At 71.6% G+C, this 57,671-nt stretch carries 47 protein-coding genes and 2 pseudogenes (1 of these 49 running past the window's edge); 19 read left to right on the plus strand and 30 right to left on the minus strand.

The features are described 5' to 3' along the window. The 9 genes and pseudogenes from B9S57_RS31040 to B9S57_RS31080 form a co-directional block, all read right to left on the minus strand. A pseudogene (locus tag B9S57_RS31040) lies at positions 1–1,307 on the minus strand (hypothetical protein); the annotation flags it as partial. Positions 1,308–1,369: 62 nt separating this feature from the next. After that, positions 1,370–2,281: a hypothetical protein gene (locus B9S57_RS31045; protein ID WP_103760493.1), complete on the minus strand. Its 912-nt coding sequence runs from the start codon at positions 2,279–2,281 to the stop codon at positions 1,370–1,372. 70 nt (positions 2,282–2,351) lie between these two features. Further along, the gene (locus B9S57_RS31050; RefSeq protein WP_103760494.1) at positions 2,352–3,878 is read right to left on the minus strand and encodes a hypothetical protein; all 1,527 of its coding nucleotides are present in this window, start codon (positions 3,876–3,878) and stop codon (positions 2,352–2,354) included. 57 nt (positions 3,879–3,935) lie between these two features. Continuing rightward, positions 3,936–7,550 carry a hydantoinase B/oxoprolinase family protein gene (locus B9S57_RS31055; protein ID WP_103760495.1) on the minus strand — a complete coding sequence of 1,205 codons (3,615 nt, stop codon included), beginning with the start codon at positions 7,548–7,550 and terminating at the stop codon, positions 3,936–3,938. Further along, entirely contained in the window at positions 7,547–7,708 is a 162-nt protein-coding gene (locus tag B9S57_RS34790; RefSeq protein WP_181011543.1) for a hypothetical protein, read from the minus strand. Before B9S57_RS34790 ends, B9S57_RS31055 begins: the two co-directional genes overlap by 4 nt. Before the next feature lie 173 nt (positions 7,709–7,881). Next, positions 7,882–8,202 (minus strand): annotated as a pseudogene (locus tag B9S57_RS31060) (glycosyltransferase family 1 protein); the annotation flags it as partial. Continuing rightward, positions 8,199–9,329 carry a glycosyltransferase family 1 protein gene (locus B9S57_RS31065; RefSeq protein WP_103760496.1) on the minus strand — a complete coding sequence of 377 codons (1,131 nt, stop codon included), beginning with the start codon at positions 9,327–9,329 and terminating at the stop codon, positions 8,199–8,201. The pseudogene B9S57_RS31060 and the gene B9S57_RS31065, both read right to left, overlap by 4 nt. A 141-nt stretch (positions 9,330–9,470) precedes the next feature. After that, a complete protein-coding gene (locus B9S57_RS31070) occupies positions 9,471–10,889 on the minus strand; it encodes a hypothetical protein (protein WP_103760497.1) in 1,419 nt (472 codons plus the stop codon). A gap of 246 nt (positions 10,890–11,135) precedes the next feature. Then, positions 11,136–11,528: an ankyrin repeat domain-containing protein gene (locus B9S57_RS31080; protein ID WP_103760499.1), complete on the minus strand. Its 393-nt coding sequence runs from the start codon at positions 11,526–11,528 to the stop codon at positions 11,136–11,138. A gap of 325 nt (positions 11,529–11,853) precedes the next feature. Here B9S57_RS31080 and B9S57_RS31085 point away from each other — a divergent pair, with 325 nt between their 5' ends. Further along, positions 11,854–12,048: a hypothetical protein gene (locus B9S57_RS31085; protein ID WP_056787333.1), complete on the plus strand. Its 195-nt coding sequence runs from the start codon at positions 11,854–11,856 to the stop codon at positions 12,046–12,048. Between the two features lie 37 nt (positions 12,049–12,085). After that, entirely contained in the window at positions 12,086–13,684 is a 1,599-nt protein-coding gene (locus B9S57_RS31090) for a hypothetical protein (protein ID WP_103760500.1), read from the plus strand. A 45-nt stretch (positions 13,685–13,729) separates the two neighbouring features. On the opposite strand, the gene B9S57_RS31095 is transcribed toward B9S57_RS31090, so the two are convergent. Continuing rightward, entirely contained in the window at positions 13,730–15,229 is a 1,500-nt protein-coding gene (locus tag B9S57_RS31095) for a PLP-dependent aminotransferase family protein (protein WP_103760501.1), read from the minus strand. Between the two features lie 101 nt (positions 15,230–15,330). Here B9S57_RS31095 and B9S57_RS31100 point away from each other — a divergent pair, with 101 nt between their 5' ends. The 4 genes from B9S57_RS31100 to B9S57_RS31115 all read left to right on the plus strand — a co-directional run bounded on the left by B9S57_RS31100 (position 15,331) and on the right by B9S57_RS31115 (position 18,813). Beyond that, positions 15,331–15,999: a YitT family protein gene (locus B9S57_RS31100; RefSeq protein ID WP_103760502.1), complete on the plus strand. Its 669-nt coding sequence runs from the start codon at positions 15,331–15,333 to the stop codon at positions 15,997–15,999. Next, positions 15,996–16,766, plus strand: coding sequence for a glycerophosphodiester phosphodiesterase family protein (locus B9S57_RS31105; protein WP_103760503.1), 771 nt, complete (start codon positions 15,996–15,998; stop codon positions 16,764–16,766). The genes B9S57_RS31100 and B9S57_RS31105 overlap by 4 nt, the downstream gene beginning before the upstream one ends. A gap of 43 nt (positions 16,767–16,809) precedes the next feature. Further along, the gene (locus tag B9S57_RS31110) at positions 16,810–18,174 is read left to right on the plus strand and encodes an MFS transporter (RefSeq protein ID WP_103760504.1); all 1,365 of its coding nucleotides are present in this window, start codon (positions 16,810–16,812) and stop codon (positions 18,172–18,174) included. Positions 18,175–18,438: 264 nt separating this feature from the next. Beyond that, complete coding sequence (locus B9S57_RS31115; RefSeq protein WP_078598328.1) at positions 18,439–18,813, plus strand: RNA polymerase-binding protein RbpA; 375 nt, start codon at positions 18,439–18,441, stop codon at positions 18,811–18,813. Between the two features lie 20 nt (positions 18,814–18,833). Here B9S57_RS31115 and fxsA read toward each other — a convergent pair whose 3' ends face one another. The 4 genes from fxsA to B9S57_RS31135 form a co-directional block, all read right to left on the minus strand. Further along, positions 18,834–19,397, minus strand: coding sequence for an FxsA family membrane protein (gene fxsA / locus B9S57_RS31120; protein WP_103760505.1), 564 nt, complete (start codon positions 19,395–19,397; stop codon positions 18,834–18,836). Between the two features lie 84 nt (positions 19,398–19,481). Next, on the minus strand, positions 19,482–20,249 hold the full coding sequence (locus B9S57_RS31125) for a polyprenol monophosphomannose synthase (protein ID WP_103760506.1): 768 nt from the start codon (positions 20,247–20,249) through the stop codon (positions 19,482–19,484). A 535-nt stretch (positions 20,250–20,784) separates the two neighbouring features. Next, positions 20,785–22,425 carry an amidohydrolase gene (locus B9S57_RS31130; RefSeq protein WP_103760507.1) on the minus strand — a complete coding sequence of 547 codons (1,641 nt, stop codon included), beginning with the start codon at positions 22,423–22,425 and terminating at the stop codon, positions 20,785–20,787. Positions 22,426–22,494: 69 nt separating this feature from the next. Further along, entirely contained in the window at positions 22,495–22,935 is a 441-nt protein-coding gene (locus B9S57_RS31135; RefSeq protein WP_033304241.1) for an Lrp/AsnC family transcriptional regulator, read from the minus strand. A gap of 202 nt (positions 22,936–23,137) precedes the next feature. Between B9S57_RS31135 and B9S57_RS31140 the strand changes: the two genes are divergently transcribed. Beyond that, positions 23,138–23,554 carry a hypothetical protein gene (locus tag B9S57_RS31140; protein WP_103760508.1) on the plus strand — a complete coding sequence of 139 codons (417 nt, stop codon included), beginning with the start codon at positions 23,138–23,140 and terminating at the stop codon, positions 23,552–23,554. 405 nt (positions 23,555–23,959) lie between these two features. Here the strand turns inward: B9S57_RS31140 and B9S57_RS31150 are convergent, their stop codons facing one another. Next, positions 23,960–25,132, minus strand: a complete 1,173-nt coding sequence (locus B9S57_RS31150) for an acyl-CoA dehydrogenase family protein (RefSeq protein ID WP_103760510.1) — start codon at positions 25,130–25,132, stop codon at positions 23,960–23,962. 347 nt (positions 25,133–25,479) lie between these two features. Here B9S57_RS31150 and B9S57_RS31155 point away from each other — a divergent pair, with 347 nt between their 5' ends. Beyond that, positions 25,480–26,745, plus strand: a complete 1,266-nt coding sequence (locus tag B9S57_RS31155) for a glycoside hydrolase family 18 protein (RefSeq protein ID WP_103760511.1) — start codon at positions 25,480–25,482, stop codon at positions 26,743–26,745. 90 nt (positions 26,746–26,835) lie between these two features. Here B9S57_RS31155 and B9S57_RS31160 read toward each other — a convergent pair whose 3' ends face one another. Then, entirely contained in the window at positions 26,836–26,982 is a 147-nt protein-coding gene (locus B9S57_RS31160) for an SCO1431 family membrane protein (RefSeq protein WP_103760512.1), read from the minus strand. A 208-nt stretch (positions 26,983–27,190) separates the two neighbouring features. On the opposite strand from B9S57_RS31160, the gene B9S57_RS31165 reads away from it, so the two are divergent. After that, positions 27,191–27,469 carry a hypothetical protein gene (locus B9S57_RS31165; RefSeq protein WP_103760513.1) on the plus strand — a complete coding sequence of 93 codons (279 nt, stop codon included), beginning with the start codon at positions 27,191–27,193 and terminating at the stop codon, positions 27,467–27,469. Positions 27,470–27,624: 155 nt separating this feature from the next. Next, entirely contained in the window at positions 27,625–28,281 is a 657-nt protein-coding gene (locus B9S57_RS31170; protein ID WP_258036717.1) for a thioesterase II family protein, read from the plus strand. On the opposite strand, the gene B9S57_RS31175 is transcribed toward B9S57_RS31170, so the two are convergent. From B9S57_RS31175 to B9S57_RS31190, 4 genes are read right to left on the minus strand one after another with little or no spacing between them, the layout of a single operon-like run. Further along, the gene (locus tag B9S57_RS31175) at positions 28,268–29,206 is read right to left on the minus strand and encodes an ABC transporter substrate-binding protein (RefSeq protein WP_103760515.1); all 939 of its coding nucleotides are present in this window, start codon (positions 29,204–29,206) and stop codon (positions 28,268–28,270) included. The genes B9S57_RS31170 and B9S57_RS31175 overlap by 14 nt on opposite strands. Continuing rightward, a complete protein-coding gene (locus B9S57_RS31180; protein ID WP_103760516.1) occupies positions 29,203–29,889 on the minus strand; it encodes an ABC transporter permease in 687 nt (228 codons plus the stop codon). The genes B9S57_RS31175 and B9S57_RS31180 overlap by 4 nt, the downstream gene beginning before the upstream one ends. Before the next feature lie 3 nt (positions 29,890–29,892). Further along, positions 29,893–30,543 carry an ABC transporter permease gene (locus B9S57_RS31185; protein ID WP_103760517.1) on the minus strand — a complete coding sequence of 217 codons (651 nt, stop codon included), beginning with the start codon at positions 30,541–30,543 and terminating at the stop codon, positions 29,893–29,895. After that, positions 30,540–31,583, minus strand: coding sequence for an ABC transporter ATP-binding protein (locus B9S57_RS31190; RefSeq protein ID WP_181011544.1), 1,044 nt, complete (start codon positions 31,581–31,583; stop codon positions 30,540–30,542). The genes B9S57_RS31185 and B9S57_RS31190 overlap by 4 nt, the downstream gene beginning before the upstream one ends. 151 nt (positions 31,584–31,734) lie before the next feature. On the opposite strand from B9S57_RS31190, the gene B9S57_RS31195 reads away from it, so the two are divergent. Continuing rightward, entirely contained in the window at positions 31,735–33,261 is a 1,527-nt protein-coding gene (locus B9S57_RS31195) for an aromatic amino acid ammonia-lyase (protein ID WP_103760519.1), read from the plus strand. Positions 33,262–33,286: 25 nt separating this feature from the next. Here the strand turns inward: B9S57_RS31195 and B9S57_RS31200 are convergent, their stop codons facing one another. Both B9S57_RS31200 and B9S57_RS31205 read right to left on the minus strand, forming a co-directional pair. Continuing rightward, on the minus strand, positions 33,287–34,651 hold the full coding sequence (locus B9S57_RS31200; RefSeq protein WP_103760520.1) for an MFS transporter: 1,365 nt from the start codon (positions 34,649–34,651) through the stop codon (positions 33,287–33,289). 109 nt (positions 34,652–34,760) lie between these two features. Further along, a complete protein-coding gene (locus B9S57_RS31205) occupies positions 34,761–35,117 on the minus strand; it encodes a metalloregulator ArsR/SmtB family transcription factor (protein WP_103760521.1) in 357 nt (118 codons plus the stop codon). A gap of 463 nt (positions 35,118–35,580) precedes the next feature. Here B9S57_RS31205 and B9S57_RS31210 point away from each other — a divergent pair, with 463 nt between their 5' ends. From B9S57_RS31210 to sbnA, 5 genes are all read left to right on the plus strand, one after another. Continuing rightward, positions 35,581–38,130, plus strand: coding sequence for a Pls/PosA family non-ribosomal peptide synthetase (locus tag B9S57_RS31210; protein WP_103760522.1), 2,550 nt, complete (start codon positions 35,581–35,583; stop codon positions 38,128–38,130). Positions 38,131–38,135: 5 nt separating this feature from the next. Then, positions 38,136–40,616: an amino acid adenylation domain-containing protein gene (locus B9S57_RS31215; RefSeq protein ID WP_103760523.1), complete on the plus strand. Its 2,481-nt coding sequence runs from the start codon at positions 38,136–38,138 to the stop codon at positions 40,614–40,616. Positions 40,617–40,642: 26 nt separating this feature from the next. Then, complete coding sequence (locus tag B9S57_RS31220) at positions 40,643–41,659, plus strand: TauD/TfdA family dioxygenase (RefSeq protein WP_103760524.1); 1,017 nt, start codon at positions 40,643–40,645, stop codon at positions 41,657–41,659. After that, entirely contained in the window at positions 41,656–42,726 is a 1,071-nt protein-coding gene (sbnB, locus tag B9S57_RS31225) for a 2,3-diaminopropionate biosynthesis protein SbnB (protein ID WP_103760525.1), read from the plus strand. Before B9S57_RS31220 ends, sbnB begins: the two co-directional genes overlap by 4 nt. 64 nt (positions 42,727–42,790) lie before the next feature. After that, on the plus strand, positions 42,791–43,843 hold the full coding sequence (gene sbnA, locus B9S57_RS31230; RefSeq protein WP_103760526.1) for a 2,3-diaminopropionate biosynthesis protein SbnA: 1,053 nt from the start codon (positions 42,791–42,793) through the stop codon (positions 43,841–43,843). A gap of 245 nt (positions 43,844–44,088) precedes the next feature. On the opposite strand, the gene B9S57_RS31235 is transcribed toward sbnA, so the two are convergent. Beyond that, positions 44,089–45,936 (minus strand): glycoside hydrolase family 15 protein, encoded by a 1,848-nt coding sequence (locus B9S57_RS31235; protein ID WP_103760527.1) that lies wholly within the window; start codon positions 45,934–45,936, stop codon positions 44,089–44,091. Positions 45,937–46,287: 351 nt separating this feature from the next. On the opposite strand from B9S57_RS31235, the gene B9S57_RS31240 reads away from it, so the two are divergent. Continuing rightward, positions 46,288–47,652 carry a glutamate decarboxylase gene (locus tag B9S57_RS31240; protein ID WP_103760528.1) on the plus strand — a complete coding sequence of 455 codons (1,365 nt, stop codon included), beginning with the start codon at positions 46,288–46,290 and terminating at the stop codon, positions 47,650–47,652. Between the two features lie 494 nt (positions 47,653–48,146). Here the strand turns inward: B9S57_RS31240 and B9S57_RS31245 are convergent, their stop codons facing one another. The 5 genes from B9S57_RS31245 to B9S57_RS31260 all read right to left on the minus strand — a co-directional run bounded on the left by B9S57_RS31245 (position 48,147) and on the right by B9S57_RS31260 (position 53,220). Further along, entirely contained in the window at positions 48,147–49,190 is a 1,044-nt protein-coding gene (locus tag B9S57_RS31245) for a cytochrome d ubiquinol oxidase subunit II (RefSeq protein ID WP_103760553.1), read from the minus strand. A gap of 11 nt (positions 49,191–49,201) precedes the next feature. Then, entirely contained in the window at positions 49,202–50,671 is a 1,470-nt protein-coding gene (locus B9S57_RS31250; RefSeq protein ID WP_103760529.1) for a cytochrome ubiquinol oxidase subunit I, read from the minus strand. A 34-nt stretch (positions 50,672–50,705) separates the two neighbouring features. After that, complete coding sequence (locus B9S57_RS31255) at positions 50,706–51,545, minus strand: SDR family oxidoreductase (protein ID WP_103760530.1); 840 nt, start codon at positions 51,543–51,545, stop codon at positions 50,706–50,708. 69 nt (positions 51,546–51,614) lie between these two features. Further along, complete coding sequence (locus B9S57_RS36040) at positions 51,615–51,749, minus strand: hypothetical protein (RefSeq protein ID WP_258036714.1); 135 nt, start codon at positions 51,747–51,749, stop codon at positions 51,615–51,617. Between the two features lie 115 nt (positions 51,750–51,864). Beyond that, a complete protein-coding gene (locus tag B9S57_RS31260; RefSeq protein WP_103760531.1) occupies positions 51,865–53,220 on the minus strand; it encodes a peptidase C39 family protein in 1,356 nt (451 codons plus the stop codon). A 221-nt stretch (positions 53,221–53,441) separates the two neighbouring features. On the opposite strand from B9S57_RS31260, the gene B9S57_RS31265 reads away from it, so the two are divergent. Together B9S57_RS31265 and B9S57_RS31270 are read left to right on the plus strand one after the other, a co-directional pair. Then, entirely contained in the window at positions 53,442–54,056 is a 615-nt protein-coding gene (locus B9S57_RS31265; RefSeq protein ID WP_103760532.1) for a uridine kinase, read from the plus strand. Positions 54,057–54,424: 368 nt separating this feature from the next. Next, the gene (locus tag B9S57_RS31270) at positions 54,425–56,332 is read left to right on the plus strand and encodes an AAA family ATPase (RefSeq protein ID WP_258036715.1); all 1,908 of its coding nucleotides are present in this window, start codon (positions 54,425–54,427) and stop codon (positions 56,330–56,332) included. 58 nt (positions 56,333–56,390) lie between these two features. On the opposite strand, the gene B9S57_RS31275 is transcribed toward B9S57_RS31270, so the two are convergent. Both B9S57_RS31275 and B9S57_RS31280 read right to left on the minus strand, forming a co-directional pair. Next, complete coding sequence (locus tag B9S57_RS31275) at positions 56,391–57,476, minus strand: hemolysin family protein (RefSeq protein ID WP_103760534.1); 1,086 nt, start codon at positions 57,474–57,476, stop codon at positions 56,391–56,393. Next, a protein-coding gene (locus tag B9S57_RS31280) for a hemolysin family protein (protein WP_103760535.1) crosses the window boundary here: on the minus strand, positions 57,473–57,671 show its final stretch. 1,169 nt of this gene lie beyond the right edge of the window; the window shows 199 of its 1,368 coding nt (coding positions 1,170–1,368); its start codon lies beyond the right edge, outside the window — the gene reads right to left on this strand; it ends in the stop codon at positions 57,473–57,475. The genes B9S57_RS31275 and B9S57_RS31280 overlap by 4 nt, the downstream gene beginning before the upstream one ends.

Genomic DNA, 57,671 nt, shown 5'->3' on the forward strand with positions numbered 1-57,671 from the left:
GCCGCGTCGCGTTCGGCCTCCCGGATGGCGACCGCGACGCGGGCGGAGCGGTCGGCTGCGGCCCGGTGGCGCAGGACCGCTTCGGCGGCCTGCCAGGCGGCGTGCAGGGTGCGCGCCTCCACCAGCTCGCGGCGCTGGGCGGCCGCGCTCTTCTCTGCGGCGGTCAGGGCCAGGGAGGCGTGCCGGTAGGCCAGCTCGGCGGCGATCAGGCCCTTCTGGCCACGGGCGGTCTCCGCCTCGGTGACGGTGCGGGCCGTGACCGTGACCTGGTCGGCGAGCTCGGAGGTGCGGCCGCGCTCCTCGGACGCGCGGCCGGAGAGCCTGCGGGCGAGGGTGCGGGTGCGCCGCTCGGCGCCGGCGTGGACGTCCCGGCTGAGGGCTCTCGCCGCGGTGGCGTCGACGATGCGGCCCAGCAGGTCGACGGACCCGGCGGTGAAGTCGCACTCCGCGGTGAGCTCGGCCCGGCGGCCCAGCTTGTTGCCGAAGCCGCTGACGAGGTCGGCGAGGCCGTCCGTGTCGCGGGTGTCGGTGACGGCCCGCAGCAGCAGGTCGGTGAAGTCGGAGTCCTTCTTGACGGCGAAGAGACCCGCCGCCTCGCCCTCGTCGGCGTTCATCTCGCGCTGGTATCGGAAGAGTTCGGGGTCGAGACCGAGGTCGCCGAGGTGTTCGTTCCAACGGTCGTGGATCTCTTCCCAGTGCACGTCCAGGTGCGGGTAGAACTTGCCGGCGTCGGTGAGGGCGTCGCGGAAGCCCTTCATCGTGCGGCGCCGGCCGCGGGCTCCCGAGACGCCTTCGGCGGGGCGGCCCACCGAGGTGGCCTCCGCGACGGGGAGGCTGTCGAGGCTGAGGCCTGGCCCGGGACGGAAGGAGTACCACGCTTCGGCGAACTTGCGGGGGTCGTTGGAGACCTGGCGGCCGCGCCATTCGCTGACCTTGCCGACGACCACGCACTCCCCGGTGAGCGTGTGCTGCCACTCCAGGGCGACGTGCCCGCAGTCGTCGGCGAGCAGGAACTTGCGCAGAACGCCGGAGCTGGCACCGCCCAGGGTGTTGCGGTGGCCCGGCAGCATCACCGAGAAGATCAGCTTGAGCAGGACCGACTTGCCGCCGCCGTTCTCCAGGAACAGGACACCGGCGGGTGCGGGGCGGCGCGGGGGGCCGACGGGCTCGTCCTCGAAGAACTCCGCCTGGGCCGGCGCCGGCCTGGGCACGGGCTCGCCGACTCCGCGCAGGTCGAGCACGGTGTCGGCGTAGCGCGCACCGGCGGGCCCGATGGAGTAGAGGCGGACCCGGGACAACTCGTACATGGCGGCGGACTCTCGTCGTTCAGGCGGCGGGCGGGCAGCTGGTGGGGCGGCGGGGCAGGGGCTCAGGAGTGGAAGGGAAGTCCCGCGTCGGCGGCCATCTCCAGGCCCTCGTCGTCGGGCGGGGGCAGCAGGGTGGCCGAGCCGTCCGTGACCGGGACGACGCCCAGCTCCAGCAGCTCGGCCATGGCGGCGCTGCCCGCCATGTCGCGTACCTGGAGCTGGTAGCGGGCCGTGGTGCGGTAGGCACCGCCCGCGTCGTCCCCGGTGCGCTGCAGGAAGCCCGAGTCGGTGAGGAAGGCGACGGCCTTGCCGATGATGCCCGTGGTCGAACCGGCGAGGCGTCGGGCGTCCTTCGTGGCTCCGGTGGAGCTCCGCCGGGCGTAGACACGCCATCCCGACTCCAGGCCGGGGGCGTCGGTGGAGGGATCGGTGTTGTCGCCCTGCTCCTCGGCCTTCTCCTCCAGGCGACGGCATGCCTGGCGGACGAAGGCGTCGACCCCGTTGACCGTGATGCGGCCGATGTAGGAGTCGTCGGCCAGGTCCTCGGGCCGGGGGAAGGCCATGGCGGCGACGGCGAGGTGGGCGAGACCGTGCAGGAAGCGGTCGGCGGAGTCGGAGGAGGCGCGCCGGGCGTAGTCGCCCATGCGGACGGCGAAGACCGAGTCCTCGCCCGCGGTCACGGCCATCCCCGCGCGGGTGGAGACCTCCAGCACGATGAGTCCGAGCCCGGTGGCGACCGCGTCGGCGAGCCGTGCGAAGGCGGTTTCCTCCCGGTAGCGGCGGAGCAGCTCGGTGTACTCGGCGTCGCGGGCCGGCATCAGCTTGGGCTGGAGCCCGAAGGAGACCAGCCGGGCCGCGTCGGCCGCGTCGGCGGGGGTGACCGTGGTGGGAGCGGCCGGCCGCGCGGCGTCGGCCGCGTGTGTGGGGGACGGCTCGCCCCACGCCTCGGTGTGCTCGGCGTACTGCTCGCTCAACTCGGTGGCTCCTCGGTACGGGTGCCGCGCTCGTGCGGCGGTGGGGGGCGGTGGGTCGGGCCGGGGATGCTCACGAGGCGTCCTTGCGGTCCGCGGCCATGCCCGCGGCGTCCAGCAGGGCCATGCCCACTATCAGGTCGGCCCCGCCGAATTCGTGGTCCTCCAGCGGGGTGCCGTCGTCGACGGCGAAGAGCAGCCTGCGTTCGCCCTGGCGGTAGGCCGTACCGACCGGCGGGCTCGCGGCGTGGACGGCGAGCAGGGCGACCAGGTAGGGCAGCTCGGGATCGCGCAGCCGGGCCTCCGCGAGGAGTCCCGAGAGCCGGCGCGGGGCGTCGTGCTCCAGATCGAGGAGGTCCATGGCGTGTCCGAGCTGCTCCTCGCTGAACCGGCTGTCGTCCGGGGTGGCGATGAGGTCGGGCTCGGGCATCTCGGCGCCCAGGTGCTCCCGCTCGACCGGGGGCATGAGCAGCAGGTCGACGAGGTCGCCGACCCGGACCGAGGAGGGCGTGCGCAGCCCGGTGCCGTGGGCGAAGAAGGCGTCGGTGGCCCGGGTGGCCTGCTCGACGGGAAGCGGCAGGAGCGGCACGACGAGCTGCCCGTACAGGTCGAGGCCGGCCTGGGCGGTGGGGGTGGCGAAGGCCTGCCGGTCCTGCTCCGCGCGGAAGAGCGGCCCCGCCTCCAGCAGCCTGGACTGGAGCTGGGTGTGGCGGCGGATGCAGTCCTTGACGATGTCGACGAGCTCGGCGGCACGACGCTTGTTCTCGGGTTCCTCCGCCTCGTCCCTGGCCTTGCGGATGTTGGTGAGGATCGCGTTCTCGTGGCGGTAGCGGTCGGCGACGTGGTCCAGCGCCTCGGCGATCATGTCGGGTACGGCGTTGAGCCAGTCGACGGCGCGGACGTTGCGCCGGGTCGCCTCCAGCGTCCTGCGGAGCGTCTCGGCGTACTGCACGGTGCGGTAGCGGGCCTGCTCGGCGGCGAGCTGCGCGTCGGCGAGGCGGCCTCTGCTGATGAGTACCTCCAGCTTCACCTCCGCGGCGATCTGGGCGCTGGTGACGTCCGTGTCGAGGGCGCCGACCAGGACGTTGACCGCCTCGTCGGTGGCGCGGAGGTAGACGCTGCCGCCGTGGCCGGGAACCTCCTCGATGAGCTTGAAGTCGTAGTCCCTGCGGACGTAGACGCCGTCGGGCCCGAAGGTGCCGTACACCGCGCGGAAGCCGCGGTCCACGCTCCCGACGTTGATCAGGTTCTCCAGGACCCAGCGTGCGACCCGCTCGTGCTCGGTGACGGGCCGGCGGGGCGCCTGGGCAGCGACCCGCGGGAGGAGCCTGGCCACTATCTGGTCGTGGTCGGCGCCCGTGTCGAAGTCCATGTTGAGGGTGACGAGATCGATCGCCGCGAGGGCGACCTCGGCCATCGCGTAGACCGTGTACTCACCGGCCAGATTGGCCTTGCGCACGTCGAGGTCGTGCAGCGGAGCCGTGCAGGCGAGCGCGCGCAGCCGACGCGAGAGCCCCTCATCGGCGGCGGGGCCCGGGGCGGGCCTCGGTCCCGCGCTGAGCTGGGGCGCAGCGGTGTGGGTGTCGGCAGGCGAAGTCACGCTGCACAGATTAGGTCCTCGCACCGACAACGGTCGAAACGGCGCAGAAGCGACCGGTCACGGGAGGCCGTAGCCGCCCCCTCCGGGGGTACGCAGCACCAGGACGTCCCCGGCCCCGAGCTCGGCGGTGTCGCATCCTTCGAGGGGGACGGTCGTGCCGTCGGCCCGCTCGACGTGCTGCTCCCCGAGGGCTCCGGGGTCGCCTCCGGCCATGCCGTAGGGCGGAACCCGGCGATGTCCCGACAGGACGGCCACGGTGACGGGTTCGAGGAAGCGGAGTCTGCGTTCCACCCCGCGCCCGCCGTGCCACCGGCCCCGGCCGCCGCTGTCCTCGCGTACGCCGAAGCTCTCCAGCAGCACCGGGTAGCGCCACTCCAGGATCTCGGGGTCGGTGAGCCGCGAGTTGGTCATGTGGGTCTGCACGGCGTCCGCCCCGTCGAAGCCGTCACCCGCACCGGAGCCGCTGGCCACCGTCTCGTAGTACTGGACCCGGTCGTTGCCGAAGGTGAGGTTGTTCATGGTGCCGGACCCCTCGGCCTGGACGCCGAGGGCCGCGTAGAGGGCGCCGGTGACGGCCTGGGAGGTCTCGACGTTGCCGGCGACGGTCGCCGCCGGGTGGACGGGGGCCAGCATCGATCCCTCCGGGACACGGATGTCCAGTGGCTTCAAACAGCCGCTGTTCAGCGGGATGTCCTCCTCGACGAGGGTCCGGAACACGTAGAGGACGGCGGCCATGACGACGGAGGTGGGTGCGTTGAGGTTCCCGGGCTGCTGCGGGGAGGTGCCCTGGAAGTCGAGGACGGCCCGGCGGGCGTCCCGGTCCACGGTCACGCTCACCGCGATGACGGCGCCGTTGTCGGTCTCGTACCGGCAGGATCCGTCGCGCAGTCCGGCCACGATGCGGCGTACGGACTCCTCGGCGTTGTCCTGGACGTGGCCCATGTAGGCCTCCACGACGTCGTGCCCGAACTGCCGGGTCATGTGCCGCAGTTCGGTGATGCCCTTCTCGTTGGCGGCGATCTGGGCGCGCAGGTCGGCGAGGTTGGTCTCCGGGTCGCGCGAGGGGTGGGCCGCCGTGGTGAGCAGGTCACGGGTCTCCTGCTCCCGGAAGGTTCCGTCGCGCACCAGCAGCCAGTTGTCGAACAGGACACCCTCCTCCTCGACCGTGCGGCTGAAGGCAGGCATGGAACCCGGTGTGATGCCGCCGATCTCCGCGTGGTGGCCCCGTGACGCCACCAGGAAGCGGAGGACGGGCTCCCGCCCGTCCGGGGGTTCGCCGACGTCGAACACGGGGGTCACGACGGTCACGTCGGGCAGGTGTGTCCCTCCGTGGTACGGATCGTTGACGGCGTACACGTCGCCGGGCCGCAGGGAGCCCTCGTCACGCCGCAGCACCTCCTTGATGGACTCACCCATCGACCCCAGGTGGACCGGGATGTGTGGAGCGTTGGCCACCAGGTTGCCGTCCGCGTCGAACAGCGCGCACGAGAAGTCCAGCCGCTCCTTGATGTTGACGGAGCGCGCCGTGTTCTGCAGTCGCACGCCCATCTGTTCGGCGATCGACATGAAGAGGTTGTTGAACACCTCAAGCATGACCGGGTCCACCCGGGTACCGACGGCGGTCCGCTCGGGGCGCGCCTCGACCCGGTGCAGCACGAGGTGCCCGGCCGGTCCCGCCGCGGCCTGCCAGCCGGGTTCGACGACGGTGGTGGCGTCGTCCTCGGCGACGACGGCCGGGCCCGTCACGGTGTCCTCGGCACGCAGGGACTCACGGCGGTACAGGCCGGTGTCACGCCACTCGCCGCCGGTGAACATCGGGACGGTGGCCAGGGGCCGGAGCGGCCCGCTCCTCGTGCCCGCGGGGGCCGGGGGCGGAGTGTGCGGTCCGGTCGTTCCGGTGGCTTCCACGGAGACGGCCTCGACCACCAGGGGCTTGTCCGCGGTGAATCCGTACCGCGCGCGGTGGGCCTCGGTGAACTCCTCCGTCATGGCGGCGACGGTGCCGTGGGCGACGGGCAGCCCGGCGTCCGTTCCGGCGTACCGGAGGAGGATCCGCGCCCGGGTGGCGATGGCGTCGTCGGGGACGCCGTCGGCGCGGAGTTCGGCACGGGTGCGCTCGGCCAGTCCGTCGCAGATGCCGGCCAGCCGGGTTCCGGTCCCCTCGTCGAGTCCGGCCTCGACGGACTGCTCGCGGATCGCGGTGGCGTCGGCGAGACCGATCCCGTACGCGGAGAGGACGCCGGCGAGCGGCGGTACGAGGACGGTGTCGATGCCGAGGGCGTCGGCGACGGCGCACGCGTGCTGTCCTCCGGCTCCGCCGAAGCCGGTGAGCGCGTAGCGGGTGATGTCGTGACCGCGCTCGACGGAGATCTTCTTCACGGCGTTCGCCATGTTCAGCACCGCGATCTCCAGGAAGCCGGCGGCCACCTCGGCGGCCGTGGGCCGGAGCCCGGTGGCGGCCGACACCTCCCGGGTGAGCTCCTCGAAGCGCTCCGCCACGAGGCGTTCGTCGAGCGGCTGGTCGCCCCGGGGGCCGAAGACGGCCGGGAAGTGGTCGGGGCGGATGCGCCCGAGCATCACGTTGGCGTCGGTGACGGTGAGCGGCCCGCCCCGCCGGTAGCAGGCGGGTCCGGGGTCGGCCCCGGCCGAGTCGGGGCCGACCCGGTGGCGGCGGCCGTCGAAGTGCAGCACGGAACCCCCGCCGGCGGCCACGGTGTGGATGCTCATCATGGGGGCGCTCATCCGCACCCCTGCCACCTCGGTGCCGAGCTCGCGCTCGAACTCCCCCGCGTAGTGGGAGACGTCGGTGGACGTGCCGCCCATGTCGAAGCCGATGACACGGTCGTGGCCAGCCTGCTCGGAGGTGCGGACCATGCCGACGACGCCCCCGGCGGGACCGGAGAGCACCGCGTCCTTGCCCCGGAAGTGCGCGGCCTCGCGCAGCCCGCCGTTGGACTGCATGAACATGAGGCGGATGCCGCGGAGTTCGGCGGCCACCTCCTCGACGTACCGGCGCAGGATCGGCGAGAGGTAGGCGTCGACGACGGTGGTGTCGCCGCGCGGCACGAGCCTGATGAGCGGGCTGACCTCGTGCGAGCAGCTGACCTGGGTGAAGCCCGCCTGCCTGGCTTCCTCCGCGACGGCCCTCTCGTGGTCCGGGTGGCGGTAGCCGTGCATGAGCACGACGGCCGCGCTGCGGATCCCGTCCCCGGCGGCGGCCCTCAGCCGCTCGGCCACGGCGGCGCGGTCGAGGCTCCTCACCACCACCCCGCGCGCATCGGTGCGTTCCGGGACCTCGATGACCCGGTCGTAGACGGCCTCGGGCAGCAGGATGCGGCGGTCGAAGAGGCGTGGCCGGTTCTGGTAGGCGATCCGCAGGGCGTCCCGGAAGCCTTCGGTGATGACCAGGGCCGTCGGTTCCCCCCGCCGTTCGAGGAGTGCGTTGGTGGCGACGGTCGTGCCCATCCTGACGCCCGCGACCCGGCCGGCGGGGACCGGGTCGTGGGGGCCGAGGCCGAGCAGCAGCCGGATGCCGGCGACGGCGGCGTCGCGGTGGCGGCCGGGGTCGTGCGACAGCAGCTTGCGGGAGATCAGCCGGCCGCCGGGGTCGCGCCCCACCACGTCCGTGAAGGTGCCGCCGCGGTCGATCCAGAACTCCCACCGTCCGGTCATCCCTCCATTCTGGCGTGAGGGACGAACCCGTGCAGAAGCGGCGTGCGGGGCAGATCGTCCAGTGCCTCGCGCAGCGCCTCCTCGGCCCGGGCGTCTGCCTGGCGCTCGTGGACGTCGGCGGAGAGGGCGCCGGCGACGGCGAGGTTACGGAAGTCCACGGACTGTCCGGTGGCTCCGAGCCCTTCCGCGAGGAGGGCCGCCCAGCCTCGCCGGCCGCCGGGGACCGGCTCTCCGACGCCCTCGGTCAGCGAGTCCCGAGGGCGGCGAAGCGCACGGTGTCACGGGCGGTTCCGGCGCGCGCCGGAGCGGGTGTGCCGGACCCGTTCGCCCTCCATCGCGGCGTGGTCCGGTCGGACCCCTCCAGGCGGTCGGGGCGCAGTGCCTCCAGGAGGCGCCGGAGCCGTCCGCGGTCCGCCAGCACCCGGTAGCCGCCGGTGCCCGGAAGCTCCGTCCCGGGCAGGGTGAGGACCCTGCCCTGCGGGGTGCCCACGTCGCTCGAGGTGGCGCCGGGGACGATCAGCACCGGCTCGTGCCCCGCCGCGCGGTAGCCGCGCCCGAGTTCGTCCAGCGCGGTGCGCAGTCCGCCGGAGGCCGGGGTCACGAAGTTCGCCGGCCGTACGATCCTGAGCCCGCCAGGGGCGTGCCCGTTCACGCGGCCACCGCCGTCCGGCCGCGCAGGACCTTGCCGTAGTGGCCCAGGAGCTGGTCGCCGACGGCTTCCCAGGTGCGGCCCTCGACCGTCGCCCGCGCGGTCCTCCCGAAGGCCTCGGCGCGGGCGGGGGCCGTGACGAGTGCGGCGACCGCGTCGCGTACGGCCTGCGCGTCGTGGGGCGGCACGAGGAGCCCGGTGCTCCCGTGGGCCACGAGATCGAGGGGTCCGCCGGCCGCCGGGGCCACGACCGGGACCCCCGAGGCCATCGCCTCCTGCACGGTCTGGCAGAAGGTCTCGTAGGGCCCCGTGTGCACGAAGACGTCCAGGGAGGCGAAGAAGCGCGCGAGGTCCTCCCCGGTGCGCCGCCCGAGGAAGACGGCGCCGGGGAGCGTCGCGCGGAGCGACGCCTCGCTCGGGCCGTCGCCGACGACCACGACGCGCACCCCGGGCAGCGAGCAGGTGTGGGCGAGGAGTTCGACGTGCTTCTCGGGCGCGAGCCGGCCGACGTAGCCGATGATCTTCTCCCCGCCCGGGGCGAGGGTCCTGCGGAGCGCCTCGTCGCGCAGGGCGGGGCGGAACCGTGCGGTGTCGACTCCGCGCGGCCACAGGCGTACCCGGGGCACGCCGTGGTCGATGAGGTCGCGCGCCGCCGCGGACGAGGGCGCGAGGGTGAGGTCCGCGGCACTGTGGACGGCGCGCATGCGGCGCCATGCCGTGCTCGCGCCGGTGCCGAGATAGGTGCGGGCGTAGCCGGCCAGGTCGGTCTGGTAGACGGCCACGGCGGGCAGCCCCAGCCTGGTGGCGACGGCCATGCCGCGGACTCCGAGGACGAACGGTCCGGCCAGGTGGACGAGTTCGGCGCGGTGCCCGGTGAGCGCGGCGGCGAGCCGCCGGCCGGGGAGGGCCACCCGGACCTGCGGGTAGCCGGGCAGGGGCAGGGAGGGGACGCGTACCACGGGGCAGGGATCGCCTGCGTACGCGGAGTCGGTGGAGGCCGTCGCCCCGGCCGGGGCTATGACGAGCGGCTGGTGACCGCGGGCGGCGAGGTGCCGGGCGGTCTGCAGGGTGCAGTGGGCCACACCGTTGACATCGGGCGGGAAGGATTCGGTGACGATGACGACGCGCATACGGGTGTTGTCACCGCACCGGGCGTGCCCCCGCCGACTTGGATCTTTCCACCCGTGGAACGTCTGGGAACGTCCTGTGGGCGTGTGCGCCGCGCGCCCCCGGCGCGCGGTTTCCGGGCTCCGTCACCGCGGAGCCCCGGTTCAGACGGCGGGCGCGTCAGGCCCGATCCTGCTGCGTACGGCGGTCTGGACCTCGGCCTCCTCGGCGGGGTCGGCGGCGAGCCGCCGCAGCCGTTCGGCGACCCGGATGTCACCGGTCTCCGCGTGGTGTGCCGCCAGCTCCCGGGTGGTCTCCTCGCAGTCCCAGAGGCATTCGACGGCGAATCCGCTGGCGAAGGACGGGTCGGTGGCCGCCAGCGCCCGGGCGGCCCGGCCCCGCAGGTGCGAGGAGGAGGTCTCCCGGTACACATGGCGCAGCACGGGAGCGGCGCAGGCGATGCCCAGGCGGCCCGTGCCGTCGACGAGGGTCCACAGGAGCGGGGCGTCGGGACCCTCTCCCCGGACGGCCTCGCGCAGCGCGGCGAGGACGAGCGGCGCGTCCTGTGCGGCGCCGCGGCAGGCCAGGACTCCGCAGGCCGAGGCTCCGAGCGCGTCGGGCCGGTGGGCCCAGCGACGGGCGCGGTCCACGGCCGCGTCTCCGCACATGCGCTCGAAGGCGGCCACAGCGGCCTCGGCGACGGTGGGCGACGGTCCGGCGACGGCCTGTTCGACGAGGTCGAGCACGGCGGGGTCGCGGGCCTCCGCGAGATAGTGCAGGGCGGCGCCGCGCGCGCCCTCGGTTCCGGCGCGGGCGGCCTCGATGATCAGGGGACGGTCCTCGGCCCCGGCGACGGCGGAGAGGCAGCGGGCCGCCGGGACGTGGAGCACGCTGCCGCGCTCCAGTCCTTCCTGGGCCCAGTCGAAGACGGCCTGGACGCTCCAGCCGGGCCGTGGTCCGCCGGGCCGCATCTGTCGCTGCCACCGGTCGAAGGAGCCCTGCTCGGTCGCCGCCCTGACCCTGGCGCCGACACTCTCGCGCGGGTCGTCGGCCCAGAGCCTCCAGGGGCGGGGCTCGAAGGCGTCGCGCACGGCGGCCGCGAGGTCTGCCGAGCCCTCCGCGGTCGCGGGGAACCGGGCGAGCACCGGCTCGGCCAGGGTGCGCAGCCCCGCGTCGTCGTCCCGCAGGGCCAGTTCGTCGAGCGCCCAGGCCCAGTTGGCCCCGGTCGCGGCGTACCGGCGCAGGAGCGCGAGGGCGTCGTCGCGTCCGTAGGAGGCCAGGTGCCCGAGGACGGCGAGCGCGAGGCCCGTGCGTGAGTCGTCGGTGTCGAGGTGGTCCTCGGCATCCCACAGGTGGCGTTCGATCTCGTCGGTGCCGCCGTCGAGATCGAGGTACAGGCGGGCGTAGTAGAGGGAGCGGTTCTCGACCTGCCAGTCATGGCGCGGATCGCTCAGGACGCAGTGGTTGAGCGCCGCGAGGGCCTCGGGACGCGGGGCGGCGAGCGCGTGGAGCGTGCCGTCGCCGCGGCCCCTCTGCAGCAGGCCGAGCAGTGTGCCGCTCGGCGCTATGAACGGATCGAACATGGGGAAAGCCTCACATCAAGCTGTCGACGCAACCGGGACTGTGCTGTTCCATGTGCCGGGGTGAGTGACATCCCCTAGGCCGCGCAGCAACATGATCGGCCGACCGCCGTCTTCTGCCTGGTGCTCATCTTCCTCTGCCTCTCGTCGGTGGTCCGGAACGGACCCGCGACGTCATGATGACCCAGCCATTTCGCCGACGCGACCACATTTACGGCGCACCGGCCGGCCTCCCGCCGGGAGGGCGTCTCAGCGCGCACCGAAGAGTTCCAGCAGGTCGTCCTTGCCGAACATGCGTGCCGTGTCCAGCGCGGATGGTGTTCCGGCGGCCGGATCGGCCCCCGCGGCGAGCAGCGCGTCGATCACTTCGCGCTCCCCCTTGAAGACCGCTCCGGCCAGGGGTGTCTGCCCCCGGTCGTTGGCCCGGTCCGGGTCGGCGCCACGGCCCGCGAGAGCGGTCACGGCGGGGGCGTGCCCGTGGTAGGCGGCGAGCATCAGCAGGGAGTCGCCCCGGTCGTTGGTGAGGTTCGCGGGGACTCCCGCGTCGACGTAGGCGGCCAGGGTGTCGCTCTCGCCCCGGCGGGCCAGGTCGAAGACCTTGGTCGCCAGCTCGACCACTTCGGGATCGGGGGTTTCGCTCATCGGGCGGGCCGCCTTCCATTGCCGTTCTCGCCGTTGCCGACCTGGTGGGGGTACGGCGTGGGGGCCGTACGAGTGAATCGACAGGGTACTGCTCCGGGGTGGTCGTCAGCCTGCCCCGGAGCGGCGGAAGATCACGCCGAGAGAGCCACTTCCCTTCGGAGGACGGGCCGGTGCGGCCCCTGGGAGCGTCCGGGCAACGACTTTTCGCCCACCGGTCGAGTGAAATCAATGGATATTCACTCAGTTGCACCTTTTATCGTATAGGTACATCTTGTGATCCTGGAAGTACTCATGGTGACTGACCCCTCAACCAGGAGAACCGCTCATGATCCTCTCCATCTCGGGCGTGGTACTGCTCGGCATCATCGCCTTCCTGTTCTTCAAGAAGGACGGGCTCAAGGCCTCCCACGGCCTGATCTGCGCCCTGTTCGGCTTCTATCTGGCGGGCACCGCCATCGCTCCGAGCATCACGGCGGGCGGGGCGAGCCTCGCCAGCATGCTCGGCGGAATCAAGTTCTGACGCCCCGAAACCGCTCCCACCACTTCAGGAGACCGACGTGGCCCGGCGACCACTCCCCCGCATCCTCAAGGGCGGCAGCGCTTCGATCACCCGCAGCCGGGAGATCGCGCGCACGGCCGCCGACAACGCCACCGACGTCCTCCACCCGCTGATCACGGTCACCCGTGGCCTGCGGCTGCTGGCGGGAGCGGGGCGGCAGAAATGGGCCGCGACACCCAGGGAGCGGCGCGGACACGCACTGTTCCTCGTCGCGGCCTGCGTACTGGCGGTGGCGCTCATCCCCTACGGGCCCCTGCTGGCCCTCATCGCGGTGATGGGCGCCGCCGCGTGGCGCGGGCGCGACCGCACCCCCGCGAAGACCGGCCCCGACGAGGCGGAGACCGCACGCCTCCAGGCGCTGTACGAGGCGCTGGTCCCGCACTTCTCCGTGGCCGACGACCCCGGCCCGCTGTTCTCCCACGGCGGCGACTGGGAGAAGGCCTTCGGCACGTCGTACGCCTTCGACGGCAACGGACGCCTCACCCGGCTCCAGGTGACCTACCCGGCCTACTTCACCGACGGCGACCCCGTGTCCCGCGGCCGGGTCGAGCAGGTCCTCCACGCCAAGTCCGGCCGGGGCCGCGAATACCACTTCACCTGGGACGAGGAGGGCAACCACCTCCTCATGACCGTGCTCGCCGCACTCCCCACCACGATCGCCGCCCAGCGCTTCGTCACCGCCCCCGGCGAGACGGTGCTGGGGTTCACCGACGCGGACGCGGTCCGGCGCACCGTTCCGGTCCTGGACGGCGACGCGACGCGTGACGCCTCTCCCGTGGTCTGGCGGACCGGTGCCCGTTCGACCGAGCCCCATCTGCTGATCGCGGGGCACCCCGGCAGCGGCACCACGACCCTCATGCGCTCGCTGGCCCTGCAGGCCCTCCAGCACGGCGACGTCGTCGTCGTGGAGGGCGCCGGCTCGGGCGAGTACGGCTTCCTGACCGGCCGCGACGGCGTCCTGGCCGTGGAGCGCGGGCTGGCCGGGGCCCTCTCGACGCTCGAATGGGCGGCGCACGAGACGGAGCGGCGGCTCATCGCCGCCAACCGGGCCCGTCAGGCCGGGCATCCCGAACCCGAGGACATCAAGCGCCCCCTCTGGATCCTCCTGGACCGCCCGAGCGCGCTGGGGCACCTGGCCGCCGCCGACGACAGGCAGGACCCCCAGGAACTGCTGCAGGTGCCGCTCCGGCACGGCCGCGCCGCCGGTGTGACGGTCGTCGTCGCGGACCAGTTCGACAGCCTGGACGCGCTCACCGAGACGGTGCGGACCCACACCAGGGCCCGCGTCGTCCTCGGTCCGGCCGACCGCGGGCAGGTCGAGTCGGTCCTGGGGGCCGAGCCGCACACCACACCCACACCAGACGTCCCGCCGGGACGCGGCTACGCCCGGCTGGGCGCCGGGGAGGTGCTCCGGCTCCAGGTACCGGCCACCCCGGACCCGTACGACGAGGCCACGAGCGAGGCTCACCGGCAGGCGGTGCTCGACCTGCTGCCCGGTGGCGCGCCCGTGGTGGAGCAGGCGGCCCCGGAGGCCGCCGAACCCGTCGCCGCGCACAAGGACCAGCTGATCGGGGCCCCGGCCGCCGCGGAGGGATGAGCACGCGGCGCCCCGGACCGTCACGGTCCGGGGCGCCCCGTCACGTCAGGCCACGAAGGTCCGGGGCGCCTCGGCTCCCGCGCCCGCCCCCGAGCCGACCAGCTCGGCGGCGGCGGCCAGTCGCAGCGCCGCCTCCTCGGCCAGCGGGCCGCCCACGGTGAAGGGCAGCCGCACATAGCCCTCGAAGGCCCCGTCGACCCCGAACCGGGGCCCCGACGGGACGCGTACGCCGACCCGCTCGCCCGCGACGGCGAGCCTGGAGCCGGAGAGCCCGCCGGTCCGGACCCAGAGGGTGAGCCCCCCGCGCGGCACCTCGAACTCCCAATCCGGGAGCTCCCGTCGCAGCGCCCGCACCAGGTCGTCCCTGTTCTCCTTCGCCTGCGCGCGCCTGACGGCCACGGCCTGTTCCCAGCCGCCCGTCCGCAGCAGCCAGTTGATGGCGAGCTGCTCCAGCACCGGCGTCCCCATGTCGGCGTACGCGCGTGCCGCGACCAGGCTCCGGATGACGTCCGGCGCCGCCCTGACCCATCCGATCCGCATGCCCGCCCAGAACGCCTTGCTCGCCGATCCGACGGTCAGGACCGTGCTGCCCGCCGGATCGAAGGCGCAGACCCTGCGCGGCATCTCGACGTCCGCGTCCAGGTGCAGCTCGTTCATGGTCTCGTCGACCACCAGGACCGTGCCCGCCGACCGGGCGGCCTCGACGAGGGCCCGGCGCTGCTGCTCGTCGGCCAGCGCCCCGGTGGGGTTGTGGAAGTCCGCGACGACGTAGGCCAGCCGCGGGGCGGCGTCCCGCAGCACCTGCCTCCAGCGGTTCATGTCCCAGCCGCCGAGGCCCTCCTCCATCGCCACGGGAACCAGCCTGGCGCCCGCCTCACGCATGAGCTGGAGGATGTTGGCGTAGCTCGGGGACTCCACCGCGATGCGTTCGCCGCGCCCGGCGAAGAGGTGGCAGATGGCGTCGATGGCGCCCATCGCGCCGGTGGTGACCATGATCTGTTCGGGCATCGTGGGAATGCCCTGCCCGGTGTAGCGGTCCGCGATCATCTGCCGCAGCGCGGGGAGACCGGCGGGGTAGTCGCCATGGGTGTGGGCGTAGGGCGGCAGCTCCTCCAGGGCGCCCTGGACGGCCCGGGTCAGCCAGGGCTCGGGCGCGGGCAGCGAGGCGCACCCCAGGTCGATCATCGAGCCGAGCGACTCGGGGGGCAGGGGTTCGAGCCCGCGGGCGGGCAGCGGATTGCCCGCGGGAACCGCGGTCCAGCTGCCGGCCCCGCGGCGCGACTCCAGGAAGCCCTCGGCCCGCAGCGCCTCGTAGGCGGCGGCGACGGTGGTCCGGCTGAGGGACAGGGCCAGGGCGAGCTCCCGCTCGGCGGGAAGGCGCGCGGCGACCGGGACCCGGCCCTCGAGCACGAGGAGGCGCACACCGTCGGCGAGGGCGCGGTAGGCGGGCGGCTTACGGACACCCGGCGGCAGAGGGCGCGCCTGCTGGCCCTGGAGCTGGCGGGCGAGCTGCGCCGCACCGACGGTCGAAGTCCACTGAGCCATGTAAATCAGTCCACCTTCCTCGGATTGGCCATAGTTGGGAGCCAATCCCCCGCCACAGAGTGACATGCAGCAGTCCACCATCACCACACAGGGAGCCCCACGTGTCAGAGACCACCGCCCGGATCGGCACCAGGCTCACCCGGCGGCTCATCCATCTGTACGTGGGACTGGCGCTGTACGGGGCCAGTTCGGCGCTCCTCGTGCGCGCCGGACTCGGCCTGGAGCCCTGGGGCGTCCTGCACCAGGGACTCGCAGAGCGGACCGGCATCTCCATCGGGGTCGTCTCGATCATCGTCGGGGCGGTCGTCCTGCTGGTGTGGATCCCGATCCGGCAGCGCCCGGGGCTCGGCACCGTGTCCAACGTCTTCGCCGTCGGCATCGCGATGGACGGCACACTCGCCCTCGTCCCGCAGGCCCACGGCCTCGGTGCGCAGATCCCGCTGATGGCCGCGGGCATCGTCCTCAACGGCGTGGCCACGGGTCTGTACATCTCCGCGCGCTTCGGCCCTGGCCCGCGCGACGGTCTGATGACGGGCCTGAACCGGCTCACGGGGCGTTCCATCAGGCAGGTGCGCACGGCGCTCGAGGTGGCCGTGGTCGTGACCGGCTTCGCGCTGGGCGGATCCCTGGGCGTGGGCACCGTCCTCTACGCCCTCGCCATCGGGCCGCTCGCCCAGTTCTTCCTGCGCTTCTTCGACCTCCCCACGCCGGACTCCGGCACGGTGGCCGTTGCCGGGGCGACACCCCGAGGGGCGATACTTCCGCGGTGAACGCAGCGACTGGACGCCATCCCTATCTGGACCATCCTTCGACGATCCCCTTCGCCCACCGGGGCGGGGCGGCCGGCGGGATGGAGAACACGGCGGCCGCGTTCCGGCGGGCGGCCGGTGCCGGCTACCGCTACTTCGAGACCGATGTGCACGCCACGGCGGACGGCCGTCTGGTCGCCTTTCACGACCCGACCCTGGACCGGGTGACGGACTCCCGGGGCAGGATGGCCGAGCTGCCGTGGAGCGAGGTGCGCCGGGCGCGGGTGGCGGGCAGCGAGCCGCTGCCGCTCTTCGAGGAGCTGCTGGAGGAGTTCCCGGACGCCCGGTGGAACGTGGACATCAAGGCGGAACCCGCCCTCGGCCCGCTCGTCGACCTGATCCGCCGGGCCGACGCCTGGGACCGGGTCTGCGTGGGCTCGTTCTCGGAGGCTCGCGTGGCCAGGGCCCACCGTCTCGCCGGCCCTCGCCTCGCCACGTCCTACGGGGTCCGTGGCGTGCTGGCGCTGCGGCTGCGCTCGTACGGCATACCCGCGGCACTCCGGGCGGGCGCGGTCTGCGCGCAGGTCCCGGAGAGCCAGAACGGCGTCCGCGTGGTCGACCGGAGGTTCGTGCGCGCGGCGCACGCGCGCGGCCTGCAGGTCCACGTCTGGACGGTCAACGAACCGGAACGGATGGCGGCGCTCCTGGACCTCGGGGTCGATGGCATCATGACCGATCACATCGAGACGCTGCGCACGGTGCTGAGCGAGCGGGGGGCCTGGGCCTGACGCCGGACCGGCCGCGTCACCACGGAACACGAGGGGGCGCGGCGTGAGCACCGGTACCGCGGACAAGGCGGATCCGCCCAAACGGCCGGCCGGGGCCGCCGGACGCAGGCGGGAGCAGCACGGCTGGTACTTCTACGACTTCGCCTGCTCCGTCTACTCCACCAGCGTCCTCACGGTCTTCCTCGGCCCCTATCTGACCTCGATAGCGAAGGCGGCCGCCGACGCGGAAGGTTTCGTGCACCCGCTGGGGATACCCGTGCGGGCCGGCTCGCTCTTCGCGTACGCCGTGTCGGTGTCCATCGTCGTGGCGGTGGTCGTCATGCCGGTCGTGGGCGCGGCGGCGGACCGCACGGGGCGCAAGAAGCCGCTGCTCGCGGCGGCCGCCTACACGGGCGCGACAGCCACGGCCTGCATGTTCTTCCTGGAGGGCCACCGCTATCTGCTGGGGGCCTTCCTCCTGATCGTGGCGAACGCGTCGATCTCCGTGTCGATGGCCCTCTACAACTCCTATCTGCCGCAGATCGCCGCCCCGGAGGAACGCGACGCGGTCTCCTCGCGCGGGTGGGCCTTCGGCTACACCTCGGGCGCGCTCGTCCTGGTCCTGAATCTGGTCCTCTACACGGGCCACGACTCCTTCGGCCTGTCCGAGTCCGACGCGGTCCGGATCTGCATCGCCTCCGCCGGCGTGTGGTGGGGCGCCTTCTCCCTCGTGCCGCTGCGGCGGCTGCGGGACCGCCGGGTGGCTCCCGGCGGTGACGGTGCGGTCGGATCGGGCTGGCGCCAGCTGCGGGCGACGCTGCGGGACATGCGCCGCCACCCGCTCACCCTGGCCTTCCTGCTCGCCTACCTGATCTACAACGACGGCATCCAGACGGTGATCTCCCAGGCCTCGCTGTACGGCTCCGAGGAGCTCGGCCTCGACCAGACGACCCTGATCACCGCGGTGCTGCTCGTCCAGGTGCTCGCGGTGGCGGGGGCCCTGGGGATGGGACGACTCGCCCGGCGGTTCGGGGCGAAGCGCACGATTCTCGCCTCACTGGCCGTCTGGACGCTGATCCTCGCCGCGGCGTACGTGCTGCCCGCCGACGCGCCGGTGTTCTTCTACTCCCTGGCGGCCGCGATCGGGCTGGTGATGGGCGGCAGCCAGGCCCTCTCGCGGTCGCTGTTCTCGCATCTGGTCCCCAGCGGGAAGGAGGCGGAGTACTTCTCCGCCTACGAGATGAGCGACCGGGGACTCAGCTGGCTGGGACCCCTGGTCTTCGGTCTCGGCTACCAGCTCACCGGCAGCTACCGGGACGCGATCCTGTCCCTGGTGCTCTTCTTCGCGGTCGGCTCCGTGCTGCTGGCGAGGGTTCCCCTACGAGCGGCGGTGGCCGCCGCGGGCAATCCTGTGCCCGAACGGATTTAGACGTTGAAGTGAAAGGCCGGTAGTGTACGCCTTTGGTGTGCCCGGAGGACCGTTACTGCGAGCGGAAGAAGTCAAACCGTTGGGTGACACATTCCACCAGGGGTGACAAACCGGGCACCGATGGGTAAGCAACCCAGACCAAGCAGCGGCACGACGGGCGACGCATGACCGGCAACGGGAATCTTTACCGCCGACCGGACGTTGACCGGATGACGACGACAGCGACACCTGTCCTGTGGGCGACAAGCCCGGGAGGCACGATTCATGAGTGAGCGAGCTCTCCGCGGTACGCGACTCGTGGTGACCAGCTACGAGACGGACCGCGGCATCGATCTGGCCCCGCGCCAGGCGGTGGAGTACGCATGCCCGAACGGACATCGATTTGAGATGCCGTTCTCGGTAGAGGCGGAAATTCCGGCGGAGTGGGAGTGCAAGGCGTGCGGCGCCACAGCACTTCTGGTGGACGGGGATGGCCCCGAGGAGAAGAAGGGCAAGCCTGCGCGTACGCACTGGGACATGCTCATGGAGCGGCGTACGCGCGAGGAGCTGGAGGAGGTGCTGGCCGAGAGGCTGGCAGTCCTGCGCTCCGGTGCCATGAACATCGCCGTGCACCCGCGGGACAGCAGGAAGTCTGCCTGACCGCGTACCACCGCACAGATTCAAGAGCCGCGGGGCCGCCCCGGAGCGCCGTCCTCACGGATGACCTCGCCCTGGACCACCTTGCCGTCCGGGCGGTGCATACGGGCCTGCTGGAAGGCGTCCGAGAGTCCGCCCGGCGCGGACTTCCTCATCCGGCGCTCCAGGGAGCGTTCCGCGGAGCGCCCGAGCGCCGAGCGGACCGGGGGCACCAGGAGCAGGAGTCCCGCCGCGTCGGAGATCAGGCCGGGGATCATCAGCAGCAGACCGCCCAGCATGAGGAGGCCGTTGCCCTTGCTGCCGGCCGGGGTCGCGGGCGGGCCGGCGGAAGCGCCGGGCTGCCCAGGCATCTGCTGGAGGGTCTCGGTGAGGTTGCGGAAGGCCCGGCGGCCGGCCCGCTTGATCACCGCGGCGCCGAGCACGGCGCCGGCGGCCAGGATCAGCAGCACGGTGAAGCCGTTCGCCGCACCGGCCACGACGGTCAGCAGCCAGATCTCCAGCACCAGCCAGGCGGCGATGCCCAGCGGCAGGAGGGTACGGGCGCGTGAGCGCCGTGGACGGTTCGGAGGCGGTGTGCCGGTCGTCATGCCCCCAGTGTGCCTGTACGGGCGTGCAAGCGGCGAAAGGGGGTGATCATGAGGCCCCGGAGGCCCGGGCCCGAGGGAGGCCGGTCAGGGGGTTCTGCGGCCCAGCACCTTGTTGGCCCGGCCGGTGATCCCCCAGCCGGTGACCCTCCACAGGGCCTCGACGAGGATGTCGCGGCTCATCTTGGAGTCACCGATCTCCCGCTCCATGAAGGTGATCGGCACCTCGACGACGTGGTAGCCGGCCTCGACGGCCCGCCGTGCCAGGTCCACCTGGAAGCAGTACCCCTGCGACGCGACCTCGTCGAGGCCGAGTCCGTCCAGGGTCCCGGTGCGGAAGGCCCGGTAGCCGCCGGTGACGTCCCGCACCGTGAGGCCCAGGAGGACCCGGGAGTAGAGGCTGCCGCCGCGCGAGATCATCTCGCGGTGCCTGGGCCAGTTGACCACCCGGCCGCCGGGGACCCATCGCGAGCCGAGGACCAGATCGGCGCCCTTCAGCGCGGTGAGCAGCCGGGGCAGCTCCTCAGGCTGGTGGGAGCCGTCCGCGTCCATCTCGACCAGGACGCCGTAGCCGTGCTCGGAACCCCAGCGGAAGCCGGCGAGGTAGGCGGCGCCGAGCCCTTCCTTGCCCTTGCGGTGCAGGACGTGCACCTGGCTGTCGCCCACCGCGAGTTCGTCGGCGACCTTGCCGGTGCCGTCGGGGCTGTTGTCGTCGGCGACGAGGACGTCCGCTTCCGGAACGGCGGCGCGCACCCGCGCGACGATCAGCTTGACGTTCTCGGCCTCGTTGTAGGTCGGAATGATGACCAAGACTCTGCCGAGCGGGCCGAACTGCCTCTGACCGCCGTCGTTCACTACTGCCCCTTAAAGTCCGTACGCAGGTGCACACCATATCCAGCACGGCGCGGCCCGGATCCGACGCGGTGGCGAGGGCGGCGTGTGACGGGTGGACAGAAGCACGGAACTGCGGACAGAAGGACAGCACTGCGGATCGGGGCCCGGCGTCCTTCGGGCCGACCTGGGACCCGCTGGCTGCAGGTCGACCGAGAGCCGTTGTCTACTGAACCTCCGGGCCCCACCCGGGTCACACCTGCCGTCCGGACGAAACCTTCCCCCGCCCCCGAGGCGCGGGCGCTGAACCTGGCTGTCAGTGGTGGTGCGCCGGTGCGGCACACCGCCCCATGACTCAGCGGCGTTCGACGACTGCGTGGAGGTTTGACCGGTCGGACGTCCAGTGGTGGACCCGGCCGAACCTACCGGCCCCTGGGCACTTTCTGTCAACACTCGTCCGACCTGCGGTTTCTCCCGAAAACACCTGGTCAATGCCGAGGAAGCCCAGGTCGTGGGAGACCCCCCGCGCCTTCGATCGGCGGTACGGAATGTACGGACGTCACTCGTTCGGCCGTACGTAGACAGTTTGTCCGAAGACCACGGTGCGCAGGCAGACCGGAAGCTCCGCGCCGGGGGTCAGGTCGGGCAGGCCGGGGGTACCGGAGCGGGGGTCCGTCGACCAACGCGCCACCCGGTCGTCCGGGGCCTGGACCAGCAGTTCACCGGTACGCCAGACGGCGTAGTCGGCCGGGGCTCCCGGCACGAGCACGCCCCCGTCGTCCCGTCCGACGGCCCGCCAGCCGCCCCGGGTGTGGGCGGTGAAGCCCGCGCGTACGGAGACGCGGTGGCCCGGGGTGCGGTGGTGGGCCGCGGCCCGGACGGTCCCCCAGGGGTCCAGGGGCGTGACCGGGCTGTCCGAGCCGAAGGCGAGAGGCACACCGGCGCGCAGCAGGGCGGCGTACGGGTTGAGGGTCGCGGCGCGCTCCGCGCCCAGGCGCCGGGCGTACATGCCGTCGGGGCCGCCCCACGCCTCGTCGAAGGCCGGCTGAACCGAGGCGGTGAGGCCGAGTTCGGCGAAGGCAGCGACGGTCTCCGGGGTGAGCATCTCCGCGTGTTCCACCCGGTGCCTGGCCGCACGGATCCGGGCGAGCCCGAGAGTCTCGGAGGCCACCCGGACGCCCGCCACCACGGCGGACACCGCCGTGTCGCCGATGGCGTGGAAGCCGGCCTGGAGCCCCGCCTCGGTGCACGCCGTCACGTGCGCGGCGATCTGCGCGGCGTCGAGCCGGCCGGTTCCGGTGTGGGGGGCGTCGGCGTAGGGCTCGTGGAGGTGGGCGGTGTGGGAGCCCAGGGATCCGTCGACGAACAGGTCACCGGCCGCGCCGACGGCGCCGAGCTCCCGGATCCTGCGGGCACTCTGAGCGTCGTCGATGCGCTCGGCCCAGTAGCCGAAGACGCGGGGCCCTCGCTGCTCGGCGGCGAGCTCGAGGAGTCCGGTGAAGTCCTCCTCGTCCGAGATCTCCGGGCCCGCGCACTCGTGCACCGTGCCGATCCCGAGCGAGGCGGCGTGCGCCAGGGCCGCGCGCTGGGCCTGCTCCCGCTGGCGCGGTGTGACGGCGGCGTGGGCGGCAGCCCGCACCGCGTGGTGGGCGTCGCCGGTCAGGGGCGCGTCGGGGTGGTACCCGTCCAGCGCGGTGACGCCCGGGACGAGGTCCAGAAGCGCTGTGGTCACGACCGCGGAGTGCACGTCCACACGGGGCAGGTAGAGGGCCCTGCCGCCGGCCGCCTCGTCGAGTTCGGCTCGCGACGGCGGCCGCTGCTCGGGCCAGCGGGCCGCGTCCCACCCGTGGCCCAGGACGACTCCGTCCCCCGGCCGGCCGTTCGCGAACGCACGGACGACTCCGAGGGCGTCGGCGAGCGTGCGTGCCCCGGAGAGATCCAGTCCCGTCAGGGCGAGACCGGTCGAGGTGGTGTGCACGTGCGAGTCGGTGAAGGCCGGGGTGACCAGGGCCCCTTCCAGGTCGATCACCTCGTCGACACCGCTCGCGAAGGCGTCGGCCGCACCCTCCGAACCCACCCATGCGACATGGCCGCGTTCGACGACCATCGCGGTGGCGAACGGGTCGGCGGGGCTGTGGACGTCTCCACCGCGCAGCAGCACGGTGCGGTGTTCGCTCTGGGGGACGGTGCTCTCGGTCATGGGACCAGTCTCGCGCCTGCCGGGACCGGCTCCTCCCCCGCCCCCTGCGCCGGACCGCACGGGGGTGCCTCAGATGCGCGGCGGCCGCGCCTCGTAGGGGGTGGAGAGGACGACGGTCGTCCGTGTGGAGACGCCGGCCAGCGTGCGGATGCGGGTGAGCAGGTGCTCCAGCTCCAGGGGACTGGAGACCCGCACCTTGAGGATGTAGTTCTCGTCGCCCGCGACGCTGTGGCACGCCTCCAGCTCCGGCACACCGGCGAGCCGTTCGGCGATGTCGTCGGGGGCGCTGGGGTCGAAGGGTTTCACCGAGATGAACGCGGTGAGGGGCAGGCCGACAGCCTCGGGGTCGACGACCGCGGCGTAGCCCCGGATCACCCCGCGCTGCTCCAGCCGGCGAACGCGCTGATGAACGGCCGAGGTGGACAGGCCGGTGGCCTTGCCCAGGTCGGTGTAGCTCATCCGCCCGTCCTTGACGAGCAACTCCACAATCTGACGGTCCAGCTCCTCCATGCGGATCAACCTATGGCCCCGGGTCCCTCCAGGCACAGTCGTGGGAGCTCCGGAAGGACACGTTCGAGGGGCATGTGACGAATGCCACAAGTTTACGGGTGGGTAGCCGACGGCCTCGCGGTTACGGCCCGCATCCCCCGGGAAGTGCTTGCTGTGGCCGAGGCCGTGGCGCCTTGTCGGCCCACCCGAGGGGGGAAAGACCATGCAGAGCATCAAGCTCACCGGACGTACCGGACCGGAGTCCGAGGCATTCGCCGATCCGGACGAGGACACCGTTCCCGACGCGTACGACACGTTCGGGATGTACCGGGTGATCTGCCCGGACTGTGCCCAGCCGATCGCCCTGCTGGCGGAAGAGGACGTCCTTCCCGAGCACGCGCTGTGCCCCACCCCGTGGAATCCGTTCGTGCTGACCGTCTGCCCCGGTACGAACCGTGTGGCCTCCCGGGCGCGCCCCGCCGACGAGTCGCTCGAGGCCCAGGAGCAGGAGCAGGAGACCGCAGTGCTGCTGACGCTCCCCCAGGGGCTCGACTGGCGGATGCAGCCCTTCTCGCACGCGGGCGGTCCGGGTTCGCGTCCGCTGCGGTACGTTCCGCAGACACAGCGGCACGCCGCCTGACGCCCCGCGCGAAGTCGGCGCGCACCATGACGGCCGGGCCGGCGTGGTGCTTGCGGTCCACGGGCGGGCCGGTGGTCGCGGCGCCCGAGGAACGGGCGCGCGAATCGGCCGGACAGTGACCCCGGACCCCGTTTCGGCGTTGGCCCTGTATGACCACGCTGCATTCAACGGTCGGCCCCGTCCGCCGCCGTCTCGCCGCACCGACGCCCGGAGAATCGGTTCCGCATCCCGGGACGCCGCCCCGGGAGCCTGCACGGCAGTCCGTGGCGCACACCACCGACCCGCCGATCTACCGGGCCATGCTGCGCCACTGGGAGGGCACGGGCCGGACCCTGCCGGGCCGCCATGACCAGGAGTGGAACCGGATCATGACGACACCCGTCTGGTCGGACCGGCCCCTCCGGGTCAGCGCGTCTCGGGACCCGCGAGGTGACGGGCGATGACCATGCGCTGGATCTGATTGGTGCCCTCGACGATCTGCAGCACCTTGGCCTCGCGCATCAACCGCTCGACCGGGAAGTCGAGGGTGTAGCCGTAGCCTCCGAGGACCTGGACCGCGTCGGTGGTCACCCGCATGGCCGCGTCGGTGCAGAACAGCTTCGCCATCGCCGCCTGGCGCGAGAACGGCAGGCCCGCGTCGCGGAGCCGTGCCGCCTCCAGGTAGAGGGCCCGGCCCGCCTCGATGCGGGTGGCCATGTCGGCGAGCATGAAGCGCAGCCCCTGGAAGTCGGCGATCGGGCGGCCGAACTGGCGCCGGTCGGTGGCGTACCGGACGGCCTCGTCCAGGGCAGCCTGGCCGACACCGATGGCGCAGGCGGCGATCCCCAGCCGTCCGGAGTCGAGCGCCGACAGGGCGATGGCGAACCCCTGCCCCTCGTCACCGATGCGGCGGTCGCCGGAGACGCGTACGCCGTCGAAGTGGAGCTGGGCGGTGGGCGAGCCCTTCATCCCCATCTTCTTCTCGGGCAGGGCCGCTTCGAGGCCCTCGGCGTCACCCGGGACGAGGAAGGCGGTGATACCGCGCGGCCCGTCCTGCCCGGTGCGGGCCAGGACCGTGTAGAAGTCCGCGATGCCGCCGTGCGTGATCCAGGCCTTGGTCCCGGTGAGCACCCAGTCCTCGCCGCCCCGCACGGCCTTGGTGCGGAGCGAGGCGGCGTCGGAGCCCGAGGAGGGCTCCGAGAGGCAGTAGGCGCCGAGCAGGCCGCCCGCGAGCATCGAGGGGAGGTGGGCGGCCCGTTGCTCCTCGGTGCCGTATCCGGCGAGCGCGTGGCAGGCCAGCGAGTGGACGCTGACGCCGAGGCCGACGGTGAGACGGGCGGCCGCCAGCTCTTCGAGCACCTGGAGATAGACCTCGTACGGCTGGTCGCCGCCGCCGTACGCGGAGTCGTACGGCAGTCCGAGGAGTCCGGCTTCCGAGAGCAGCGTGAAGACGGGGCGCGGGAAGAAGCCCGCCTCCTCCTCCTCGGCCGCCCGGGGAGCGATTTCCTTCGACACGATGTCGCGTACGAGCTCGACGAGCTGCCGGGACTCCTCGGTGGGCAGACGGCGTTCCACCGGCTGCGGGGCACGGTCGGACATGACGGCGCTCTCCTCCCTGTCGGGCGTGACGGCGGTCGCGCGCGCGGGGTGGGCGCGGCACCGCCGGGTGGTCCCGGGCGATGCCCGGAAATCTACGGCTCCTCAGCCGATCCTGCCTTCCCGGATCACGGGAGGCGCTGGCCAGCGGCTGTGGCGCGTTGAGTATGCCCGATCGGAGCCCACACGTCACCGGGTGGCGGACTCCGTGATCAGGGAAATTGGTCCGAACCATTGACCTGAATGGTCTAGTCCATCTACGGTCTCGCCCAATGCCTCACCGCGTCCATGTCAACAACACGGCCCCGGAGGCAGCCTCACCACCAAGCCCTCCCCCACGAGGAGCCACAATGACCGGACTTGACCGTCCCCGCGCCCGCTTCCGGGCGTTCGCCGCGACCCTCTGCACGGCGGCGCTCGGCGCGGCCCTCCTCGGCGTCGCCGGGACGCCGTCGGCAGGCGCGACCCCCACCGCCGCCACACCGGCCGTCGCCGAAGCCGCCCCCACCGCCGCCGGCAGCAAGGTGGTCGGATACTTCACCAACTGGGGTGTCTACGACCGCAATTACCACGTCAAGAACATCGAGACCTCGGGTTCGGCGGACAAGCTCACCCACATCAACTACGCCTTCGGGAACGTCCAGGGCGGCAAGTGCACCATCGGCGACAGCTACGCGGACCACGAGAAGGCCTACACCGCCGATCAGTCGGTCGACGGGGTCGCGGACACCTGGGACCAGGAACTGCGGGGCAACTTCAACCAGTTGCGCAAGCTGAAGAAGCTGCACCCCGATCTGAAGGTCATCTGGTCGTTCGGTGGCTGGACCTGGTCCGGCGGCTTCGGTGAGGCGGCGAAGAACCCGGCCGCCTTCGCCGACTCCTGCTACAGCCTGGTGGAGGACCCGCGCTGGGCCGATGTATTCGACGGCATCGACATCGACTGGGAGTACCCCAACGCGTGTGGGCTGACCTGCGACACCAGCGGTCGTGACGCCTACGGCGACATGCTCTCCGCGCTCCGGTCGAAGTTCGGCGCGGACAACCTGGTCACCTCCGCGATCACCGCGGACGCCTCGGAGGGTGGCAAGCTCGACGCGGTCGACTACGGCGGCGCGGCGCAGTACGTCGACTGGTACAACCCGATGACGTACGACTTCTTCGGCGCCTGGGAGGCCAAGGGCCCGACGGCACCGCACTCCCCGCTGACCTCCTACACGGGCATTCCCAAGGAGGGCTTCGACAGCGACGCGGCCATCAGCAACCTCAGGGCCCAGGGCGTTCCCGCCTCGAAGCTCCTGCTCGGCATCGGCTTCTACGGCCGCGGCTGGACGGGCGTCACGCAGGACGAGCCCGGCGGCACGGCGACCGGAGCGGCCGCGGGGAAGTACGAGGCCGGCATCGAGGACTACAAGATCCTCAAGGACAGCTGCCCGGCCACCGGCACGGTCGCCGGTACGGCGTACGCCCACTGCGGCACCGACTGGTGGAGCTACGACACCCCGGCCACCATCGGCACCAAGATGGAGTACAAGAACCAGCAGGGCCTGGGTGGCACCTTCTTCTGGGAGCTCAGCGGCGACACCACGAACGGTGAGCTCATCAAGGCCATCAACTAGCCCCTACGGGGTACACGCACCGCAGGGCGGGTCAGGGGTGGGGTGCCGGGCGGGCGCCCCACCCCACCGGTCGTTCGTGGGGACCGCAGGTCACATGAGTCCTGCCTGCGTGACGAACATGGCGAGGACGACGACGAGCGTCCAGCCCAGGATGTGCTCCAGGACCTTCGGCCCGTCCTCGGGGCCACCGGTGCGGGCGCGGGTACGGGTCCGGTTCTCGGCGGTGGTCGCGGTCATGGCATCTCGCTCGCTCGGTCGGTCGGCAGTGGGTCCCCCGTGACCCGACCACAGTGCCAGCGAGAGCGGGCTGCGCGGTAGAGATCCGGGTCACAGCGACAGGCGGGCCGGAACAGGACGTACGGGCGCGCATCCCCGCTCCCGCAGGGGATCAGCGGGCCGGGGCGCGCGGCGCGGGCGGGCCGGATGTGGCCCAGGACATACCATCATGTGTGACCACCAGTCCTTGTCCACCATGGACGACGACATCCTCAAGAAACTCTTCCCGGACATATCGCCGATGGTCGTGAGGCGGGCTCCGCAGCGCAACAAGTACTCCGACCGGAACGAGCAGGAGGCCGAGATGATCGCCTCGCTCCACTGCGCCCGCATCGGTCCGCGGACCGGGAACCCCCTGCCCCTCCATTCGCACGGCGATGTCATCGGCAGTCTCAGGATGGCGGTGTCCGGCGACCATCACCCTGGACGCGCCCCCATGGGACTCTGATGGACCATCTGTTCACATGGCTCTCCTGGTCGTGCGCCGTCGCCAACCTGATCACCCTCTGCTACAAGGCCCCCGATTGCGGATGAACGCGCAGAACTCCGCCCTGTTCGCGCTGTGCACGTATTTCTTCTTCAACGGGCTGTCCTACTGGATCGATCTCGAGATCTTCCGGGACCGGCCTCTCTCATTTCTTCGCTTCGGGTGCCCGCGCTCCACACCTGATGGTTCCTGCCGCGGATCCGGACCGGACATGGGACGACGCCTCCGTCAGGGCGGCGCTGCTCGCTCTCGGAGGCACGGACGCCGGGCTCCTTGACGATCCCGTCTTCGCGGAGGTCATGTTGCCGTACATCAAGGCGGACTTCCGGATGCTGGCCGCCTACACACGCGCTGAACCGGCCCTCCTCGACTGCCCGGTCACGGTGCTCGTCGGTGAGGACGACCCCCGGGTCACCGCGGACCAGGCTGCCGCGTGGGGGGTGACGTCGCGGGCCGGCTTCTCCGTCCGCACCGTGCCCGGGGGGCATTTCTACCTCGCCGATGCCGCACCGTTCGGTGTCATCACCCGGTCGTGGGTGCCGGGCGGGGCCTCCGCACCCGGTAGTTGCGCGTCGGCGGAGAGCCGGACCAGGCGGCCGGGTGCGGTTGAGCCGGAGGCGTACCCGCTCCCGGCCGCAGGCGGCTCGGTCGTCCGACCCACCTGCCTGAGCTGCCGGGCGGCCGCCTCACCCCTGCCGCCCGGCGTGTCGCGGCGCGCCGCCGGCCGTGATCCGGTGAAACTCCCCGCTGCCGGCCGGGCTACTTCTCGCTGATCCCGTGCCGGGCGGCCCAGTCGTGCGCGACGTCCTCCGGGTCCTTCTTGCCCTTGTCCACGAGGCGGTTGAGCTCGGTCAGGTCCTCGGTCCTCAGCGCGTTGCCGAGGCGGGCGAGCGCCGCCCGCACCGTCGAGTCGGCCTTGCGGTCGGCGATGAGCGGGACGACGTGCTGACCGGGGACGAGGTTCTTGGGATCGGTGAGCACGACCCACTTCTGGGCGGCGATGTCGGTGTCGGTGGTGAAGAGGTTCGCGACGTCGACGTCGCCCTTCTTCAGGGCACCCTTGACCAGCGGCCCCGAGGAGTCCAGGGACTTGAACTCCTTGAACTCCACGCCGTAGACGTCCCTGAGGCCCACCGCTCCGACCGTGCGCTTCTTGACCTCGGGGGCGGCACCGATGACGAGCTTCCCGTCGTGCTTCGCAAGGTCCGCGAGGGACTTCAGACCGTACCTGTCGGCGGTCTCGCGGGTGACGACGAAGGCGTCGGAGTCCTCGGCCGCGCCGTACGGAAGGATCTGCAGGCCGGCCGGGAGGGCCATGGCGAGGGCGTTCTGCATCTCGCCCTCCTCGGTCGCCTCGGCCTTGGGGTCCAGGTAGTGCAGCAGCGCGCCCTGGTACTCGGGCAGGAGGTCGATGTCGCCGCCCTTGAGGGCGGGGATGAGGATCTCGCGGGTGCCGAGGTTGGGGCGGACCGTGGTCTTCACACCGGCAGCTCCGAGCGCCGCTGCGTAGAGATGTCCGAGGACCTGGTTCTCGGTGAAGTTGGCGGTGCCGATGGTGACGCCGTTCTTGCTGGAGCCTCCGCCCCCGCCGCCACCGGAACCCTGTCCGTCGAGCGAGGTGATGCCGCTGCTGCAGGAGGCGAGTGCGGGGACGGTGGCGGCGGCGAGGAGTCCACCGAGGAGGTTTCTGCGGTTCATCGTGCTTGCTCCTGGGCCTGCTTGGCGGGGCGGTGACGGAAGAGGGCGCGCTGGAGTGCGGAGAGGGCGAGGTCGAGGACGACGGCGACGACCGCGACCAGCACGGCTCCGCCGAGCACCTGCACGAGGTCACGCTGGGCGAGCCCGTCGAAGACGTAGCGGCCGAGTCCGCCGAAGGAGACGTACGCGGCGATGGTGGCGGTGGCGACGACCTGGATGAGCGCCAGCCTGAGCCCGGTCATGATCAGGGGCAGCGCGAGGGGCAGTTCGACCTGGAGGAGGACCTGGTGCCGGCGCATGCCCTGGCCGCGGGCCGCGTCCCGCACCTCGGGGTCGACGGCGGTCATCCCGGCGTAGGTGTTGGTGACGATGGAGGGGACGGCGAGCGCCACCAGGGCGATGTAGACGGGCCACATCGACAGTCCGCTGGCGAGGAAGACCAGCACCACGAGCCCGACCGTGGGCAGGGCCCGTCCGAAGCTCGACAGGTTGATGGCGAGGAAGGCTCCGCGCCCGGTGTGCCCGATGAGCAGACCGACCGGCAGGGCGATGGCGGCGGCGACGAGGGTGGCGATCAGCGAGTACTGGAGGTGCTCGGCGAGGCGGTGCCCGATGCCGTCGGGGCCGGCCCACTGTTCACCGCTGACCAGCCAGGCGCCGAGGTCCTTGAAGAGTTCGTACACGGGTCAGGCCCCCTGCTTCTGCCGGCGGGTCCAGGGAGTCAGGACGTACTGGAGGGTGACGAGGGCCGCGTCCGCGACGAGCGCGAGAAGCAGGGTCAGGACGATGCCGACGATGACGGGGGTGGGGAAGTTGCGCTGGAAACCGTCCGTGAACAGCTGCCCGAGTCCGCCGTCCCCGATGTAGGTGGCCACGGAGACGAGCGAGATGGCCATCACCGTCGCGATGCGCACGCCCGCCATGATCACGGGCAGGGCGAGGGGGAGCTCGACGGTGAGCAGGGTGCGCAAGGGCCGGGCACCCATGGCCTTCGCGGCTTCCTTCGTCCGTGCGGGCACGGAGTCCAGGCCCTCGACGGTGTTCCGCAGCAGCACGACGAGGGTGTAGATCGTCAGGCCGATGACGGTGGTGGTGCGGGTGAGCCCGCTGACCGGCAGGAGGAGCACGAAGACGGCGATGGACGGGACGGTGAAGAGGACGTTCGACAGGCCGAGGAGGAATCCGCGCAGTGGGCGTACGCGGTGCGCGATCACGGCCAGCGGGAGCGAGACGGCCAGGCCGAGGAGTACGGCGGTGAGGGCGGCCTGAAGGTGGGCGAGGGCCAGGGTGGTGAGATCGCCGGTGTGGTCGGATATCCACGACCAGTCGACGCTCACGCGGCCACCGTGCTTGCCTCGCTGTGGACGTGGCCCGCGTGGTCGTGGATGTCCTCGCGGGAGGTCACGCCCGTGAGGACACCCTCCGCGTCGACCCGGGCGACCAGGGCGCTCGGCGCGGCGATGGACTCGTTGAGCGCCGAGAGGAGGGAGTCCGTGTCCCGCAGGGGGCGGACCGGGGCCTGCGCGTCCGTCTCGGTGTCGCGCCAGGCCAGCGGCTTGCGGGCGGCGTCGAGGGTGAGCTGCCAGCGGGTGCCTTCCGGGGCCGGCCCCTGGCGTACCTCGGCGAGCGTGGTCAGGGACAGCAGCTTCAGGCCGCGCTCCGCGCCCAGGAAGTCCGCGACGAACGGATCCGCGGGGCGGGCCAGGAGCTCGGCGGGGCCCGCGCACTGGACGAGGTGGCCGCCCGTACGGAAGACGGCTATGCGGTCCCCGAGCCGTACGGCCTCGTCGATGTCGTGGGTGACGAAGACGATGGTCTTGCTCAACTCCCTCTGTAGCCTGAGAAGTTCGTCCTGGAGCTGGGTGCGTACCACGGGGTCGACGGCGCCGAAGGGCTCGTCCATGAGGAGCACGGGCGGGTCGGCGGCGAGCGCCCTGGCCACACCGACCCGCTGCTGCTGCCCGCCGGAGAGCTGGTGGGGGTAGCGCTTCCCGGCGTCGGCGCAGAGGCCGACCGTCTCCAGGAGTTCCGCCGCCCTCGCCCGCGCCTTCCTGCGCCCCCAGCCGAGCAGGAGCGGCACGGTCGCGATGTTGTCCAGGACCGTGCGGTGCGGGAAGAGCCCGGACTGCTGGATCACGTAGCCGATGGAGCGGCGCAGCTCGGCGGCGTCCTGCTCCAGGACGTCCTTCCCGTTGACCCTGATCGTCCCGGAGGTCGGATCCACCATCCGGTTGATCATGCGGAGCGTCGTCGTCTTGCCGCAACCGGAAGATCCGACGAGGACGGTCACGCCTCCTTCCGGCATCTCAAGAGTGAGGTCGTGCACCGCAGTTGTGCCGCTCGGGAAGCGCTTGTGGACCGTATCGAATTGGATCATGAGGAGTCCCTTGCCCGGCTGTATATCGTCATGCAGACTTCTTGGTGACTGAATAGGTTGTCAATAGTCGGTCGCCACTCAGACGTAAATCCCTGGTTACTCATGGCCGTAGAGCAAGACGGAGCGTCCGGTTGAGGAGGAATGGCGAGTGATGTCGTCTCGTATCGTGAACAGGGCGACCGGAGACAGCAGTGCGACCGTCGTCCTGGACGGTCGCCGACTGATGGTCGCAGATGTCGTACGCATGGCCGAATCCACCGCGCGGCCCGTTCCGGCGCAGGACGGGATGAAGCGCGTGGAGGCTTCCTGGGACGCCGCGCGGGAGATCGCCTCGTGGGGCCGCGTCTACGGGCGCTCCACCGGCGTGGGCGCCAACCGGAATGAGTCCGTGCCCACGGAGGCGGCCGCCGATCACGGCCTGCGGCTCCTGCGCAGCCACGCCGGAGCCATCGGCGAGGAACTCCCCGCCCGGCAGGTCCGCGCCATGCTCGCGGTCCGCGCCAACCAGCTGCTCGCGGGGGGAGCGGGCCTGCGCCCGACCGTCGTCACGGCTCTGTGCGAGGCGCTGGAGACGGGTGCCCACCCGAAGGTCAACGAATTCGGTTCCGTGGGCACCGGCGACATCGCCGCCCTGGCGCAGATGGGCCTCGCCCTGGCGGGCGAACACCCCTGGCAGGGGTCGGGGACAGCCCCCGACCCGCAGCCTCTCGACAACAACGACGCTCTCGCCCTGATCAGCAGCAACGCCCTCACCCTCGGCCAGTCCGCGCTCGCCCTCCACGAGCTGCGCGGCCTGATCGCGGCCACCCAGGTGGTGGCGGCGCTGTCCCTGATGGCGATCGACGGTTCGTACGAGGCGTACGCCCTGCCCGTGCACGAGGCGCGGCGGCACGCCGGTTCGTACGCGGTCGCGGAACGGATGCGGCGGCTGCTCGGCGCGCCCGACCGCCCCACACCGCCGCTCGGCCGGATCCAGGACCCGTACGGCTTCCGGTGCGTGCCGCAGATCCACGGGCCCGCACACGACGCGGCGGACGCGCTCGAGGACGTCCTCACGGTCGAGATCAACGCGGCGGCCGAGAATCCGCTGATCTCGGCGGACGACCGGGCGGCCTACCACCACGGCGGCTTCTACCTCGCCCAACTCGCGCTCTCGTTGGACCACTTCAGGCTTGCGGTGACACAGGCGGCGCGCCTGTCGACATCGCGCCTCTCGACGCTGAACGAACCGGGCTTCACCCGCCTGCGGCCGTTCCTCGCGGACGGCGAACCCGCGTCGTCGGGCGTGATGATCCTCGAGTACGCGGCCGGGGCCGCCCTCGGTGACCTGCGGGCCTTCTCCGCACCCGCCTCCCTGGGCCACGCGGTGCTCTCCCGGGGCGTCGAGGAGCAGGCCAGCTTCGCCTCGCTGGCGGCCCGCCAGACCTTGCGCGCGTGCGAGGCGTACCGGCTCGTCGTCGGGTGCGAACTCGTCTCGGCCGTGAGGGCGTTGCGCCAGCGCGACATGCGGCTCGACCCGGAGCTGCCCGTCGGCCGCGCCTTCGCGCTGGCGGACGCCGCGCTGGACGCGGAGGCGGCCGACCGGCCGCTGACGGACGACGTGACGGTGGCGGCGGGGCTGCTCGACCGGTTCACGGAGCTGTGGCTGGACCTCGGGTCCGGGAGGAACGACCGCTGAGCGTGTGGGAGTTGCTCCGACCGCCTCAGGACCGGGACGGTGCCCGCCCGGTGGACGGCCAGGTGGGGTGGTAGCGGTCGATGGCGTAGTGGTGGCGGTGCCGCCAGCCGTCACGCGTGGGGCTCGCTCCGGTCAGGTGGGGATGGCCGGGCTCCAGTCCCGCGTGGACGTGGTCGAGCTGGTCGGGGTCGCCCGCCGGCCAGATCGCCGCGGCGGTGAGGGTCGCGGCGAGCGCGACGGCGCCGAGGACCACAGCGGCGACCGGGAGCCCCGCACCCGCGGCGAGCCATCCCGCGAGCGGGTAGGTCAGCAGCCAGCAGCCGTGGGAGAGGGAGAAGCGGGCGCTGAAGGCGGCGGGCAGGTCGGACACCGCGGCGGATCGGCGGATGACGCGTCCGCCCGGCGTGAGAACGGCGGAGCAGGCCGCGCCGGTCAGGGCCCAGACGGCGAGCACCGCCGCCCACGACCAGGTGCTCGGCGCGGCGGCTCCGAGGGCGGCGACCGCGACGAGGGCGACGGGGAGCGTGCGCGCGGCGGTGAGCATCACGGTGCGGTCCCCGGCCCTGTGCAGCAGTCGGGGCAGGAGGAGCGCCGTGGCGACGGACCCGGCACCGTAGGCGCCGAGCGCCAGGGACAGGGCGCTGTCGGGCCGGTGGAAGTGATCCCGTACGAGAACGACGGTGTCGACGAAGACGATCGCCCCGGTCGCGGCGACGGCGAGGTCGAGAGCGAGCAGGGCCCGCAGCCGCGGGGTCGCCCGGAACAGGCGGGTCCCGAGGGCCGCCTTGGCGCGGGCACCCCCCGGGTGTTCCGGCGCGGCGGGCCGTGGCAGCGCCACGGAGACGACGAGGGACGCGGAGGCGAGGAAGCCGGCCGCGGTCCCGGCGAACAGCCAGCGGGAGGAGACCAGGGTCAGCAGGCCGGCGGCGAGCACGGGACTGAACAGGCTCTCCAGATCGTAGGCGAGCCGGGAGAACGAGAGGGCGCGGGTGTAGTCGCGTTCGTCGGGGAGCACTTCGGGGATCGTCGCCTGGAAGGCCGGGGTGAAGACCGCGGACGCCGCCTGAAGGATGAAGATCAGGAGGTAGATCTGCCAGACCTGGGTGACGAACGGCAAGGCGAGCGCGACACCGGCCCGGGTGACGTCCGTCGCCACCAGCAGCGTGCGGCGCGGAAGGCGGTCCGCGAGGGCACCCACCAGGGGGGCTGTGCCCACGTAGGCGACCATCTTGATCGCCAGGGCGGTCCCGAGGACGGCCGGGGCGCCAGGGCCCGCGATGTCGTGGGCGAGCAGGCTCAGGGCGACGATGGCCAGCCCGGTGCCCACCAGCGCGACGACCTGTGCGGTGAACAGGCGGCGGTAGGTGCGGTTGCGCATCACGGAGAGCATCGGCCCCGTCCCTGATCGGCGTGAGGAGACCACGCCATTAGACAACACGTGCACACTTGTGCACCTGTTGCCTTCAGGTCACCGCTGCCACCCCGGGGTGTGATTCCGGTCAGTCGTGCGGCGGAAGAGCCCTGATCCGGTGGTCCGCGACGCTCAGCGCCTCGTCGACCAGCCGCCGCAGATGGCCGTGGCGCAGGGAGTACACGACGCGGCGGCCGTCCTTGCGGGTCGCGACCAGCCCGGCGAGACGCAGCTTGGCCAGGTGCTGGCTGACGGAGGTCCGGGCGGCACCACACGCCTCGGTCAGCGTGGTCACATCGGCCTCGCCCTGACCGAGCCGCTGCAACAGGGCCAGGCGCGTGCGGTCGGCGAGCAGGGCCAGGACCGAGGCGGCGACGTCCAGCCGCTCCCCCGCCTTCTCCTCCTGCAGATGCGTCGCACCTGCTGAACCCGCGCGTGAAGCCATGCGCCCATCGTAGAGGCGGGTCCGGGAGCGACGCCCCCGTGCGCGCTCCCCGCACGTGCGCCCGCGGCGAGGAGGCCGGGCCGACGGCGAAGGGGGCGACGGCGCGCGCCACGTGCCCTGCCGCGACAGGGGGCTCCCTCACCCGGCCGCCGCCCGATCGCCACACCCATCGGTCCGCCCGACTTACACCCTTATCAGGAGGCATCAGGCGATATCCGAGGATCAAAGCGAAATTTCCTCTTCCAGAGGCAAACCTTATCCACACCGGTCCCGAATGCCTTGTAGAGAGCCCCACGCGGCTCACCACTCAGATCGAGGCGCGTGCGGCACGCCGAGCATCCAGCCCGGCCGACCGGGTCACCACTCGTGCCCGGCTCACCACCCGACGCATGTGCGCCCGCGGTCCGCCCGCGCACGGCACGGAAGCACCGGGACGCCGAGGAAATCGCGCGAGGAGCCCCCCATGATCGGAAAGCAGGTCGCCACACTGTCCCCGAACCCCGGGGACAGCACCCAGGCGGTGCGCCAGGAACTGCCCGACGTCACGTCCGCGTCCACCGAGGAGACACTCGCCCGGGTGCTCGCCGACGTCATGCACCTGGAACACGTGCCGGTGGACAGCCGGTTCTTCGACGACCTGGGTGCCGACTCCCTGGTGATGGCCCATTTCTGCGCGAAGGTCAGAAAGCGCGCGGACCTGCCGTCGGTGTCGATGAAGGACGTCTACGCCCACCCCACCATCGGCTCCCTGAGCCTCGCGCTGACGACGGAGGCCTCCCCCGCCCCCGTCGAACCCTCGCCCCCTGCCCGGTCGCGGCCCGCTCCGGTCCCGGCACCGCCCGCACCGACGGGCCGGGCCAGGTACGTCCTGTGCGGGACCTTGCAGTTGCTGACCTTCGTCGTCTACTCGTGCCTGATCGCCTTCGCCGGCGTCCGCGGCTACGAATGGATATCCGCGGGCTCCGGCGTGCTCGACGTGTATCTCCGCTCCGTCGTCTTCGGCGCCGCGGTGTTCCTGGGGCTGGCCGGTCTGCCGATCGTCGTGAAGTGGGTGCTCGTCGGGCGCTCGAAGCCCCGGCAGATCCGCATCTGGAGTCTGGCCTACTTCCGGTTCTGGGTCGTCAAGACCCTCGTACGCGCGAACCCGCTGGTCCTCTTCGTCGGGTCACCGCTCTACACCCTCTACCTCAAGGCGCTGGGGGCGCACATCGGGGCCGGCGTCGCGGTCTTCTCGCGCCATGTACCCGTCTGCACCGATCTGCTGACCGTCGGGGACTCCACGGTCATCCGCAAGGACTCCTTCCTCACCTGCTACCGGGCCCACGGCGACGTGATCGAGACGGGGACCGTGACGCTCGGGAAGGACGCGGTCGTCGCCGAGGCCTCGGTGCTCGACATCGGCACGTCGCTCGGTGACGGCTCCCGCCTGGCCCACGCCTCGGCCCTGCACAGCGGGCAGTCGGTGCCCGCGGGCGAGCACTGGCACGGTTCACCGGCGGAACGCGCGGGATCGGAGTATCCGGTGGTGGCACCGGCGCCCTGCGGGCCGGTCCGCCGGTCGGTGCACAGTGTCATGCAGCTGCTCAGCGCACTGCTGGTGTATCTGCCGCTGGCCGTCGGCGGGATCGGCATCCTGCTCGCCGAGGCCCCGCAGCTCGACGCGGTGCTGGAGCCGGGACCCACGGTCCTCACGACCTGGGAGTTCTACCGCGACGGCCTGATGGCCTCGTTCGCGATCGTCTTCGTGGTCGTTCCGCTCAGCTTCCTCCTGCTCGCCACCGTCCCGCGGCTGCTCAGCCGCGCCATCACACCGGACAGGGTCTACCCTCTCTACGGCTTCCACTACGGGGTGCACCGCGCGATCACCCTGCTGACCAACCGCCGCTTCCTGACCCGTCTGTTCGGGGACAGCTCCGCCGTGGTTCCCTACCTGCGCCTGCTGGGCTACGACCTCTCCCGTGTGGAGCAGACGGGGTCGAACTTCGGGACCGAGGTGAAGCACGAGACGCCGTTCCTGAGCACGGTCGGGACGGGCACGATGGTCGCCGACGGTCTGTCGATCAACAACGCCGAATTCTCCAGTACCTCCTTCCGCGTGTCCCGGACCGCCATCGGCCCGCAGAACTTCCTGGGCAACCGGATCGCCTACCCCGCCCGGGGCAGGACGGGGGCCAACTGCCTGCTGGCGACCAAGGTCATGGTCCCGGTGGACGGGAGGATCCGGGAGGGCGTCGGCCTCCTCGGTTCGCCGAGCTTCGAGATTCCCCGGTCCGTCCGGCGCGACAGCAGCTTCGACCGCATGAAGAAGGGCGAGGAGCTGTCGAACGGCCTGGCCGGCAAGAACAGGCACAACGGCGCCACGATGGGGCTGTACCTGCTGGTCCGGTGGATCTACGTGTTCGTGTTCACCCTGATCGTGTCGGGATCCGCCGAGCTCTACACCTCGGTCGGCGCCGCGGCGATCGCTCTGGGCAACGTCCTCGTCGTGCTCGTCGGCGCCGTGTTCTTCGTCCTCGTCGAACGCGCCGTGACGGCGCACCATCCGCCCGGTCCGCTCTTCTGCTCGATCTACGACCCCCGCTTCTGGCAGCGCGAACGCTACTGGAAGGTGCCCTCGGAGACGTATCTCCAGGCCCTCAACGGGACACCCTTCAAGACTCTGGTCTGGCGTCTGCTGGGCGTCCGGATCGGACGCAGGGTCTTCGACGACGGCTGCGCGCTGACGGAGCGCCGCATGGTCACCATCGGGGACGGCTCGACGCTCAACACCGGCAGTGTCGTGCAGTGCCACTCGCAGGAGGACGGCGCCTTCAAGTCCGACCGCTCCACCATCGGGGCCGGCTGCACGCTCGGGGTCGGAGCCTTCGTCCACTACGGCGTCACGGTCGACGACGGATCGGTGCTCGCCGCGGACTCCTTCCTGATGAAGGGCGAGACGGTCCCGCCGCATGCCCTGTGGGGCGGCAATCCGGCCCGCCAGATCGACCGGGCAGCGCCCGGGACGAGGAGTTGACACCCATGGATACGCTCACACGCACCGGAGCGGAGTACTGGCGCGACGTGCTCGCCGCCGGCGGGTCCACCCCCGTGACTCCCTGGACGCGTACCCCGCGGCCCGGCACCGCCGTGGTCGAGGCGGACGTCCCGGAGGGGCTCGTCACGGAGCTGCGCACCATCGCGGCATCGATGGGGATCTCCCCCACCGCACCGGTGCTGGCCGCCCACGCCGAGGTGCTCTCCGCCCTGTCGGGCGACCGGGACGTCACCACGGGCTACGTCGCGGGGGCGGGCGTCGGGCCGCTGCCGTGCAGGCTGACGACCGCTTCCCCGACGTGGCGGACGCTGATGAGGCAGGCGGACAGCACCGAGTCGGAGCTGCTGGCCCACAAGGACTTCCCCCTCGCCACCCTCCGCGCGGAGATGGACCTGCCCCCCACCGCCCCCGAGGTGGCGTTCGATCCGACCGGCGCGGGTGACGTGTCCCGGGACGCGGCGCTCCAGGTGTCGCTCGTGCGTCGCGGCGGACGGTCGGTGCTCCGGACGCGGTACCGGACCGACGTCCTGGACGAGGAGTGCGCGACCAGGATCGGCGGGTACCACCTCGCCGCGCTCCGGCTGATCGCCGAGGACCCGGATGCGGAGCACGGGCGGCAGACCCTGCTGTCGCCGGAGGAGATCCACCACCAGCTCGACGGGCTCGCGGGCCCCCACCGCGCGCTGCCGGACCTGCGCTTCCACCAGCTGTTCGAACAGCGGGTGCGCGCCCACCCGGACACCGTCGCGGTCGTCCAGGGCGAGCGGCGGTGGACGTATCGCGAGCTCGACAACCGTGCCAACCGGCTGGCACACGCGCTGCTCGGCGCGGGTCTCGGCCGGCAGGACGTCGTCGCCGTGGTGTCCGAACGGAGTCCGGAGTGGCTGGCCGCGGTCCTCGCCGTCCTCAAGTCCGGCGGCGCCTACCTGCCCGTCGAGCCCCGCTTCCCGGCCGAGCGCGTCACGGCCATGCTGGCCCGCGCCGACTGCCGTCTGGTGCTCACCGAGTCCGGCAGCGCCGCCGCCCTCGGCGAGGCACTGGACTCGCTGCCGGACGTCCGGGCCCTCGGCATCGAGAGGATCTGCGAGGAGAGCCACGAGGACACCGGTCCCGGCGTGGAGGTGGGCCCGGGGGATCTCGCGTACGTCTTGTTCACCTCCGGCTCCACCGGCGAGCCCAAGGGCGCGATGGTGGAACACGCCGGGATGCTCAACCATCTCCTCGCGAAGATCGACGACCTGGGGATCCGTGAGGGGGACGTGGTCGCCCAGACCGCACCCCAGTGCTTCGACATCTCCCTGTGGCAGCTCCTCGCCGCCCTGATCACCGGTGGGCACACCCTCCTGGTCGGTCAGGACGCGGTCCTGGACGTCCGGCGGTTCGTCGACACCGTGGCCGACGGCAGGGCGGCCGTGCTCCAGGTGGTTCCGTCCTACCTCGACGTCGTCCTCTCCTACCTGGAACGGCACCCGCGGCCGCTGCCCCACCTGCGCTGCGTCTCGGTCACCGGCGAGACGCTGAAGAAGGGGCTCGTCGAGCGCTGGTTCACCGTCGGTCCAGGAGTCCGGCTGGTCAACGCCTACGGACTGACCGAGACGTCCGACGACACCAATCACGCGGTCATGGACGGGGTTCCGGACACCGACGGCGTACCACTCGGCCGGCCGGTCAACAACGTCCGCGTCTACCTCGTGGACGAGCACCTCTCCCCCGTGCCGCTGGGCTCCCCCGGCGCGATCGCCTTCTCCGGAGTCTGCGTCGGCCGCGGGTACATCAACGACCCCGAGCGGACGCGGGCGGCGTTCCTGCCCGATCCGCACCGCGCGGGTGAACGGCTCCACCTGGGAGGGGACTACGGCCGCTGGCTGCCCGACGGCACGCTCGCGTTCCTGGGCCGCCGGGACTCCCAGGTCAAGGTCCGTGGGTTCCGGATCGAGATCGGGGAGGTCGAGAACGCCCTGCTGCGTCAGGACGGTGTGCGCGCCGGCGCGGTGGTGGTCGCCGAAGGCACCGCCCACGGCCGGCGGCTGGTCGCCTTCTACACCGGCGCACACCCGCTGCCGGCCGACGCCCTGCGAGACCGCCTCGGCGGCACCCTGCCCCCGTACATGGTCCCCTCGGCCTTCCACCGGCTGGAGACGCTTCCCCTGACCGCCAACGGAAAGATCGACCGCCGTGAACTGACGCTGCGAGCACCGGAGCCGGACGAACCGGAAGAGCGGGCGGACGGCGACTCGCCCCGCACCCCCACCGAACGGCGTCTGGCGGCGGCCTGGGCCGAGGTGCTCGGAGTCCCCCAGGCCCGCCTCGGCCGGCAGGACGACTTCTTCGCCCGTGGCGGCACCTCGCTGTCGGCGGTGGGCGTGGCGGTCTCCCTGGACCGGGAGATCTCGCTCAAGGACCTGGTCCGTCACCCCGTACTCACCGATCTGGCCGCCCTGATCGACACACGTTCCGAACGATGAACCCGCCCACCCCGAAGGAGACCCAGATGCTTTCCATCGACACGACCGCCCCTCCGATCGACCTGGAGCGGGAACCCGGCCGGCCCGCGACGCTGCGGGTGCCGCCGGCCGACGACCCGGCCCGCTGGGCCTCGGAAGCCCGCAGCGGGATCCTGGCCGCACTCGTCGAGCACGGCGCCGTCCTGGTCCGCGGGCTCGGCCTGCGGGACGTGGAGGACGTCGGTGCCGTCCTGAGGCAGCTGGCCGTCGAACCGGTCACGGAAAAGGAGGCCTTCGCCCCCAGGCAGACCCACTCGCCCGGGGTCCACTCCTCGTCCGCCTGGCCGCCGAACCAGCCGATGTGCATGCACCACGAGCTGAGTTACACGCTCGGCTTCCCCGGCCTCCTGCTCTTCGCCTGCCTGTCCGAGCCGACCGAGGGCGGGGCGACCGGCCTCGCCGACGCGGCAGCGGTCCTCGACGCGCTGCCCCCGGGGCTCGCCGAGAGGTTCGAGCGGGAGGGATGGCTCCTCACCCGCAGCTACAACGGCGAGATCGGGGCCACGGTGCCCGAGGCCTTCGGCACCGACGACCGCGACGCGGTGGAACGCTACTGCCGGGACCACGCCATCGACTGGTCCTGGCAGCCCGACGGGACGCTGCGCACCAGTCAGCGCCGGAACGCCGTGGTGCGCCACCCGGCCGACGGACGGCGCTGCTGGTTCAACCAGATCGCCTTCCTGAACCGGTGGACGCTCGCTCCGGAGGTGGCCGAGTACCTGATCGACGAATACGGGCCCGAAGGGCTGCCGTTCAACACGTGGTACGGCGACGGCGAGCCCATCGAGGAGGACGTCGTCCGCACCCTCAACGCGGTCTACGAGCAGCACACCGTCCGGATGCCGTGGCAGGCGGGCGACCTGCTCCTGGTCGACAACATCCGCACCGCGCACAGCAGGGAGGCCTACGAGGGACCGCGCGAGGTCGTCGTCGCGATGGCTTCGCCGAACCGGCCGGGGACCAGCTCACCGGTCTCACCGGCCGAGGAGGCGGGGCTGCGATGAACACCGACCGGAGCAGCAGTCCAGGGCACGCCTCAGCCGGGGAGAGTGTCGTACCCCCGTTCGCGGTGGTCCCCGGCGGCCAGGTCCAGCAAGCCCTCGAAGGCCGCGAGAAGGAGATCGTGGAGGTGGTCGAGGCCGCCTACCGGCTGCACGGGGCGGGCCGCACGGTGAACCCGCCGTCCTCGTTCCTCCGTTTCCCCGACCGCCCCACCTCCCGGATGATCGCCCTGCCTGCCTCCCTGGGCGGTGAGTCGCCGGTGGACGGCATGAAGTGGATCTCCAGCTCCCCCGGGAACGTGGCGTCGGGCATACCGCGCGCCTCGGCCGTGCTGATCCTCAACGACCCCGCCACCGGCTACCCGTTCGCCTGCATGGAGAGCTCGATCATCAGCGCGACGCGTACGGCCGCCTCCGCGGCATCGGCCGCGGACCGGCTCAGCCGGGACCGGCCCCGCCCCACCCGCGTGGGGTTCTTCGGGACGGGCCTGATCTCCCGCTACATCCACACCTTCCTCGAAGGTTCCGGCTGGTCGTTCGACGACGTCGGGGTGTACGACCTGTCGGCCGACAGCGCGGCCGGATTCCGTGTGTACGTGGAGCAGTCCGGCAGCGCCGCGGCCGTCACCGTGCACCCGGACCCCGAGGAACTGATCCGCACCAGCGATCTCGTGGTCTTCGCGACCGTGGCCGGAGAGCCGCACGTCACCGACCCGGCGTGGTTCGACCACAACCCCGTGGTCCTGCACGTGTCACTGCGCGATCTCGCGCCGGAGGTCCTCCTGGCCTCGACCAACATCGTGGACGACATCGAGCACTGCCTCAGGGCCTCCACCTCGCCCCATCTGACCGAGCAGCTCACGGGGAACCGGGAGTTCGTGCACGGCACGCTGGACGACGTGATGGCGGGCACCGTGACCGTGCCGGGCGACCGGCCCGCGGTCTTCTCGCCCTTCGGCCTCGGAGTACTCGATCTGGCGGTCGGAAGCTATGTCTACGACCGGATCGCCCGCACGGGCGAACTGCGTCGTGTCGACGGCTTCTTCCACGAACTGAGCCGCTACGGATGACGGAGCCGGGGCGGTCCGCCGCCCCGGCCCGGACGACCAGAACCACCCGGAGGAGGAGTTAACCGTGTCGGTCATTACCGTCCCCCAGGCCTTCAACGAGGAGGATCTCTATGTGGACGTCGAGGCCGTCTTCGGCCACTCCCTGCTCCTCAAGTGCGAGGGGTTCAATTTCGCCGGATCGATCAAGCTGAAGGCGGCCGCGGAGATGGTGGCCTCGGCCGAACGCGACGGCACGCTGAGGGCCGACTCCGTCCTCGTCGAGTCCTCGTCCGGGAACCTGGGCGTCGCACTGAGCATGATCGCCGCCAGCAAGGGCTACCGGTTCATCTGTGTGACGGACTCACGCTGCAATCTGGCCACGCGGCTGATGATGGAGGCTCTGGGCGGTGAAGTGCGCCTGGTGGACGCCGAGGAGGCCAACGGCGGCTTCCTCGCCGCGCGCCTGGCCCACGTCCGGCAGCTGTGCGCCTCCGACGACCGGTGCGTGTGGCTGAGCCAGTACTCCAACCCGGCCAACTGGAGGGCGCACTACCTCACGACCGCTCCGGAGATCGCCCGGTCCTTCCCGCAGCTGGACGTCCTGTTCATGGGTGCGGGCACCACGGGAACCCTGATGGGGTGCGCACGCTGGTTCCACGACTGGCACCGGCCGGTCCGGATCGTCGCGGTGGACATCGCCGGTTCGGTGGCGTTCGGCGGCGCGCCCGGCCGCCGGATGATCCCCGGGCTCGGCATGAGCATGCGCCCGCCCCTGCTGGACGAGTCCTACGTCGACGAGGTGGTGCGGGTCGAGGAGACCGACACCATCCGCGCCTGCCGCCGCCTGGCCAGGCGGGGCTTCCTCTTCGGCGGTTCCACCGGGACGGTGGTGAGCGGAGCGGTCGACTGGCTGGACCGGCACGGGACCCCGGACGTCACAGCGGTGGCGATAGCCCCCGACCTCGGCGAGCGCTACCTCGACACCGTGTACCAGGACAACTGGGCCGAGGACCTGTACGGCGCGGCCGTGCTCGAATCCGCTGCCCGTACCCCGGCCGCCGGGGAGGAAATCGCCGTGGCGCGCCCCTTCACCACCCGCTCCGCACCGGAGGAACCCGGGGCGCCTGACGACTGGTGAGCTCGCGCCGCGAGCTCCGCGAACGCCCCCGGCAGGCTCCATGCCCTCCCGTAGCATGTCGCCGACCTCTCCCACCAGCGCGTCACCCGCGCCGGCATCCTGGTCCGGCGTCCTGGTCCGTCAAGACGCGTTCGGAGAGGCCGACGACGCCCGGTTCGTCACCTGCGACCGGGTGGCTGCCCCTGCCCTGCGGCCTCGTGCACGGCGCCGAACGCCGACGAGGCCAAGCGCACCACAAGGAGCCCTCACGTCCCGCCCGTGCGGGCCCCGTTGAGCTTGGCGTCCAAGGTGATCGCCGCGTCGATCAGGGCCAGGTGCGTGAACGCCTGCGGGAAATTGCCCAGCTGCCGCCCGGTGAGACCGATCTCCTCGGAGTACAGCCCCAGGTGGTTGGCGTAGGTGAGCATCTTCTCGAGCACCAGTCGGGCCTGGTCGGTGCGTCCGGCTCGCGCCAGGGCGTCGACGTACATGAAGGTGCACAGGGAGAACGTTCCCTCGGAGCCACGCAACCCGTCGGGTGATGCCTCGGGGTTGTACCGGTAGACGAGGCTGTCGCTGACCAGCTCGTGCTCCATGGCGTCCAGCGTGGACCTCCACATCGGATCATCGGGGGTGATGAAGCCGACCGTCGGCATGCGCAGCAGCGACGAGTCGAGCACATCGTCGTCGTAGTGCTGGACGAAGGCCTGCTTCCGCGGGTCCCATCCCCGGTCGAGCACCTGCGTGTAGATCTCGTCACGCGCCTCCACCCAGCGACCGCGGGCGGCGGGGCGGCCGTCGTCGTAGGCGATCCGAACAGCACGGTCGAAGGCGACCCAGGACATCACCCGGCCGTAGGTGAAGTCCTTCCGCCCGCCGCGGGTCTCCCACAGCCCTTCTCCGGGCTGGTCCCAGTGGTCCACCAGCCAGTCGAGAAGCGTGTGCAGCGCGGTCCAGCCCCTGTGGTCGAGGTGCATGCCGTGCTGGTGGGCGAAGTAGATGCTGTCGAGTGCCTCGCCGTAGATGTCCAGTTGCCGCTGGGTCGCCGCTCCGTTGCCGATGCGGACCGGTGCGGAGCCGCAGTAGCCCTCCCAGTGCTCCAAGGCCTCCTCGACCATGTCGGACGAGCCGTCGACGCGGTACATGATGTTCAACGGCCCCGCGCCGTCACCCCGGCCGGCCTCTTCCTTCACGCGATCGTGCAGCCAGCCGTTGAACGCCGCCGCCTCTTCCCTGAATCCCATGCCCAGCAAGGCGTACACCGAGAACGACGCGTCACGGATCCAGGTGAACCGGTAGTCCCAGTTGCGCTCTCCCCCCAGCTGTTCGGGCAGAGCAGCCGTGGGGGCGGCGACCAGGGCGCCCGTCGGTGCGTACGTCATGAGCTTCAGAGTCACGGCCGAGCGCTCCACCGCCTCCCGCCAACGGCCCGTGTAGGTGGACTGCCCCAGCCAGGAGCGCCAGAAGAGGGCCGTCTCGTCGAAGAGCTGCTCGAACTCCGCTCCTCGGACCTCGTGCGGCGGCCCGCCGGGGGACGACTCGAGGACCAGCCCGCGCTGCTGCCCCGCTCGAAGGGCCAGGGTGAAACGCAGGTCGTCGTCACCGGAGAGAGCGGTCAGCAGCCGCTCGTCCTGAGGCTCACGGACGGCATGGACGGCGAGGTCCATGTCCTGCGAGGTGAACAAGGCTCCCTGCTGGGTGATGTGCAGCTCATGCGGCTTACGGCCGTAGTCGAAGCGCGGAGCGATCTCGCCCTCGAACGTCATGCTCCCCCGGACACAGCGCAGCATGCGGACCAGACGGTGCCGGTCGGTCGCCGTCGTGCCGGTCACCGGCATGAAATCGACCACCTCACCGGCCCCGGCCTCGGTCATGAATCGCGTCACCAGCACGGCGGTGTCCGGGTGGTAGAGCTGCTTGGTGGTGTACGTGTCCGCGACCGGCCTGACCGTGAAGTGGCCGCCCTTCCGCCGGTCGAGCAGAGCGCCGAAGACGCTGGGCGAGTCGAAGCGCGGGCAGCAGAACCAGTCGATGGTCGCATCGGTCGTCACAAGTGCGGCGGTCTGCAGATCGCCGATCAGACCGTGGTTCTCGATGAGGGGATAATCGTCCACTTCAAGCCCCTTTCGACCTCGAACGACCAGCGTAGGTCAGCGACGGCGCCTCGTCCTGGCGAGGTGGTGACGCGAGGTGGCGAGGGGGCGCGACGTTCTCCGCCACCACGGGCGGCCCGCGGCAGCGGTCTGTTCCGCGCATGCTCGGGGGCGAACACCGACGAGTCGGGAGCCGGGTGTCCACGGCACCCCGTTCCGCGCCTCCGGCGGGTCCCTGCTCCGGCCTTCTCACGGGTCGACGTTCCTGTGCGAGAAGCAGCGGTACGAGACCTCACCCCTCACCGGGACCGGCGCCCTGTGCCCCGGCGTGTCCCTCCCGGGGCCAGCGAGGAAACTGTTTGAATCCGTCGCATGACTATGCGCGACGACGCGGCCCTCTTCGGCAACCGGTTTCTGACCGCGCCCGCCCCCTCGGAGACCTTCCCCGAGAAGGGCATGGCCGCGACGGACGCAATGAGGCTGGTGGACGTCGATCTGGCCATGGAGGGCGACCCCCAGCGCAACCTCGCGACGTTCGTGACCACGTGGATGGAGCCCGAGGCGCAGCGACTCATCGCCGAGAACCTCCACCGCAATTTCATCGACCACGCGGAGTACCCCATTTCCGCCGAGATCGAGCAGCGTTGCGTGCGCATGCTCGCCGATCTCTTCCACGCGCCGGGAAAGACGACCGGCTGCCGGACCCAGGGCTCTTCCGAGGCGATCATGCTCGGTGCGCTGTCACTGAAGTGGAAATGGCGCGAACGCCGCCGAGCGGCCAACCTGTCGATGGACAGGCCGAATCTGGTCTTCGGCGGGGACGTCCACGTCGTGTGGGAGAAGTTCTGCCGCTATTTCGACGTCGAGCCGCGGATCGTGCCCCTTTCGGAGGGCAAGTACACGATCGGCCCTGAGGATGTGGAACCCCACCTCGACGAGAACACGATCGGCGTCGTCGCCGTGCTCGGCACCACCTTCACCGGACACAAGGACGATGTCGTCGGGATCGACAAGCTCCTGCGGGAGGTCCGCAAGGAGCGGGACCTCGACATCCCGATCCACGTCGACGCCGCCAGCGGCGGCTTCGTGTGGCCGTTCCTCTACCCGGACTCGAAGTGGGACTTCCGGCTCGAGCAGGTCCGCTCCATCAACGTCTCGGGGCACAAGTACGGCTTGGTCTACCCCGGCGTCGGCTGGCTGGTCTTCCGTGAGGAGTCGGACCTCGCCAAGGACCTCGTGTTCTACGAGAACTACTTGGGCAAGACGGACGCGACGTTCACCCTGAACTTCTCGACCGGTTCGGCCATGGTGCTCGCGCAGTACTACAACTTCGTGCGTCTCGGTCGCCAGGGCTACACCTACGTCATGAAGATCATGCAGGAGAACGCCCACGCGCTGGCGGACAACCTGCGGAGCAGCGGCCGCTTCGAAGTGATCGGCAGCGAGGCCGAGCAGCTGCCCCTTGTCGCCTTCCGGCTCGCCGGCAAGCACTCCTACGACGAGTCCGACGTCGCCTGGCAACTTTCGGCCGAGCGCGGCTGGATGGTTCCGGCGTACACCCTCCCGCCCGAGGCGGAGAGTGTGAAGATCATGCGTGCCCTGGTCAAGGAGACCCTGAGCCGCGAGCAGATCCATCGCCTGAGCCAGGACATCACCGACGCGTGCCGCACCTTGGACGACAAGGGTTCGACCCACGGCGTCGAGCGGGCCCAGGTCAAGCGCGGGACAGGTTACTGACCTCCCGGATCACGCCAGCAGCCTGTCGCTCCATGAACGACCGCGATTCCCTCGCCCCGGCGCCGCCGCGCCGTCCCGGTGACCGGCCAGGTCAGACCCCGCCTCCCACGCCCTGGCTGTCGGCCGTCCGCGCGACGGCGCCACGCGGCAGGTCCGACTCCGCCCGGACCCACGGATGGTGGGTGGGCGGCAGGGTTTCGAGCAGCGCGTCGAGCGACGCCCGTAGCCGTCGGCAGACCTGTACGGATGCTGCCCCGTAGTGAGCTTGCGCAGGTTGAGCCCGTGACCGGCGTCGTAGAGGATCACCGCCACGGACATCGACACGAGGACATCGAAGTTCCGGCCCATCAGCTCGTCCGGGCTTGCTCGCCAGGATCTGTGATCGCGCGGTGAGGATCGGGGTCAGCGCGATCCCGAGGTAGATCTCGTCGTCTGTGACAGCGGCTCCCTCCGGCTGAGCCCTGACGTCGTGGGTGGTGTACCGGGGCTGGCCATCAGGTGGTGCCCGCCTCGCCACCGCCTCCAGGATCGCCGCCTCGTCGCAGGTCGGCCTCGGTGAGTTCTTCGAGATCGCCCCTGGTGTCGAGCCAGTACAGAAGGACGACGGCCGGTACGACGACCACCAGGGCGACGAGGGTGACGAAGGCCAGCCAGGTGAGCGTGGCCGACGCCCCGGCGCCCTCGGCGACGGTCATCGATTCCGGCAGGAGGTAGGGACGCTGAGCCAGGCCCCAGGCGATGACCGCGCAGGCGACGGCGACGGCCGCGAAGGCGCGGGCCCAGCCGCCCGGTCCCCGGGTGAGCAGCCACGCCGCGGCGAGAGAAGCCGCTCCGGCGGCGAGGCCGAAGGCCAGCCCCGCCCCATGGGTGAGCCCGTGCCACACGTGCGGGGCGTCCTGGCTGGTGACGAAGAGGGTGATCACCACGAGCACCACGAGCGCGGTGAGGCTCAGCAGCCCGCGCCGCCGGAAGTAGGGGATCAGGTCGGGTGCGTCGAAGCGGCGGGCATCACCCGCCAGGAAGACCGCGCCCAGGAAGGCCGTCGCCGCGACGGCGAGCAGGCCGAACACGATCGAGGTGGGGTTGGCCCAGGCGTCCGCCGACGCCTCCGTGCCGAGCCTCACCCGGCCTGAGGCGACTCCCCCCGCGGCGGTGCCGAGGAAGAACGGCGTCACGAGCGAGGCCACTGCGAACACGGCACCGTAGAGCCGCCGGCCGGCGATGCGGCGTGCGACCTTGCGGAAGGCGAAGCCGGCGCCGCGCAGGACGAGGCCCACGGCGGCCAGCGCCAGTGGCAGCCACATCGCGGAGAACACGGCCTGGAAGAGAGTGGGGAAGCCGGTCCACATGATGACGAAGACGAAGATCAACCAGACGTTGTTGACCTCCCACACGGGGGCCATCGCGTGATCGATGAGCCACCGCGGACGCCTGCCGCGTTCGGTACCCCCCGCCATCAGGTCCCAGAAGCCCGCCCCGTAGTCGGTGCCGCCCGCGCAGGTGTACGCGGCGATGGCCAGCAGCAGTACTACTGCCATCAGGTCCGCCGTCACGGCTGGTCGCCCTGGGGCGGGGCCGCCGCACCGCCGTCACCCGCCCGGACAGCCGCCCGGGGGCCGTACGGGCTGTCCGACTCCGGCGGGTCCGCCGGGGGCCCGGAATCCCGCTCCTCGTCGGCGAGCCGCCAGCGGGTGCGCAGCTTGAGCAGCACCGCCAGGAGCGAGCCGAAGATGAACAGGTACACGACGATCACCAGGCCGAGCATGATCCACAGGGTGGACGAGTGCGTCGCCGTTACGGCCTCGGAGACCCGCATGTTCTGGTAGACGATCCAGGGCTGGCGTCCCACCTCGGTCGCGATCCAGCCGCATTCGACAGCCACCACCGAAGCCGGACCGGCACAGGCCGCGCCGCGGTAGAACCATCTGGACCCGGGAAGCCTGCGGTGCCGCAACCAGACCAGCCCGTACCAGAGCGCGAGGAGCACCAGGGCGGAGCCGATGAGGACCATGATGTCGAAGGCCCAGTGTGCGATCGTCGCCTGAACGGCTGTCGGCCGTTGGTCCGGCGGGACGGAGGTCAGCCCTACGACCTTCGTGTTCGGGCTGAAGCCGGCCAGGAGGGAGTCGAGGAGCGGGACCTTGACACCGCCTGAGACGGAACCGTCGGAGTGCAGGCGGCCGAACAGGTATTCCGGTACGCGGGTGTCGGTCTTCCAGACGATCTCCATGGCCGCGAACTTGACCGGCTGCTTGTGGAACACCGACCGGGCGATGGCGTCGCCGAGGACGAACTGCACCGGGGTCGCCACCGCGGCGATGGTGAAGGGAACCGTGAAGCCGAGCCGGTGGTACCGGTCCCGGCGCCCCCTCAGCCGGCCGACCGCGTAGACGCCGGCCACCATGTAGCCCGCGGTCAGCAGCATGGCCACGACGAAGTGCCAGTACTGCGGCCCGAACATCGGCGTGAAGATCGCCTCCCAGACGTCCACGTCCGTCGGATTGCCGAAGGTGTCGAGGGAGAAGCCCTGCGGTGTGTTCATCCAGGAATTGGCCGCCAGGATGCCGAACGCCCCCAGCAGCGCCGCGGCCGGAAGCGGCAGGCCGAGCAGGAAGTGTGTCCGGGGCTTCAGCCGTCGCCATCCGTAGAGGTAGATGGCGATGAGGACCGCTTCGAGGAAGAACGCCCAGGCCTCGACCCCGAAGCCGATTCCGAAGACGTCGCCCCACCGGCCCATCAGGCCCGGCCAGAGCAGACCGAACTCGAAGGAGAGCACGGTGCCGGTGACGACCCCGACGGCGAACTGGACGGCCATGACCGCCGACCATCGCCGTGCCAGCAGGAGGGCGGTCGCGTCCTTGTGGCGCAGCCCGCGGTAGTGCATGACCAGGGTGATCAGAGGCAGGGCCACGCCCAGCGGGACCAGGATGATGTGGGAGGCCAGGGTGAAGGCCATGAGTTCTCTGGCCGGCAGGAGTTGATCCGGAGCACTGGCCAGCAGGTGGACCGAGGGGTGCATGACCGCCTTCGCTGTTCGGGTCCCGCGGAAGAGGTCAGCCGCCGGTCGCGAAGCCGGGGAAGAGCGTCATCCCGCCGTCGACGTAGAGAGTCGTCCCCACGACGTAGTCCATGAGGTCGGACGCGAGCAGGACGACGGCGTGGGCGATGTCCTCGGGGTCGCCGATCCGGTCGTAGGGGATCAGTCGCAGGAGATCCTCCCGGGCCGCCGGGGTCTCCCAGGCGCTGCGGTTGATGGGAGTCCTGATCGCACCGGGGGCGACAGCGTTCACCCTGATCTTCTCCGGCGCGAGCTCCTGGGCCAGGGTCTGCATCATCATCTGCACGCCTCCCTTGGAGGAGGCGTAGTTCACGTGCCCGGCCCAGGGGATGAGCTGGTGCACCGAACTCATGCAGATGATCTTCCCGGCCGCCCGGGACACCTCCGGGACCACCCCGCGCCTGCGGAACTCCTTCGCCGCCTCCCGCGCGCACAGGAACTGGCCCGTGAGGTTGACGTCGAGCACCTTCTGCCACTGGGCGAGAGTCATGTCGGTGAACCTGGCGTCACGCTGCATACCGGCGTTCGCGACCAGGATGTCGAGGGTCCCGAAATCCTGGACCGCCCGGTCGACCATCGCGGTCACCTGGGTCTCCTGCGACACGTCCGCCTCGTAGGCCACCGCACGCACCCCGAACGACGTGATCTCCTCGACCACGTGCTCGGCGGCGTCCCGGCCGCTCACGTAGTTCACCGCCACATCGGCGCCCGCCCGGCCCAGCGCGATGGCCGTACCCTTCCCGATGCCCGAATTGGCGCCGGTCACCAGCGCCGTCTGGCCCTTCAGCAAGTCGGCGGGCACAGCACCCCGCACTGCCTCGACGTGGGAATTCATGAGGCCCTGTCTCCTCGCTGCGCCGCTCCGGTCCGCCCGGCTGCTGCCCGGGAGGCGGGGATCAGGGAATCACCGGATGTGCGCGGCGGCAGCTCCGGCGGGCCGCTGTTGGGCCATCGGACGGAGCGGCTCCCCCCGATCGGCCCAGGCGTGGAGCTCCGCGTTCATGAGGACCGAGCCGTCCAGCGGGGTGCGGCCGTCCAACTGCGGATCCTGCCGGCGCAGCGGTCAGACAGCCTCCCCAGCCACGGCCGGCTGCCGCGGGACAGCCGCGACCGCCGACGCCAGGTCGTCGAGGCGGCCGCGGGTCCTCACCTTCTCAGGCCAGCCCGAGCGACCTCAGGACGCGTCGCTGACGCGCGCTCGGATCCGTCGGCCAGTAGAGGTAGCAGACCCCGCCCGTCCCGCTCCTGACCGCGCCGTTCGCGTCGTACCGCTTCGTGCGCAGCCAGATGTTCTCCCACTCGCGCCGGGCGTAGACATGGCGCACCGCGTCGTTGGAGGGAGACGCGGGGTCGTTGGCGATCACGTCGCCGGCGGCCGTGAAGCCGATGACTGTCATCAGGTGGCCCGACGTTCCGTAACCCGCCCCCGTCAGCTCGCCCTTGAGGAACGACTGTGACGTGATGACCGGGATACCCGCGTCGACCAGCTTCTCCACGTCGGCGAGCGAGCCGATCCGGGTGACCGCGCTGCTCATGTCCTTGTACGTCGCGGCGTAGGCGGCGTTGAAGGGCCAGTTGCCGCAGCCGTCGTACTGGTAGTCGAACGTGTAGCGGGCCGCGTGGCAGATCTGCGGGTCCGCGAGATCCGGCTTGACCCAGGCGAGGTCCTCGGCGCTCGGCTCGCGGCCCCAGTACTCGATGATCATCTGGGAGGAGGTGGGGCTGCACCAGGCCTCGCCGCCGTTGTCGTACTCCGGGTACTCCCCCACGTGGACGTTCTGCGAGTAGCGGGGCACCGCGAGTTCCCTGGCGATGCCGGGCGTCGTGGCGGGCACGGTGAAGCGGTCGGGGATGTCCGAGGCCATGGCGCCGATCCGGTGGACCGTCGGCGTGAGGCGGGTGCCCGGGGTGCGGTGGAGGGTGAGCCTCAGGCGGTACGACACCAGGCGCAGCCCGCTCGCCGCGTCGTCCAGGGAGAGGGTGTCGGTCCAGACGGTGCTCCTGCCGTCGGTCTGGTCGTCCACCGAGGTCCGGCGGATGTCCGTGTCTCCGGCGGCCCAGCGGCCCATCACGTACCAGGGCGTGTCCGTCCCGTCCGAGTAGCTGCCGCGCAGCTCGATCTGGATCCAGGTGCCCTGCGGGGTGCGGGCGTTCCAGGAGGCGATCACCTCGGTGGCGGGTACGGCCGAGCGGTGGACCGGTGAGGTCCAGGTCGCGTACTCCCAGGTGCTGGTCGTGCCCGTGTGCGGGTCGGTGTAGTCGGTGGTGCCGGCGGGCGCGGAGATCACCAGGCCCGGCCGGCGTCCGGCGACGGCGCGGGTGCCGGACGACGAGCCGAAGCGCCAGTCGGCGTAGGTGGTCCAGAAACGGTTGTCCACGAGCGAGGCCCCCGCCGCGGCTGAGGGGGTACGGACGGGAGCGGCGCTCGCGGGGGAGGCGACGGTGCCTGCCCCGGCCGCTGCCGCGAGCGCGGCGGTGAGCACGGCCCTGCGTGAAGTCGGTCTGGTCATGGTCGAGACCCCCGGTCGTTGAGCGGAATGGGGCTGCGGGTGCCGATCGGTGGGCCAACTATTGCGGGTCGAGGTGGCATCCGGCCAGTGATTCGGCCCGCGCCGCGGCAGCAATATTGGTCTGGTCCACTGGCGTGACCTGCGCCGGAACGGGGAAGCGCGGAGGACGGGACCGGCGGGAGGCCAAAACCGGACCCTCCGCGCTCTCGTAGGGTGGAGGCATGAACGACCTGGCGGACCACGCACGCCGGCTGCGTGCACTGCCCCCGTCCTGCGGGTCGGTGCGGCTGCTCGCGGTCGACGGCCACGCGGGGTCCGGCAAGAGCACCTTCGCCGGCCGTCTGGCGGCGGCGCTCGGCGGCGCACCGGTCCTGCACCTGGACGACGTGGCCACGCACGAGGAGCTCTTCGGCTGGACGGACCGGCTCCGGGCGCAGGTCCTGGATCCGCTCTCGCGGGGGGAGCCCGCGCGGTACTCCCCCTACGACTGGACGGCCCGGCGCTTCGGTCCACCGAGGACCCTGACCCCCGCCCCCGTGATGCTGGTCGAGGGCGTGGGGGCCGGCCGGGCCGCCGTGCGGCCCTTCCTCGCGGGGCTGTTGTGGATCGAGGGGGAGAGCGAGGCGTCCTGGGAGCGGGGAAGACTCCGCGACGGCCCCGGGCTGTCGGAGTTCTGGGACGGCTGGACCGTCGCGGAGCGGAGCCATTTCGCCGACGACCCCTCCCGCCCCTTCGCGGACGTGGTGATCCGGCGGACACCCACGGGATACGCCTGGCTCAAAGGGCCTGGCCCGACAGCGGTGGCGAGTCACATCGTCACGGTCGGTGAAGGATGAGGGTCGCCATACCGACCAGTCGGAAAAAGCCCCTGCGGTGCCCCCGACTCGGCTTGACCGAGGAGCCGTAGAGGTCTTACGTTCTGGATGTGCGGCTTTTCGGAGCCCCCGCAGACACGAAGCCCCCGGTCGTTCCCCCGTGATCGGGGGCTTCGTCCTGCCTCCCCGCACCCCTTCCCCGAGCGCCTCACTCACCCTCGGTGACCACCGGCGAAGCGCCGGTTACGTACTTAACCGCTCACTCCCTGTGCAGGTACGATGCGTCCCGGGTGTGGTCAATTCCCGTCCCCGGCGCGGTGATTAGGCGTGCCGAGCTGGGCATGCTGTGCGGGCGGGACATTCTGGGGGCACGGTTTGTGGGGGACCTGATGGACATCGGCACGCCGGGCACGCAGGCCCCGGCCGACCTTGCCTGGCTGCGCGGGGTGGACGCATACACCATGGGCGCGTACCCGCAGGCCGAGGAGGAGTTCAGAACCGCGGTGCGTTTCGACCCCGGCATGGCCGACGGCTGGCTGGGCCTGCACGCGCTGCGGATCGACACCGCCACGGCCCTGTTACGCATGTACCGCCATCGCGACCGCTTCGGCGAGCAGCGTGCCCGCCATCGCCGCACGCTCAACTCCTGGTACTGGCTGGGGTGGTGGGTGCAGCCGGTGCTGGAGAGCCCACGCGACCTGCTCCTCGCCCACGCCTCGCACTGGCTCGACGGCCGTCATGTGCCGGAGCTGGACCGGGCGTTGGCCGGTCTGCCGCCGGTCGACACCGATCACCAGGTGCGGTTCCTGCACGCCTGCCGCTCCTACCTGGTGAAGGACTGGGACCAGCTCGTGCGCACCACGGAACAACTGGTCGACGATCCGCTGCTCGGCATCGAGGCGGGGCTCTTCGGTGGCATGGCTCGGGTGCGTCTGGAGATGTACGGGCAGGCGGAGCCCCTCCTGTCCGCCGCACTGATGCGGTGCCGCAGCGAGCAGCCGCAGCGCAAGGAGCTGCGATACTGGCTGGCGCGGGCCCATGAGGGCACCGGGCGCAGTGCGGCGGCCCTGCCCCTGTACCGGGCGGTGCACCGGGTCGACCCGGCCTTCATGGACACCTCGGCCCGGCTCGCGGCGATCTCCGAGGGGGACGGCTACGACGAGGCCGCCGATCTCGCCTCGGTCTCCCTGGCCGGTGTCGGTTCGGACGGCGCGGGCGCGGAGGCCCAGACGGACGGGGACATGGCGCTCGGTACCGATCTGGCGGACGGCCGGGATCCCTGGCCCGGCGCCGACCCGGGGGGCCTTCCCGGGGCCACGCTGCCGGCGTCCGGCCCCGGCGCGGACGGGGCGCGGGCGAAACCGGGGGCCCCGAAGGCCGCCGTCTTCCCCGCGGGGCCGAGCGATCCGGTGATGCTCGCGGAGGCCCTGGCGGAGCTCGAGCGCATGGTCGGGCTGGAACCCGTGAAGCGCCAGGTCAAGGCCCTGTCCGCCCAGCTCAACATGGCACGTCTGCGTGCGGAGCAGGGGCTTCCGGTGCAGCCGCCCAAGCGCCACTTCGTCTTCTCCGGCCCGTCCGGGACGGGCAAGACCACGGTCGCCCGGATCCTGGGCAGGGTGTTCTACGCACTCGGGCTCCTCGGCGGTGACCATCTCGTCGAGGCCCAACGGTCCGACCTGGTCGGCGAGTTCCTCGGGCAGACCGCGGTGAAGGCCAACGAGCTGATCGACTCGGCTCTGGGCGGTGTGCTGTTCGTCGACGAGGCGTACAGCCTCTCCAACTCCGGTTACAGCAAGGGCGACGCGTACGGCGACGAGGCCCTGCAGGTGCTCCTCAAACGGGCCGAGGACAACCGGGACCACCTGGTCGTCATCCTCGCCGGGTACCCGGAGGGCATGGACCGGCTGCTCTCCACCAACCCGGGGCTGTCCTCGCGCTTCACCACGCGGGTCGACTTCCCGAGCTACCGTCCGCTCGAACTCACGGCGATCGGCGAGGTGCTGGCCGCCGAGAACGGTGACGTGTGGGACCAGGAGTCCCTCGACGAGCTGCGCAGCATCAGCGGGCACGTGATCGACCAGGGCTGGATCGACGAGCTGGGCAACGGCCGCTTCCTGCGCACCCTGTACGAGAAGAGCTGCGCCTACCGTGATCTTCGGCTCTCCGGTTACGCCGCCGTGCCGACCCGGGACGATCTGGCCACCCTGCGTCTGCCGGACCTGATGCAGGCCTACGGCGAGGTGCTGTCCGGGCGGGGGCCCGTGAACCGCGGGAAGCAGGAGCCCGGGACCCTGTAGGGAGGGTCTCCGGCGCGCTCCTGCCGGGCCGCCCCGCAGGGCCGCCCGGCAGGAGGGATCAGCCAAGCGGAGCCATGGCCTTCGGCGCCTCGACCGTACGGCGGGGCACCGACACGCGGTGGGCCGGGTCCCTGACCTCGCCCACGAGCGTCTCCAGGACGTCCTCCATGGCGACCAGGCCGAGCACCCTGCCCGACGCGTCGGCGACCTGGGCGAGGTGCGTCGCCGCACGCCGCATGACCGTCAGGGCGTCGTCCAGCGGGAGTTCCGCCCGTACGGTCGCCATAGGGCGCCAGATCTGCTGCGGAACGGCCCGCTCGCCGTCCTCCAGCTCCAGGACGTCCTTGACGTGCAGATACCCCATGAAGGGGCCGCCGCCCTCCGCGCAGACGGGAAAGCGCGAGAAGCCGGTCCGTACGGTCAGCTCCTCGACCCTGCGCGGGGTGACGGAGGGATCCACCGTCACCAGGGACGCCCGGTCCAGCAGGACGTCGGTGACAGGCCTGCTGCCCAGTTCGAGGGCGTCCCCGAGGCGTTCCTGCGCCTCGGGTTCCAGCAGGCCGGCGAGGCCCGCGTCCTCCACCAGCCGGTTGAGCTGCTCACTCGTGAAGACGGCCTCGACCTCGTCCTTCGGCTCGACGTTGAAGAGCCGCAGCACGAGCCGGGCGCATGCCCCCAGGGCCGAGGTGACCGGCCGGCAGAGCTTGGCGAAGCCGACCAGGCCGGGGCTGAGCCACATCGCGGTCCTCTCGGGGGCCGCCATCGCCAGGTTCTTCGGGACCATCTCGCCGATGACGAGGTGGAGGAAGACCACGGAGACGAGGGCCACCGCGAAGCCGAGCGGGTGGACGAGCCCCTCGGGCAGGTGCGCCGCGTGGAAGACCGGCTCCAGGAGGTGGGCGACGGTCGGCTCGGCGACGGCGCCGAGGGTGAGGGAGCAGATGGTGATGCCGAACTGTGCGGCGGCCATCATCTGCGGCAGGTTCTCCAGGCCGTACAGGACCTGCCTGGCCCGGCTCGACCCGCCCGCCGCGAGGGGTTCGACCTGACTGCGCCGTACGGAGACGAGCGCGAACTCGGCGCCGACGAAGAAGCCGTTCGCCAGCACGAGGAGAGCGGCGAACACCAGCTGTACGAGGCTCATCGCACGGCCTCCATCAGATCCTGGGTGAGGCGTTCCGCCGGAGGGCCAGGAAGGTCCGTGAGACGGACGAAGCGGACCTGTTCGGCACGGTAGTGGCCGACCTGGCGGACGGAGATCCGCCAGCCGGGCAGCTCGGCCCGGTCACCCGGTGCGGGGATGCGCCCGAGCAGATCGGCGACCAGCCCCGCCACGGTC

It is taken from the genome of Streptomyces sp. SM10, assembly GCF_002910915.1.
In the GTDB taxonomy this organism is placed as follows: Bacteria; Actinomycetota; Actinomycetes; order Streptomycetales; family Streptomycetaceae; genus Streptomyces.

Coding starts and splice junctions, on each gene's coding strand:
- B9S57_RS31240 (WP_103760528.1), top strand. CDS start 46,288: ATGACTATGCGCGACGACGCGGCCCTCTTCGGCAACCGGTTTCTGACC.
- B9S57_RS31250 (WP_103760529.1), bottom strand. CDS start 50,671: ATGCACCCCTCGGTCCACCTGCTGGCCAGTGCTCCGGATCAACTCCTG.
- B9S57_RS31215 (WP_103760523.1), top strand. CDS start 38,136: ATGGATACGCTCACACGCACCGGAGCGGAGTACTGGCGCGACGTGCTC.
- B9S57_RS31130 (WP_103760507.1), bottom strand. CDS start 22,425: ATGACCGAGAGCACCGTCCCCCAGAGCGAACACCGCACCGTGCTGCTG.
- B9S57_RS31195 (WP_103760519.1), top strand. CDS start 31,735: ATGTCGTCTCGTATCGTGAACAGGGCGACCGGAGACAGCAGTGCGACC.
- B9S57_RS31200 (WP_103760520.1), bottom strand. CDS start 34,651: ATGCTCTCCGTGATGCGCAACCGCACCTACCGCCGCCTGTTCACCGCA.
- B9S57_RS31070 (WP_103760497.1), bottom strand. CDS start 10,889: ATGTTCGATCCGTTCATAGCGCCGAGCGGCACACTGCTCGGCCTGCTG.
- B9S57_RS31265 (WP_103760532.1), top strand. CDS start 53,442: ATGAACGACCTGGCGGACCACGCACGCCGGCTGCGTGCACTGCCCCCG.
- sbnB (WP_103760525.1), top strand. CDS start 41,656: ATGAACACCGACCGGAGCAGCAGTCCAGGGCACGCCTCAGCCGGGGAG.
- B9S57_RS31155 (WP_103760511.1), top strand. CDS start 25,480: ATGACCGGACTTGACCGTCCCCGCGCCCGCTTCCGGGCGTTCGCCGCG.
- B9S57_RS31055 (WP_103760495.1), bottom strand. CDS start 7,550: ATGACCGGACGGTGGGAGTTCTGGATCGACCGCGGCGGCACCTTCACG.
- B9S57_RS31205 (WP_103760521.1), bottom strand. CDS start 35,117: ATGGCTTCACGCGCGGGTTCAGCAGGTGCGACGCATCTGCAGGAGGAG.
- B9S57_RS31160 (WP_103760512.1), bottom strand. CDS start 26,982: ATGACCGCGACCACCGCCGAGAACCGGACCCGTACCCGCGCCCGCACC.
- B9S57_RS31255 (WP_103760530.1), bottom strand. CDS start 51,545: ATGAATTCCCACGTCGAGGCAGTGCGGGGTGCTGTGCCCGCCGACTTG.
- B9S57_RS31080 (WP_103760499.1), bottom strand. CDS start 11,528: ATGAGCGAAACCCCCGATCCCGAAGTGGTCGAGCTGGCGACCAAGGTC.
- B9S57_RS31260 (WP_103760531.1), bottom strand. CDS start 53,220: ATGACCAGACCGACTTCACGCAGGGCCGTGCTCACCGCCGCGCTCGCG.
- B9S57_RS31275 (WP_103760534.1), bottom strand. CDS start 57,476: ATGAGCCTCGTACAGCTGGTGTTCGCCGCTCTCCTCGTGCTGGCGAAC.
- B9S57_RS31190 (WP_181011544.1), bottom strand. CDS start 31,583: ATGATCCAATTCGATACGGTCCACAAGCGCTTCCCGAGCGGCACAACT.
- B9S57_RS31175 (WP_103760515.1), bottom strand. CDS start 29,206: ATGAACCGCAGAAACCTCCTCGGTGGACTCCTCGCCGCCGCCACCGTC.
- B9S57_RS31065 (WP_103760496.1), bottom strand. CDS start 9,329: ATGCGCGTCGTCATCGTCACCGAATCCTTCCCGCCCGATGTCAACGGT.
- B9S57_RS31210 (WP_103760522.1), top strand. CDS start 35,581: ATGATCGGAAAGCAGGTCGCCACACTGTCCCCGAACCCCGGGGACAGC.
- B9S57_RS31140 (WP_103760508.1), top strand. CDS start 23,138: ATGCAGAGCATCAAGCTCACCGGACGTACCGGACCGGAGTCCGAGGCA.
- B9S57_RS31085 (WP_056787333.1), top strand. CDS start 11,854: ATGATCCTCTCCATCTCGGGCGTGGTACTGCTCGGCATCATCGCCTTC.
- B9S57_RS31245 (WP_103760553.1), bottom strand. CDS start 49,190: ATGGCAGTAGTACTGCTGCTGGCCATCGCCGCGTACACCTGCGCGGGC.
- B9S57_RS31220 (WP_103760524.1), top strand. CDS start 40,643: ATGCTTTCCATCGACACGACCGCCCCTCCGATCGACCTGGAGCGGGAA.
- B9S57_RS31095 (WP_103760501.1), bottom strand. CDS start 15,229: ATGGCTCAGTGGACTTCGACCGTCGGTGCGGCGCAGCTCGCCCGCCAG.
- B9S57_RS31115 (WP_078598328.1), top strand. CDS start 18,439: ATGAGTGAGCGAGCTCTCCGCGGTACGCGACTCGTGGTGACCAGCTAC.
- B9S57_RS31150 (WP_103760510.1), bottom strand. CDS start 25,132: ATGTCCGACCGTGCCCCGCAGCCGGTGGAACGCCGTCTGCCCACCGAG.
- B9S57_RS31165 (WP_103760513.1), top strand. CDS start 27,191: ATGTGTGACCACCAGTCCTTGTCCACCATGGACGACGACATCCTCAAG.
- B9S57_RS31135 (WP_033304241.1), bottom strand. CDS start 22,935: ATGGAGGAGCTGGACCGTCAGATTGTGGAGTTGCTCGTCAAGGACGGG.
- fxsA (WP_103760505.1), bottom strand. CDS start 19,397: ATGACGACCGGCACACCGCCTCCGAACCGTCCACGGCGCTCACGCGCC.
- B9S57_RS31270 (WP_258036715.1), top strand. CDS start 54,425: ATGGACATCGGCACGCCGGGCACGCAGGCCCCGGCCGACCTTGCCTGG.